This window comes from Streptomyces sp. NPDC024698 (genome assembly GCF_055559015.1).
Genome location: NZ_JBVHLK010000030.1, coordinates 1 through 57193, shown reverse-complemented (window position 1 = coordinate 57193; position 57193 = coordinate 1). Strand labels below are relative to the sequence as shown.

Here is a 57193-nt window from a genome sequence, read left to right as displayed (position 1 = left end):
GGAGACGGCGGCGGAGTAGTTGCGCACGTTCACCAGGGCTTTGACGGGGTCGATGACCTTGAAGTAGACGACCGCGTCGACGGTGAGTGTCACGTCGTTGACGGCCCCGGACCCGAACGGTCGGGGAAGCACACGGCACGGGAGCACCCCGGCCTCTCGCCTGTGATGCGGCCGGGGGCCCGGGCTGCTGCCGAGGCGCTGCCGGCTCCTGGGGTCGCGTGTCCGCGGCCATCGCCGACCTTTGTGGTGTCGCGTGTCGGCCGACTCTTGAGGTCAGGTGCCGACCGTCACCGCGGGCGGTCGAAGGTCCCACACGCTCGGCCGTCGTCTCCCTCCGCAGGTCCACGGTGCCGGGAAGGACCGGCTCGCCGCCGCCCGAGTGCCCCACGGTGCTCACGACGGCTCTTGATCCCCACGTCCGGATGCGCTCGCCCGGCCTGGTCCGGCTGCGGCCGTGGTGATCACAGCACCTCCACGGGCCTCATCTCAGCGTCGGCGGAGCGGAAACGACCGGGATCCGCGGACGTACCGCCGGCTCGCGGACCGCCCGGTCCCCTTCCGAGTCCCAGGCCGCCTCAACGGCCCCGTCGGTCTCCGAGACCCTGCGCAGGCTCGCCGCCTCCACCATCAGCCGGCCCGCGTGCGAGGTGCGCAGACAGCCTCTCCCGGCAGCCATCAGCCATAGAGCCGAGACGCGAATCGGCTGTAGGTGCCCGCGCACGGGCACCGCGCCCGGGACAGCGGTCCGGTACAGGTGGTCCGGCGGGTCACCGGTGACCCGACCCCACGGCGGAGCGGGCCGGGCCGTGGGCGAGGGGCCGAGGGAAGCGGAAGGCATCCGGAGGGACGAAGAGGAGGGCGTGATTTCGGGGATCGGTGTGGGGGAAACGGTCGCGTTCATGGCACGAACCCGGCTCCGGACCGACTGCCACCGGCCCGAGGTGATCAAATCGCCGAAAGCGACACGGACATGGGAGCCGGTGCGCGAAATACCCTCGGTAGCACCGAGCGTACTCCGCCGAGGGTCCGGACGGGCTCCGCCTCCGGCCGACATGGCTGCCGTAGGACGGGGAACGAGCACCCCGCCCCGCCCGGTCGTGGTCACCGCGGCGCCACCGGCCTCCACCGCTCCGGGCTGCGCCGCCCGGTGCCGGGCTGAAGACACTGACAGCCCTCAATCGATCCGGGACAGCGCCCCCGGATCCATCGACACCGGCGGGCTCGCCGCCCGGCGCATCCTCGCCCGGCTGGTCGAGGAGGGCGACAAGCCCGTGGAGAGGGTGCGGTGACCGGCCCGGCCGATGCGAGCCCGTACGAAGGAGAACTCGTCGTCGAGCGACGGGAGTTCGTCTCCGACGGCGTCCTCGCCCTGCGCCTGCGTCATCCGCTCGGCGCCGAACTGCCCGCCTGGGAACCCGGGGCCCATGTCGACGTGGTGCTCGGTCCGGATCTGGAGCGGCAGTACTCCCTGTGCGGTGATCCCGCGGACCGCGGCGCGTGGCGGATCGCGGTGCTGCGCGAGCCGGACGGGCGGGGCGGATCCGCTTACGTGCACGCGCGGTTGAGCGAGGGCGCCAGGGTCCGTGTCCGCGGGCCGCGGCAGTGCTTCGTGCTCGTGCCCGCCCCGCGCTACCGCTTCGTCGCGGGCGGGATCGGCATCACCCCGATCCTGCCGATGCTCGCGGCGGCCGAGGCGGCGGGGGCCGAGTGGACCCTGCTGTACGGCGGACGCACCCGCGCCTCGATGGCGTTCACCGGGGAGCTGGAGCGGTACGGGGACCGGGTCGCCCTCGCTCCCCGGGACGAGACAGGACCGCTCGACCTCGCCTCCGTGCTCGGGGAGATCCCCCGGGGCACCGTCGTCTACCGCTACGGTCCGGGGCCACTGCTCGACGCGGTGGAGCGGCGCTGTCCGCCCGGCCTGCTGCACATCGAGCGGTTCCGGCCGAAGGACCGCGAGGCGGACGGGGAGAAGGGGTTCGAGGTCGTCCTGGCGCGGTCGGGGCGCACGGTCGGCGTCGCCCCCGGCGTCTCCGTTCTCGACGCCGTGCGCGCCGACGGCGTCGAGGTCCTCCACTCCTGCGCCGAGGGCACCTGCGGTACCTGTGAGACGGAGGTCCTCGAAGGGATGCCGGACCACCGGGACTCGGTGCTCACGGACGAGGAGCGGGAGGCGGGCGGGACCATGCTCATCTGCGTGTCCCGTTGTCTGGGGAGCCGGCTCGTCCTGGACCTGTGACCGCGAGGTCGCGTTCGATCCGGGCGACCGTCTCCAGCAGAGGGGGAAGCAGGTCGCGCCGGACCGATTCGACGCTGGTGCGGCCTGCGGGCACGGGGATGTTCGCGGCCGCCACCACGCGTCCGTTCCGGTCGCGCACAGGCGCGGCGACCGAGCGCAGTCCCTCCTCCAACTCCTGGTCCACGATGGCGTATCCCTGCCGTCTGACCCGGAGCAGTTCGGCTCTGAGCAGGTCGGGCGAGACGATGGTGCGCGCGGTCAGGGGGCGCGGCGCGGCCCGTTTCAGCCGGGTGTCGATCTCGTCGTCCGTGAGGTGCGCGAGGATCACCCGGCCCACGGAGGTGGCGTGGGCCGGGAAGCGGGTGCCGACGGTGATCGCCGCCGTCATGATGCGCCGGGTCGGCACCCGCGCCACGTAGACGATGTCGTCGCCGTCGAGGACGCAGAGCGAGCTCGACTCCCCGACCCGTTCGGCCAGTTGCTCCAGGTGGGGCTGGGCGATCTCCGGGACGGTGAAGCCGGAGAGATAGGCGTAGCCGAGTTCCAGGACGCGCGGGGTGAGCCGGAAGACGCGGCCGTCGGTGTGGACGTATCCGAGGTCGACCAGGGTCAGCAGGAAGCGGCGGGCCGCCGCGCGGGTCAGGTCGCAGCCGCGGGCGACCTCGCTGAGGGTCATCTCCGGCCGGTCGGGGCCGAAGACGCGGATGACGGCGAGTCCGCGTTCGAAGGACCGGACGAAGTGGGGCGCTCGGTCTGCCGTAGGCATCGCCGCCTCCAGGGGTGCACGCGAAGCGCCTCCGCACGGGACGTGAGCACGCTTCGATAACTGTCAACAATATTGTCAGCCAAGGCCATTGACCCGGCACGGACAGGGTTCTACCTTCGCGCTGAGCACCATTGTGCGGTGTGCGCACACCTGTCGGAACACTCTCGTCTGCACAGGAGGAGCCATGCGTCGTCTGCTCGCCGGTATCGCGACCGGAGCCTTGCTGGTCGCCGCGACGGCCTGCGGCTCGTCCGGCGGCGGTGGCGCCTCGGACAAGAACGCCTCGTCCGGTGGTACCACCACCGTCAAGCTGGGGGTCATCCCCATCGTCGATGTCGCCCCCGTCTATCTGGGGCAGAAGAAGGGCTTCTACCGGAAGCACGGACTGAAGCTGTCGATGACGACCGCGCAGGGCGGGGCCGCGATCGTCCCCGGTGTCGTCTCGGGCCAGTTCCAGTTCGGGTTCTCCAACGTGACCTCGCTGATGATCGCCCAGTCCAACGGCGTTCCCGTGAAGGCCATCGCGAACGGCGTCGCTTCGACGGGCGTGGCGGGCGCGGACTTCGGCGCCATCACGGTGAAGAAGGGCAGCGCGATCAGGACGGCGAAGGACCTGGAGGGCAAGAAGGTCGCCGTCAACACGCTGAAGAACATCAACGAGACGGCCGTGCGCGAGTCGGTGCGCAAGGCGGGCGGCGATCCGTCCAAGGTGGAGTTCGTCGAGCTCGCCTTCGACCAGATGCCCGCGGCCCTCGACAGCGGTCAGATCGACGCCGCGATGGTGGTCGAGCCCGCGCTTGCCACCGTGAAGAGCCAGGGCGCGACCGAGATCGCCTCCTCCCTGGTCGACGTGGCGAAGAACCTCACCGTCGCCATGTACTTCACCTCGAACCAGTACGCACAGCAACACCCGGCCGTGGTCAAGGAGTTCCAGGAGGCCACCGCGGAGTCCCTCGCCTACGCCGACGCGCACCCGGACGAGGTCCGGCAGATCGTCACCACGTACACGAAGATCCCCGCCGCCGTGCTGGCCGAGGTGACCCTGCCCAAGTGGCCGGCCGAGGCGAACCGGGCCTCGATCGAGACGCTGGAGAAGCTGGGCGAACAGGACGGTCTGTTCAAGACGACCCCCGATCTGGACAAGCTGCTGCCGTGAAGCCGACGTCACCACGCGGCGGCTCCGCCGACCGGGCCGTGAACGCCGCACTGGGCGCCGCCGGGCTCGCGGCCTTCCTCGCCCTCGGCGAGGCGGTGCCGCGGCTCGGCCTCGTCAAGGAGCGGTACTTCCCGCCGACCAGCCGGATCGCGCGGGCCCTCGCCGACGAGATCACCGACGGCGCCTTCTGGACGGATCTCGGCGACACCCTCACCGGCTGGGCGCTGGGCCTGGCGATCGCCGTCGGCGCCGGCATCGCGGTGGGCGTGGTCGTCTCGGTCGTACCGCATCTGCGCGTGGCCACCGCCTCGACGATCGAGTTCCTGCGGCCCATCCCCTCCGTGGCCCTGATCCCGCTGGCCGTCCTGCTCTACGGCACCGAACTGAGGTCGGTGCTGCTCCTGGTCGTGTACGCGTCCTTCTGGCAGGTCCTCGTCCAGGTCATGTACGGCGTGCGGGACGTCGACCCGGTGGCGGAGGAGACGGCACGCTCGTACGGGCTCGGCACCTGGGCCCGGATCCGTCATCTGCTGTGGCCGACCGCGCTCCCGTACGTCATGACGGGCGTCCGGCTCGCCGCCGCGGTCGCGCTCATCCTCACGGTGACGGCCGAACTCGTCATCGGGGCCCCGGGGTTGGGCGCGCGCATCGCCGTCGCCCAGACCTCGCAGGCGGTGCCCGAGATGTACGCGCTCATCGTGGTGACGGGGCTGCTCGGGCTGATCGTCAACGTGGGCGCGCGATCGGTCGAGCGGTACGCGCTGGCCTGGCACCAGTCGGTGCGCGGGGAGGTGGCGGTGTGACGGACGTCCGGGCCGGGCGGAGGGGGCCGAACCCCTGGACCGGCCTCCTGCGGCGAGCACTGTTCGTCCTCGCGCTCCCCGCCCTCCTCTTCACCCTCTGGTGGCTCGCCTCGGACGGCAGCACCGACGTCTACTGGCCGCCGCTGCGCACCATCCTCAGGACCTTTCCCGACGTCTGGACCCGAGCGCGGCTGCGCGCCGACCTGGTGCCCAGCCTGCTGCGGCTGCTCGCCGGCTACGCCTCGGCCGCCGTCGTGGGGGTCGGCCTCGGGGCGGTCATCGGCTCGTACCGGAAGGTGCGGGCGGTGTGCGAACCGGTCCTGGAGTTCCTGCGGGCGGTGCCGCCACCCGTTCTCGTCCCGGTCATCATGCTGTTCGCGGGCATCGGGGACACGATGAAGATCGTCGTGATCGCGAGCGGCTGTGTGTGGCCGATCCTGCTCAACACGATCGAGGGTGTGCGCGCCGTCGACTCCGTGATGTCCGAGACGGCCCGCTCGTACGGCATCACGGGCCCGGCCCGGATCCGCTCCGTCGTCCTGCCCTCGGCGAGCCCGCAGATCTTCGCGGGGCTGCGGCAGGCCCTGTCCGTCGGCATCATCCTCATGGTCATCAGCGAGATGTTCGCGGCCAGCAACGGAATCGGCTTCACCATCGTGCAGTTCCAGCGCGGCTTCGCGATCCCCGACATGTGGACCGGGATCCTCGTCCTCGGTCTGCTCGGCTTCCTTCTGTCGGTCGTCTTCCAGCTGGTCGAACGCCGGGTCCTCGGCTGGTACCACGGTCTGCGCGACTCCTCCAGGCGGTCCCCGTGATGCCTCCGAAAGGGCGGTCCATGCACGCGTCTCTGGTCGTATCCGGGCTGCGGAAGGTCTACGAGGGTTCGGGGCGCCGGGTGGAGGCGGTCCGCGATCTCACGTTCACGGTGGAGGCGGGTGAACTCGTCTGTCTGGTGGGCCCGTCGGGCTGCGGCAAGACGACGCTGCTGAAGTGCATGGCCGGTCTGCTGGCGCCGACGTCGGGCGAGGTGCTGCTCGGCGGCCGGCGGGTGAGCGGCCCGCCGCCCGGCATGGCGTTCGTCTTCCAGGAGTACGGGCGCAGTCTGTTCCCCTGGATGCGGGTCGGCGAGAACGTCGAACTCCCCTTGAGGCAGAAGGGTCTGGGCAAGGGGCGGCGCCGGGAGCTGGTCGAGGACGCGCTGGAGTCCGTGGGCCTGGCCGACGCCGCGCGCGCCTATCCGTGGCAGCTGTCGGGGGGCATGCAGCAGCGGGTCGCCATCGCGCGGGCGCTGGCCTACGAGCCCGAAGTCCTGCTCATGGACGAGCCGTTCGCCGCGGTCGACGCGCAGACCCGCGCCGATCTGGAGGATCTGGTGCGCCAACTGTGGCGGCAGCGCGGGATCACCGTCGTGTTCGTGACCCATGACATCGACGAGGCCGTTTATCTGGGTGAGCGGGTTCTGGTCCTGTCCGCCTCCCCCACCGTCGTCCAGGAGCAGTTGAAGGTCGATCTGCCCGCTGAGCGCGACCAGTTGCGCACCCGGGTCGCCCCGCGCTTCGCCGAACTGCGGACCCATGTGTACGAGCAGATCCAGGCGGCGAAACGCGGGGAGCAGGTCACGCGGACGGACACGCCTCCGTCTCGGTGAGGCCTGCCGGTGAGCGCTGTGGGCCGGTCAGACGCGCAGCCAGGCCGCGGTGTCCGGCGGGAGGAACCCGTCGGCGTCCAGCGGGCCGCTGTGGAGGAGGAGCCGTGTGTGTTCCGGCAGTTCGACCGGGCCGTCGGCCAGGTTGACGACGCAGAGCAGTCCGTCCGTGCGGGCGAAGGCGAGGACGCCCTCGGGTGCGGGGAGCCAGCTGAGCGGGCCGTCGCCGAAGCCCGGTTCGGCGCGGCGGATACGCAGGGCCGCACGGTAGAGGCTCAGCATCGAGCCGGGGTCGGCCGCCTGGCGGTCGGCGGCGTACGCGGGCCAGTCGGCCGGCTGCGGTAGCCAGGGCTCGCCGCCGAATCCGGCGTGCGGATCACCGGCCGCCCAGGGCAGCGGGACCCGGCAGCCGTCGCGGCCCGGGTCCGTGCCGCCGGAGCGTGAGTACATCGGGTCCTGGATGCTCTCGCGCGGCAACTCAACTTCGGGCAGGGCGAGTTCCTCGCCCTGGTAGACGTACACGGCGCCGGGGAGGGCGAGCGAGAGCAGGGCCGCGGCGCGCGCCCTGCGGGTGCCGAGGGCCAGGTCGGTCGGGGTGCCGAAGGCCTTGGCGGTGAAGTCGAAGCCGGTCTCGGCGCGGCCGTAGCGGGTGACCGTGCGGGTCACGTCGTGGTTGCACAGCACCCAGGTGGCGGGCGCTCCGACGGGGGCGTGCTCGGCAAGGGTCTCGTCGATGGAGGTCCGCAGCCGTGCGGCGTCCCAGGGGCAGGACAGGAAGGAGAAGTTGAAGGCGGTGTGCAGTTCGTCGGGGCGCAGATAGCGGGCGAAGCGCTCGGAGTCGGGGAGCCAGACCTCGCCGACGAAGATGCCGTCGTAGGCGTCGGATACGGCCCGCCAGGAGCGGTAGATGTCGTGGAGCTCGTCGCGGTCGACGTACGGGTTGGGGTCGCGGCCCTCGACGTAGTCGGGCAGGTCGGGGTCCTTGGCCAGCAGCGCGGCCGAGTCGATGCGCACGCCGGCCACCCCCCGCTCGAACCAGAAGCGCAGGATCTCCTCGTGCTCCCGGCGGACGTCGGGGTGGTCCCAGTTGAGGTCGGGCTGCTGGGGGGTGAAGAGATGGAGGTACCAGTCGCCGTCGGGCAGCCGGGTCCACACCGGTTCGGTGGAGCCCGCGAACTGCGACGGCCAGTCGTTGGGCGGGAGTTCGCCGTGTTCGCCGCGTCCGGGGCGGAAGTGGAAGAGCTCGCGCTCGGGGCCACCGGCCAGCGCCGCCCGGAACCAGGGGTGCTGGTCGGAGACGTGGTTCGGCACGATGTCGACCAGGGTGCGGATGCCCAGTTCCCGGGCCTCGGCGATGAGCTTCTCGGCCTCGGCGAGTGTTCCGAAGGCCGGGTCGATGGTGCGGTAGTCGGCGACGTCGTAGCCGCCGTCGGCCAGGGGCGAGAGGTACCAGGGGTTGAACCACAGTGCGTCCACGCCGAGTTCGGCGAGGTAGGGGAGTCTGGCGCGGACGCCCGCGAGGTCGCCGGTGCCGTCGCCGTCGCCGTCCGCGAAGCTGCGGACGTACACCTGGTAGATGACGGCGGAACGCCACCACGCGGACTGATTTCGGGCAGGGCGGGGCTGTCCCACGGTGCGTTGCCTTTCGTTCGAGGAGGTCGGGTACGGGCGTCAGCCCTTGGTGCTGCCCGTGCTGATCCCGGCGATGATGTGCCGCTGGAACACCAGGAACATCACGACCATGGGGATGCTGGCGATCACCATCGCGGCGATGAGCACGGTCAGCTGGATGTTCTGGGACAGCTGGACGAGTGCCACGCTGATGGGCTGCTTGTCGGTGTCGGAGAAGACCATCAGCGGCCAGAGGAAGTCCTGCCAGACGGCGACCAGGGCGAAGATCGACACGACTCCGAGGACGGGCCGGGACATCGGCAGCACGATCGACCACAGAGTGCGCAGTTTCCCGGCGCCGTCGATCTCGGCGGCCTCCAGCACGTCGCGCGGGATCTGGTCGAAGAAGCGCTTGAGGAGATAGAGGTTGAAGGCGTTGGCGACGGCGGGCAGCCAGATGCCGAGCGGGGAGTTGAGCAGGCTGGTGTGCAGGACGGGCAGGTCGGCGACGGTCAGGTACTTGGGGACCACCAGGGCCTGCGCGGGGACCATCAGGGTGGCGAGGATGCCGCCGAGCACCACCTTGCCGAAGGCGGGCTTCAGCTTGGACAGGGCGTAGGCGGCGGCCGTGCAGAAGACGAGCTGGAGCAGCCAGGCGCCGGCGGCCTGGACGACGGTGTTCCACAGATGGGTGGGCAGGCCCATCAGGTCCCACGCGTCGGTGTAGCCGCCGAGGTGCCAGTGTTCCGGCAGCAGGGTGGGCGGTGTGCGCGTGACCTCGTCCGGCGACTTCATGGCGCCGGTGACCATCCAGTAGACGGGGAAGAGGAAGGCCAGCGCGAAGAGCAGGACGACACCGCTGAACACGGTCCAGTAGACGGCTCTGCCGCGCGGTCGGCCCAGGGTGAGCGGAGAGATCAGGGTGCGGGTGCTCACGCGTCCTCCTCGGAGCGGGTCAGCCGCAGATAGAGGGCGGAGAAGGCGCTGAGCAGGACGAGCAGCATGACGCTCAGGGCGCAGGCTCCACCGAAGTCGTCGTAGAGGAAGGCGTACTTGTAGATGAGGTAGAGCACCGTGACGGTCTTGTCCTCGGGGCCGCCGCCGGTGATCACGAAGGGTTCGGTGAACACCTGCATGGTGGCGATGATCTGAAGCAGCATCAGCATGAGGATGATGAAGCGTGTCTGAGGGATCGTCACATGGCGGATGCGCTGGATCAGGTTGGCCCCGTCCAGCTCGGCGGCCTCGTACAGCTCGCCGGGGATGCTCTGGAGGGCGGCGAGGTAGATGAGGACGGTGCCTCCGAGGTTGGCCCAGGTGGCGACGATGACCAGCGAGACCAGGGCCGTGTCGGCGCCGTTGGACCAGTTCGAGGTCGGCAGGTGCAGTGCGCGCAGCACCTCGTTGGCGAGGCCGGCCCCGGGATCGTAGAACCACTTCCACAGCAGGGCGCTGACCACCGGCGGGATCATCACCGGCAGATAGACCACGACCCTGAAGAACGCCTTGGCGTGGCGCAGTTCGTTGAGGACCAGCGCCATCACGAAGGGGACGGCGAAGCCGATGAGCAGGGCCAGGAGCGTGAAGGTGAGGGTGTTGCGCCAGGCGGCGGTGAACTCCGGGTCGTGGAAGACCCGGGTGAAGTTCGCGGTGCCGACCCATGCGCCGCCGCTGCCGGGTGTGTACTTCTGGAAGGCGATCACGACGGCGCGGATCGCCGGGTACCAGGAGAACAGGGCGAAGCAGAGCAGGCCTCCGGCGAGGAAGGCGTAGGCGCGGAACTGGTCGGCCAGGCGCCGGCGCCACGGTGCCCCGGTCCGGCGCCCGGCCGACCGCGGCGCCTCCGGCGCGCCGACGGCGGCCGGAGGGAGCACTGCGGGGGGCTTCGATGCGGTCTTCATGAACGGTGTCAGCCTCGGGCCAGGATGGAGTCGATCTTGCCGGAGGCGTCCTTGAGGAGCTGGTCGATGTCGGCGTCCTTCTTGGTGAGGACCGCGGAGACGGCGGCGTCGAGGACGGAGTAGATCTGCTGCGCCTGCGGGGGCTCGATCTTCATCTGGAGGCTCTGGTTGCCGTCGAGGAAGGCCTGGTAGTTCTCCACGGGCACGTTGGCGTTGGCCTTCTTGACCTGCTGGTCCTTGGCGTCGGCGGCACCGGTGAACAGGCGCGGCTCGGGCAGGCCGACGGGCGCGTTGTTCTGCTTGGCGCGGGCGTAGTCACCGAGGAAGCCGTCGCCGGGTGTCAGGAACATGGAGTCGAGCCACTTGAGGCCCGCCCTGATCTGGGCCGGCGAGTCCTTCTTGTTGAACATGTAGCCGTCGCCGCCGATGAGCGTGCCCTTGCCGCCGGGCATCGGGGCCAGGGCGAGGTCGTTGTAGTTGCCGCCCTTCTCCTTGACGAGGATCGGGATGTTGTCGGGCGCCGAGAGGTACATGCCGAGCTTGCCCGAACCCATCATCTGCTGGACGTCGTTGATGACCAGCAGCTGCTTGCTGCCCATGGAGTTGTCGCTCCAGCGCATGTCCTTGAGGTTCTGGAGGACCGCCTTGCCCTCGGGGCTGTCGACGGTCGCCTGCTTGCCGTCCTCGGAGACGACGTTGCCGCCCTGTGAGTAGACCTCGGCGGTGAAGTGCCAGCCGCCCTGGTTCTGGGCGCTGTAGTCGGCGTAGCCGACCGTGCCGTTGCCGAGCGCGGCGATCTTCTTGGCGTCCGCGCGCAGTTCCTCCCAGCTGGCCGGGGGCTTGTCGGGGTCGAGGCCGGCCTTCTTGAAGAGCGCCTTGTTGTAGATGAGACCCATCGAGTAGCCGGTGCGCGGGACGCCGTAGATCTTGCCGTCCACGGTGTAGATGTCGCGCAGCTGCTGCTGGAGGGTGCTGTAGCTCTTGAGGTCCTTGACGTAACTCGTGATGTCGGCCGCCTGGTTGACGTCGACGACGTGCTTGACGTCGGTGAAGTACGTGTAGAACACGTCCTCCATCTGACCGCCGGCCAGCTTGGCGTCGAAGGTCTTGGGGTCCTGACACGGGAACGCGTCGTGCAGGGTGACATCGATGGCCGGGTTGGCCTTCTCGAACGCCTTGGTGTCGGCGTCGAAGAACGAGCGGTCGACCTTGGCGCTCTTCGGCGGCTCGCAGTTGACGGTGATGCGGGTCTTTCCGCCCGCCGCGTCGTCGCCGCCGCTCGAACCGCACGCGGCGGCGGTGAGCACGACGGAGGATGCCATGAGCATGACGAGACTTCGGCGGAACCCGGTGTTTCTCATTGGTGGACCCCTTCGGGCTGGAGCGAGGAAGGCCCACGGCGGGCGCGCCGCCGTGTTCTGGCGCCGCACACTCAAGCACCGACAACATCCGTCCGCAAGATGTCGCGCAGAATCTGTAATTATTTGACAGCGGTTGGGGGTCTCCGTGGCAGGGGGTTGCGTAACGGAGTCAACGGCCCCGGAACGGCCGCCGGGCCGCCGCGTGGTGCGACGACCCGGTCACCGGCACAGGCCGGCCCTCACCCTCCGCTCAGCCGCGGGGTGCCTGCGCGGTCGATCCGCGCACCACAAGTTCCGGCTCGAACAGCAGCTCCTCGGGGGTCACGCTGCCGCCCCCGATCTGCGCGTTCAGCAGTTCCACCGCGGCACGCCCCATGGCCTCGATGGGCTGGCGGACCGTGGTCAGCGGGGGTTCGGTGCAGTTCATGAACGCCGAGTCGTCGTACCCGACGACGGAGATGTCACCGGGGACGGCGAGCCCCTTGCGGCGGGCGGCCCGGACGGCGCCGAGCGCGAGCGGGTCGCTGGCGCAGATGATGCCGGTGACCCCCTGGTCGAGCAGCCTGGTGGCCGCGGCCTGACCGCCTTCCAGCGAGAACATCGCCCGGGCCACGTGGGCGTCGGGCAGCTGGGGCGCGAGGGCGCGTGCCGCCGCGAGTTTGCGCCCGGAGGGCATGTGGTCGGCGGGGCCGAGGACCAGTCCGATGCGCTCGTGGCCGAGCGAGTCGAGGTGGCGCCAGGCCTGCTCCACCGCCACCGCGTCGTCGGTGGAGACGCACGGGAAGCCCAGGTGCTCGATGGCCGCGTTGACCAGCACCACCGGGATGTTGCGGTCCGCGAGTTCGCGGTAGTGGTCGTGCGGCGCGTCGGCCTGCGCGTACAGGCCGCCGGCGAACACCACCCCGGAGACCTGCTGCTGGAGCAGGAGTTCCACGTAGTCGGCCTCGGAGACCCCGCCCTTGGTCTGCGTGCACAGCACCGGGGTGAGGCCGAGCTGGGCGAGCGCCCCGCCGATGACCTCGGCGAACGCCGGGAAGATCGGGTTCTGGAGCTCGGGCAGCACCAGGCCGACGAGTCGCGCGCGTTCGCCGCGCAGCTGGGTGGGCCGCTCGTAGCCGAGGACGTCCAGGGCGGACAGGACCGCCTGCCGGGTGGAGTCGGAGACACCCGGCTTGCCGTTGAGCACTCGGCTGACCGTGGCTTCGCTGACCCCGACCTTCTTCGCCACCTGAGCAAGTCGTCGCGTCATGCGCGCAAGAATAGCGCAAGAAATGCAAGTTGCTTGCGTAAAACTTCGGCCGGTTCGCGTGCACGCGGACGGGCCCGCGGCCTCACTCCCGCAGCCGACGCGGCCTCTGTCAGCGCGCCGCCCACAGGCCGCGCACATGGCCCAGGTGGCGGGTCATCACCGCGCGCACGGCGCGCTCGTCGCGTTCCAGGAGGGCGTCGAGGAGTTCGAGGTGCTCCCGGGCGGAGGCTTCCAGACGGCCCGCGCGCACCAGGGCGTCGAGCCCGTACAGGCGCGAGCGCTTGCGCAGGTCCCCGACGACCTCGACCAGATGGGCGTTGCCCGCGAGGGCGAGCAGGCCGAGGTGGAAGCGGATGTCCGCCTCCACGTAGGCGATGAGGTCGCCGGCCGCCGCGGCCGTCACGATCTCCCGGGCCGCCGGGCGCAGCGCCTCGAGCGATACGGGGTCCGCCGTGCGGGCCAGCCCCACGACGGTGGGGATCTCGATCAGCGAGCGGATGTGGGTGTACTCGTCGAGCTGCTTCTCGGAGACCTCCGTGACCCGGAACCCCTTGTTCGGGACCGTGTCGACCAGACCCTCCTTGGCCAGGTCGAGCATGGCCTCGCGCACCGGCGTCGCCGAGACGCCGAACCGGGCCGCGAGCGTCGGCGCCGAGTAGACCTCGCCGGGGCGCAGTTCGCCCGCGATCAGCGCGGCACGCAGCGCGTCGGCCACGCGCTCGCGATAGCTGCTCCTCCTGCCGCCGAGCGTGGGCAGGTCGGGAGCGGCTGCGGGTGCGCCGTCGCGCTGGGCGGTCATCGGGGTCTCCTCGTACGGGCCGGAGCGCGGTCGGCCGCGGCGCCGGCTCTGTGCCATGTCACGTGTTACTCGTACCACCAGTATCTACGCCCCGGCGCGGACCCGCTCACAGGACGAACCCGGCCGGGAACGGGTCCGAGGGGTCGAGCAGGTACTGGGCGGTTCCCGTGATCCAGGCGCGTCCCGTGAAGCTGGGCAGCACGGCGGGAATTCCGGCGACCTCGGTGGTGCCCAGCAGCCGGCCGGTGAAGCGCGTCCCGATGAAGGACTCGTTCACGAACTCGGTGTCCAGCGGGAGTTCGCCCCGGGCGTGCAGCTGGGCCATGCGCGCGCTGGTGCCCGTACCGCAGGGTGAGCGGTCGAACCAGCCGGGGTGGATCGCCATCGCGTGGCGGGAGAAGCGGGCCGTCGCCCCGGGCGCGTACAGATGGACGTGGTGGCAGCCGCGGATGGACGGGTCCTCGGGGTGCACGGGCTCGTCCTCGGCGTTGACCGCGTCCATGAGCGCGAGCCCCGCCGCGAGGATCTCGTCCTTGCGCGAGCGGTCGAAGGGCAGGCCGAACTGCTCCAGCGGCAGGATCGCGTAGAAGTTCCCGCCGTAGGCCAGGTCGTACGTCACCGTGCGCCCGTCGGCGAGGGTCGCCTTGCGGTCGAGTCCGACGGCGAAGGAGGGCACGTTCCTGAGCGTGACCTCCTTGGCCGCGCCGTCCTCCACGGCCACCTCGGCGACCACGAGGCCCGCCGGGGTGTCGAGCCGGATCGCGGTGACCGGCTCGACGACCTCCACCATGCCGGTCTCCACCAGCACGGTCGCGACCCCGATCGTGCCGTGCCCACACATCGGCAGATAGCCCGACACCTCGATGTAGATCACGCCGTAGTCGCAGTCCGGGCGGGTGGGCGGCTGGAGGATGGCCCCGCTCATCGCCGCGTGGCCGCGCGGCTCGTTCATCAGGAGCCGCTTGATGTCGTCGCGGTGCTCACGGAAGTACAGCCGCCGCTCGTTCATGGTCGCGCCCGGGACCGTGCCGATCCCGCCGGTGATCACCCGGGTCGGCATCCCCTCGGTGTGCGAGTCGACGGCGTGCAGGACGAGTTTGCTGCGCATGGGACTCCTCGGTGGTGTCGGCGGACGGCGGGGGCGGGCAGAGGGCGGCGGGCCGATGACCGCGGGCGGAGGGCGGGCGGTCGGGGGCTCAGGTGAGACCGGCGGCGACGGCCCGTTCCGTGGCCAGGCGGACGGCGGCCTCCTGTTCGGGCAGCAGCGGGACGCGCGGCGGCCGGACCGGACCGCCGTGGCGGCCGACGATGTCCATGGACAGCTTGATGGCCTGGACGAACTCGACCCGGGAGTCCCAGCGCAGCAGCGGGTGGAGCTGCCGGTAGAGCTTGCCCGCGGTGTCGAGGTCACCGGCGACGGCGGCGCGGTAGAGCTCGACGCCCGCCCGGGGCAGCGCGTTCGGGTATCCGGCCACCCAGCCCTTGGCGCCCGCCACCGCGAGTTCGAGCAGCACGTCGTCCGCACCGATCAACAGGTCGAGTTCCGGGGCGAGTTCGGCGATGCGGTAGGCGCGTCGCACATCGCCGGAGAACTCCTTGACGCCTTGGACGAATCCGGCGCCGTGCAGCTTCGCCAGGAGTTCGGGCACCAGGTCGACCTTGGTGTCGATCGGGTTGTTGTACGCCACGACCGGGACGCCCGCCCGGGAGACCTCCGCGTAGTGGGCGAGCACCGAACGCTCGTCCGCGCGGTAGGCGTTGGGCGGGAGCAGCATCACGGCACCGCAGCCCGCGTCCTTCGCCTGCTCCGCCCAGCGGCGGGCCTCGGCGGAGCCGTACGCGGCGACGCCCGGCATGACCCGGGGCCCGCCGATCGCGGCGACGGCGGTCTCCACCACCTTCGCCCGCTCCTCGGGCGTGAGCACCTGGTACTCGCCGAGCGAGCCGTTCGGCACGACGCCGTCGCAGCCGTTCTCGACCAGCCAGGAGCAGTGTTCGGCGTAGCGGCCGTGGTCGACGGACAGGTCGCGGTTCAGCGGGAGCGCGGTGGCGACGAGGACTCCGCGCCAGGGGCGCCGGCTCTCGGGGGTCACGGTCATGAGGCGTTCATCCCTCTCCATGGAGTGTGACATTGCACTGTCGGTCAAGATGCGGCGCCCGCCCCTGGTGGCCGGTCGGCGGCGCCCTCCCCTCGTAGCCGGTCGGCGGCGCCCGCCTTCGGTGGCCGGTCGTCCTCCGCACCGGCTTCGGCCAGGACTCCGAGCGGCACCGGTCGCGCCAACAGCCTTCGCGCGGGGATCTGTTCGCAGCCGGCGAGGCCCGCGACGCCGGCTTCGCACATCCGCCCCTGGCACCATCCCATTCCGGCGCGGGTGAGCAGTTTGACCGTCCGTACGTCACCGGCGCCGAGGTCGCTGACAGCCTCGCGGACCCGGCCGGCCGTGACCTCCTCACACCGGCACACGACGGTCTCGTCGGTGACCTGCTCGGCCCAGTGGACCGGCGGTGCGTACACGGCGTCGAGCGCGGCCGCGAACGAGCGCGCTCTCGACCGGACCCGGACCGCGCGGGCCGCCGGGCGCGGATCGGGTTCCAGGCCGCGCAGCCGCGCGGCCACCGAGCGGCCACCGAGATGCCCCTCGGCCAGGGCGAGTTCGGCGCCGCCGATCCCGGTGGCCTCACCGGCGGCCCAGACCCCGGGCACATCGGTGCGCTGCTCGTCGTCCACGTGGACCTTGGTGGCGTCGAGGCGGCAGCCGAGCGCTTCGGCGAGATCGGTGTGCGGGACCATTCCGTGTCCGACGGCGAGCGTGTCGCACGGGATGCGGCGCATGGTCCCCGGCCGCACCCGCCCGTCGGGACCGAGCGCCGCGACGGTGACGGCTTCGAGCCGTGCCTCGCCGTGGGCTTCCACGACGGTGTGCCGGGGGACGAAGGGGATGCGGTGGCGCAGGAGCCGGGCCGCGTACGAGGCCCCTTCGGCGATCTTGCCCGGCTCGGCCGCGAGGGCCCCGGCCGCGCGCAGCAGCCTTCCCGGATCGAGGGACTCCACGAGCGCGACCACCTCGGCCCCGGCGGCGGCCAGTCCGGTCGCCACGGGCAGCAGCAGCGGTCCGCTTCCCGCGACGAGAACGCCGCGGCCCGGCACGACGAGACCGCCCTTGAGCATGGCCTGGGCCCCGCCCGCGGTCACGACTCCGGGGAGGGTCCAGCCGGGGAAGGGCAGCACCTTCTCGTAACCGCCGGTGGCGAGGAGTACGGCGTCGGCGCGCACCCCGACCGAGCGTTCCTGGAGCGGTCCGAGAAGGGCGTGGACGGTGAATCCCGGGCGGGCGCCGTCCGTCGTCCCGGTCCGTTCGACCGTCCACACGTGATGGTCCGTCACGTACGTGACCGAGCCCGCCTCCAGGTGCGCGGCGAGCCCGCGTTCGAGCCGCTGCCAGGTGCGCCACCGGTGGTGCAGCGCGCCGGGCCGCCGGGCGCCGAGGCCGCTCGCGGGCCGCCGGTAGAACTGCCCGCCCGCGCCGGGGGCCGCGTCGATCAGCGTCACCCGCACCCCGTGCGCCGCGGCGGCCAGGGAGGCGGCGAGACCGGCGGGGCCCGCGCCGATCACCGCGAGACGGTGGGGTCCGTCAGTCATCGTGACCGGTGCCTTCCTGCGTGCGGACGCTGTCGCCGGGCGCCAGCGGGACCAGACAAGCCCGTTGGTCGGGGCGGTCGTTGACGGTGACGAGACAGTCGAAGCAGACGCCGATGCCGCAGAAGACTCCGCGGGGACGGCCCCCGTCACGGGTGCCGCGCCACGAGGTGATGCCCTCGGCCCACAGCGCGGCGGCGACGGTCCGGCCGGGCAGCACGTCGATCGCCCGGCCGTCGAGGGTGACGGTGAAGGCGGGCCCGGGTTCGGCCCGCACGAGATCCAGGGGGTTCACGCCGTCTCCTCGGGAAAGCGGTCGGGCCGGAAGGGCGTGAGGTCGAGGCCGGGTGGCCTTCCCGCCAGGACCCGCGCGATCAACTGCCCGGTCCCGGTGGACAGTCCGATGCCGGCCCCCTCGTGCCCGCAGGCGTGGAAGAGACCGGGGGCCCGTGGGTCGGGGCCGATGGCGGGCAGATGGTCGGGCAGGTAGGGCCGGAAGCCGAGGTAGGTCCGCAGGGCGCGCACGTGCGCGAGGAACGGGAAGAGCCGGGTGGCTCCGGCGGCCAGTTCCCGCACGACGGGCAGCGAGAAGGACCGGTCGAAGCCGACCCGTTCCCGGCTGGCGCCGATCAGGATCGGACCGGCCGCGGTCCCCTCCACCACCGGCGACGTCTGGAGCGCGGCCGAGTCGCTGGCGACGTCGGCGACATAGTCCGCGGCGTACACCTTGTGGCGCACCCGGCACGGCAGGGGCTCGGTGACGAGGACGAATCCCCGGCGGGGCAGGACGGGGAGCGTGACGCCCGCGAGCGAGGCCACCTCGGCGGCCCAGGTGCCGGCCGCGTTGACGACGGCGGGCGCGTGCACCTCACCCCGGTCGGTGCGCACCCCGAGGACCGGGCCGCCCCGGGCGTGCAGCACCTCGGTCACGGTGCGCCCGGTCAGCAGCCGTGCGCCCGAAGCCCGTAGAAGATGCGCGGCGGCCAGGGCCGGCATCACCTGGGCGTCCTGCGGATAGTGCACCGCGCCCGCGAGGCCCGGAGCCAAGTACGGTTCCAGGTCGTGCAGTTGACCGGCTGCGACGGCTTCGGCCAGCACACCGGCCGTCCGCTGGCCCGCCGCGAACCTCTCCAGCGCGGCCAGGCTCTCGGGGTCGGCCGCCACGACGACACCGCCCTTGGCCTCGTACTCGACCGCCTGCCCGTGGTCCTGCGCGAGCTCGGCCCACAGACGCCCGGAGAGCAGGGCGAGGTCGAGTTCGGGTCCGGGTTCCTTGTCGGAGACGAGCAGATTCCCCTCCCCCGCGCCGGTCGTGCCGCCGGCCACGGGGCCTCGGTCCACCACGACGACGTCGAGGCCCTCGCGAGCCGCGTACAGGGCACAGGCCGCACCCACCATTCCGGCTCCGACGACCACGACATCGCAGGTAACAGGCTGACTCACATCAGTACCATGTCACATATCGCAGGGAAGAGCTGTGGGTCCGACGGAAACGGCCCCACTTGGCACCGCCTGGCACCGTCTGGCGCCAAGTGGCACCACGGGCTTGCCTATGGCGCCATAGTGGTGCCACGATGTCGTCATGGACCTCACTCCGTATGTCGACACCCTGCGCCGAGAACTCGCGGTGGCCGCCGAGGCCGGCGGGGAGGAAGCCCGTGAGCTGGCCGAGCGGCTCACCGCTCCGCTGGAGTCGGCGACCCGTCTGACCATGCTCAACGTGCTCTCCGCCGCGATGGACGAGATCACCCGCGAGCTCGCCCCCGGCTCGGTCGACGTACGGCTGCGGGGGCTGGACCCCGACTTCGTCGTGACACCACCTCCCTCCTACGCCGGCACCACCGAGGCGGCGGAGGCACCCGCCGAACCGTTCAGGGCCCTGGCCCCCGGCGACGGCGACGAGGGGGGCACCGCCCGCGTCAACCTGCGTCTGCCGGCCCATCTCAAGGCGCGCGCCGAGGAGGCCGCGAACCGCGAGGGACTGTCGGTCAACGCCTGGCTGGTACGGGCCGTCTCGGCCGCGGTCGACGGCGGAACCCGGCCGCGCGCGACCGGCAGGACCCGCACGACAGGACAGAGCTTCACGGGCTGGGTGCGCTAGCCGCACCCGCACCCAAAGCCCGCGACTCCATCCGCATCCGCACCACTTCACCCACACCGCGTCCCACCTGCGGGGACACCACGGGGACGCCCCAAGGACTCACGAGGACGGAACAGCCATGCCTTCTTTCGACACTCCCGAGCCCATCTCGGTCACCGCGGAGGTGGCCGTCGGTTCCATCCGTCTCACAGCGGGCGACCGCGCCGACACGGTCGTCGAGGTGCTGCCGCGCGACCCGAAGCGGGACAAGGACGTGCGGGCCGCCGAGCAGACCGAGGTCGTGTACGCGAGCGGCGTCCTGACGGTCAGGACCAGGAACCGGCCCCTGGTCGGCCCCAGCGGCCTCGTCGACGTGACGGTCGGCCTGCCCACGGGCTCCCAGGTCGACATGAGCGGCTCCTGGGCCCAACTGCTGGGCGAGGGACGGCTCGGCGAGGTCCGGGTGAACACTTCGGGCGGCGACGTCCGCCTCGACACCACCGGTCCGCTGACGCTGACCGTGTCGCACGGCCTGGTCATCGTGGACCGGGTCGAGGGCCCGGCCGAGATCACCAGCAGCACGGGCAACGTACGCGTCGGCACGGTCGAGGGTTCCGCCGTCCTGAAGAACGCGCACGGCACCACGACCGTCGGCACGGTCACCGGCGAGACGCGGATCAGCAGCACGAACGGCGGCGTCGACATCGCGCGCGCCGGGACGTCGGTCAGCGGCACCAGTACCAACGGACATCTGCGCCTCGCCGAGGTCGCCGGGGGCGAGATCCGGCTGGAGACCTCCAACGGCTCCATCGAGGTCGGCATCCGCCGGGGCGTCACCGCCTGGCTCGACGTCACCTCCAACCGCGGACAGGTAAGGAACCTGCTCGCCGAGTCGGAGGCGCCGGAACAGACCGAGGGCACCGTCGCCGTCCACGCGCGGAGCAACTGGGGCAACATCGACATCCTGCGGTCCAAGCCCTGACCTGGCGTGACCCGACCTGCGCAGGTCACGGGCCGGACCGGTTCCACCGAGCACCGAGGCGCCCTGCCCGAGGGGCTCGGGCAGGGCGGTCCGGGGCCTGTCAGATCCGGCTGTCGGCGGCCGTGTCGGCGGACAGCCGCTGGGCCGCGTAGATCGGGATCACCGAGAGCAGGACGAGCACGGCGGCCACGACGTTCACGACCGGCGCCTGCTGCGGCCGGGTCATGTTGTTGAAGATCCAGATCGGCAGGGTCTCGATGCCGGGCCCGGCCGTGAACGTCGTCACGACGATCTCGTCGAAGGACAGCGCGAAGGCGAGCAGTCCGCCGGCCACCAACGCCGAACGCACCATCGGGAACGTGACGTCCACGAAGGCCCGGAAGGTGTCCGCGCCCAGATCCATCGCCGCCTCCTCGTACGTCCCGGACGTACGGCGCAGTCGCGCGACCACGTTGTTGAAGACGACGACGATGCAGAAGGTCGCGTGACCGACGATCACGGTGAACATGCCGAGACCGACGCCGAGGGGTTCGAGCACCGTGCTGAACGCCGAGTTGAGCGCGATGCCCGTGACGATGCCGGGCAGCGCGATCGGCAGGACGACCACGAAGGAGACGGTGTCCCGGCCGAAGAACCGGTGCCGGGCGACGGCGAACGCGATCAGCGTGCCCAGCACCAGCGCGATCGCGGTCGCGCCGAGACCGGCCTTGACCGAGACCCAGACCGCGGCGCGGGCACCCTCGTTCGCCCAGGCGACCGACCACCAGTGGACGGTGAGCCCGGACGGCGGCCAGCTCGCGCTGCGGTCCCTGTTGAAGGAGTTGACCAGGACGAGCGCGAGCGGCACGTAGATGAACGCGAAGCCGAGCCCGGCGGCGGCGCGCAGCGCGATGCGCGCGGGACGGGAGAGTTGCACAGCGGGCTCCTCAGAGACTGCTCAGGGCGCCCGTGCGGCGCATCGCGAGGAGGTACATCACGATGACCACGACGGGGACCGTGCCGAGCGCGGCGGCCATGGGCAGGTTCAGTTCGATGTTGGAGTAGACGACGTTGCCGATGAGCTGGGTCTTGCCGCCGACGATCTGCACGGTGATGTAGTCGCCGAGGCTGAGCGAGAAGGTGAACACCGATCCCGCGGCCACGGACGGCAGCACCATCGGCAGCACCACCGAACGGAAGGTGCGGCTCGCCCGGGCCCCCAGGTCCGCGGACGCGTCCAGCAGGTTGGCGGGCAGCTGCTCCAGCGCGGTGTGGATCGGCAGGATCATGTACGGCAGCCAGAGGTAGGTCAGTGCGAGGATCGCGGCCACCAGGCCGTAGCCGGGGCCGCTCAGTCCGAGGGGCTTCAACACCCAGTCGGCGAGGCCGCCTTGGGACAGGATCAGCCGCCACGCGTACACCTTGACGAGGTAACTCGCCCACAGCGGCGTGAGGATGGCGACGACGAGCAGCGGGCGCCGCGCGGGCTTGGCGATGCGGGCCGTGTAGAAGGCGATCGGGAACGCGATCACCGCGCACAGGACGGTGACCGCGAGGGCGACGCCGATGCTGCGCAGGATCACCTGCCGGTACACGGGCAGCGTGAACAGCTGGTGGAAGTTGTCGGTGGACCAGACCTTCACCACCTCGGAGGTGAAGGAGTCCGTCGTCCAGAACGCGGAGACGAACAGCACGGCGAGCGAGCCGAGATAGAGCACCGTGAGCCAGAGCAGGGGTGCGGTCAGCAGCAGGGACAGCCGCAGCCGGGGGCGCCGGTGCAGTGTCCCGGCGAGCCGCCGGACGGGGGAACGTCCGGCGGCCTGCGCGGTGGTGGTCATCGTCGGGTCAGCCCTTGATCTCGGTCCATGCCTGGACCCACTTCGCGTACGGGACGCACTTGACGTCGGTGCGGCCGTCGAGGCACTGCTCGATGGGCGTGTTCCAGAACGCGATGTTCTTCCAGTAGCTCTCGTCGGTGGCGTGGAAGGTGTCGCAGAAGGTCTTGTCGCTGGTGTACCGGCACGCCTCGGAGTTGGCGGGTGCCTCACCGAAGTACTCGGCCACCTGGGCGTTCACCTTCGGCGAGATGATCCAGTCCATCCACTTGTAGGCGCAGTTGGGGTGCTTGGCCTTGGCGGAGATCATCCAGGTGTCGGACCAGCCCGTGGAACCCTCCTTGGGCACGACCGCCTTGACCTTGGCGCCCTCGCCGGCCGCGAGGTTGGCGATGACCTGCCAGGTGGTGCCGACCACGGAGTCGCCGCTCTTGAAGGCGGAGATCTCCTTGAGGTAGTCGCTCCAGTACTCGCCCACGTTCGCGTTCTGCTTCTTCAGCAGGTCCACCGCGGCGTCGAACTGCTTCTGGTCGAGCGCGTAGGGGTCCTTGATCTTCAACTCGGGCTTGGCGGACTTCAGATAGAGCGCCGCGTCGGCGATGTAGATCGGCGAGTCGTACGCGGTCACGTGGCCCTTGTTCGCCGAGGCGTCGTCGAAGACGGCGGACCAGGACGTGGGGGCGGGGGTGACCTTCTGGGTGTTGTACATCAGGAGGTTGGCGCCCCGGCCGTGCGGGATGCCGTACATCTGGCCCTTGACGGAGTTCCAGGCGCCCTTCTTCAGGCCGCTGAAGACGTTCTTGTAGTTGGGTACGAGGTCGGTGTTGACCGGGGCCGCGTCGCCCGAGGCGATGAGGCGCAGGGACGCGTCACCGGAGGCGGAGACCGCGTCGTACTGCCCGGTCTTCATCAGCTTGACCATCTCGTCGGAGCTGGCGGCGACCTTCGAGTTGACCTGGCAGCCGGTCTGCTTCTCGAAGTCGCCGACCCAGTCGACCTTGGGGTCGTTGGAGCCGTCCTCGACATAGCCGGCCCAGGCGATCAGGTTGACCTGTCCCTCGGACTTGCCGAGCTCCTTCTGGGCCTTGAGGTCCGGCGGGTTGAAGCCGGTGGCCCCGGAGGAGCCCGAGCCGGACGATCCGCAGGCGGTGGCCGCGAGGAGCACCGCGACGGCGGCGGCGGCCTTGAGGGTAGGGGTGAGGCGCACGGCGTACTCCATACGTGACGGGAAACTGAGCGGGGAGGTCAGCGGGGGTCGGGGACCTGGAAGGTGTGGCGGCGGTGCCACCGGAGCCGGACCCTGGTGCCGCGCAGGGCGGCGACGTCCTCGGAGGAGGTGTCGAGGTTCTGCTGGAGGGCGGTGAGCCGGCCGCCCGCGTCGAGGTCCACCAGGAAGCGGGTGGCGTCGCCCAGATAGACGACCTCGGCGACGGTGCCGGTGGCGGTGGAGTGCTCCGGTCCCGCGGTGCCGGTGGTGCCGCCCGCGTCGGCGGGCTCCGCGTCCTTCGCGTCCTTCGCGTCCTTCGCGTCCTTCGCGGGGTCCGGGGACTCGGCGATGACCCGGATCTTCTCGGGCCGGATGCTGTACGTGCCCGGGGCGCCGACGATCTGCTGCGCCGAGGGCCCCTCGATCAGGTTGGACGTGCCGACGAAGCCCGCGACGAAGGCGGTGGCAGGACGTTCGTAGATCTCGGCCGGGGTGCCCACCTGCTCGATGCGGCCCTGGTTGAAGACGGCGATGCGGTCGCTCATCGTCAGGGCCTCCTCCTGGTCGTGCGTGACGAACACGAAGGTGATGCCGACCTCGCGCTGGATCGCCTTGAGTTCGACCTGCATCTGCTCGCGCAGCTTGAGGTCGAGGGCGCCGAGGGGTTCGTCGAGCAGCAGGACGCGGGGGCGGCCGACCAGGGCCCTGGCGAGGGCGACGCGCTGGCGCTGGCCTCCGGAGAGCTGGCTCGGACGGCGTCGGCCGAACCCCTCCAGCCGTACGTCGGCGAGCGCCTTGCGGGCCCGGACCAGGCGCTCGGCCTTGGGCACCTTGCGGACCTTGAGCCCGTAGGCGACGTTCTCCTCCAGGGTCATGTGCGGGAACAGGGCGTAGTCCTGGAAGACGGTGTGCACGTCCCGTTCGAACGGGGCGAGACCGGTGACCTCCTGGCCGGCGAGTTCGATCCGGCCCTCGGTCGGGCTCTCGAACCCGGCGATCATGCGCAGCACGGTCGTCTTGCCGGAGCCGGACGGGCCGAGCATCGAGAAGAACTCGCCGTCGGCTATCTCCAGATCGACTCCGGCCACGGCGTTCGTGTCACCGAACGCCTTGCGCAGGCCCTGGAGCCGGATCGCCTTTGCCTCCATGGGCGGGGAACCTTTCTGGTGCGGTGGTGCGTTGCAACACTGACTGGAAAGATATGAAGTCATAGTTCAAACCTCAAGACCCCTTTAGAGTAAAGGTTGAGTCAACGCACAAGGTGGTGACCGTGAAGCAGCACAAAGTCGACGGCGTCCGCAGAGCCGTCTTCACTCCCGTGGACAACCGCGCGCGCGTCGAGACGGTCGTGCACCGGATCGGCGACGCCATCGAGCTCGGGCTGCTCGCCGACGGCGAGCAGCTGCCGGGCGAGATGGAACTGGCGGGGCAGCTCGGCGTGTCCACGGTCACCCTGCGCGAGGCGCTGATGGCCCTGAGACAGCAGGGGCTGGTCACCACGCGGCGCGGGCGCGGCGGCGGCAGCTTCGTCTCGCTGCCCGAAGTCCCCGGCCAGGAGCGGCTGTTGACCCGGCTGGCCGGCTGGAGCACCGAGGAGCTGCGCGATCTGGGCGACCACTGGGCCGCCCTGTCAGGGGCGGCGGCCAGGCTCGCGGCCCAGCGGACCGAACCGGACGACCTCAAGGCACTGCGGCGCACCCTGGACGACCTGGCGTCGGCCGAGGACGGCGCCGCCCGCAGCCGCGTCTACGGCCGCTTCCACGTCGAGCTCGCCGCGGCGGCGCAGTCCGCCCGGCTGACGCGTGAGCAGGTCGTGCTCCAGACGGAGGTGGGCGCCCTGATGTGCCTGGTGCTCGGCGACGACGAATATCGTGAAGAAGTGGCGGACCGTCACCGCTCCGTAATCTCGGCCGTGCAAGATGGGGCCCACGATTCGGCCAGGGCACTGGCCGAGCGGTGCGTACTGGACTCGACGGCACGGCTCATCACGCTGCGGCTGTCGATGCCGCGTGCCGTGTCAGGTCAGCGTCCACTGGAGGGCACCCATGCGCAGGAGCCCCGGCACGGTCGGCGCGACGGCGACGCTTGACGTCTCCGCCGAGGCGGCCGTGGCCGCGCAGGTCCGCCGCGCCCTGGAGGCCGTGTTCGACACGGTCGCCGAGATCCGGGCCGACACCACCGCGCTGCTCACCCGCGTCGCCGCCGGGGGCCGCCGCCCCGCGAGCGTGGATCTGGCGGCACTGCGCCCGGGACTGCATCTGCGGCTCACCCGGCAGGAGCTCGTGTCGGGCGCCGGGTTCGTGGCCGCGCCGGGCCTGCTCGGTGACGTACCGGCGTGGCTGGAATGGTGGCAGCAGGGCTCCGACGGGAGCGTACGACCGCTGCTGCTCGACCTCGATCCGGAGCACTCCGCGTACTCGGACTACACGCACTGGGACTGGTTCGCGCTGCCCCGCGACACCGGACAGCGCGCGGTCGCCGGGCCCTACGTCGACTACCTCTGCTCCGACGAGTACAGCCTGACGCTGTCCGCGCCGGTCCATATGGACGGCCGGTTCGTGGGGGTGGCCGCGGCCGACGTGTACCTGCGGCACTTCGAGGGCGCGGTCGTCCCGCTCCTCCAGCGGCTGCCCGGAGCCGCCTACCTGGTGAACGCGCGGGGCCGGGTGGCCGCGTCGGCCGACCCGGCGCACCTGGCCGGATCCCTCACCAAGGGGCCCGACTTCGGGGCCGTGCTGGCGGGGGCCACGAGCACACGGCACGAGGACATGCGGCTCGTCCCCTGCGACGGTGTGCCCCTCGTCCTCGTGATGCCCGCGTCGTCGTGACGCCGGCCGCGTGATGCCTTCGTCCTCGTGATGCCGGCCGGCTGAACGGACCCGGCCGCGCACCGACGTCTCACCCCGGGCCGAGCCCTCCGGCCTGCGAGGTCGACGCGCGTCACACGGCCCGAAGCTGCGCCGCCCCGTTGCGCGTCGTACGTGCCCTGCGCGGTCCGCCCGTGACCGGCCGGGCCGTCTCGCGCAGCACCAGGGTCATCCGCGCATAGCCCATGTCCTGGAGGGTCCTCGGGGTGTCGTCGACGATCCGGCAGTCCGTACGGCCCCAGCGGGGGTCGGGGTGGACCAGCGGGCGCACGGCGCCGTCGTGCTCGACCCCGCGCGGTCCGACCGCCTCGATCCAGTGCGGCAGGCCGTGCCGGTAGGCGGCGTCCATGATCGGGTCCTGGGCGATGTCCCGGCGGATCGCCTGGAGACCGCGGTCCTGGCCGTTGCGCTCCACCGCCGCGGCGAAGTGCGCGAGCATCGGCAGGCACCATCTCGACTCGTGCTCACCGAGAACCGACCCCGCGTCCGGATGGAACAGGACGAAGCGCAGGAAGTTGTCGCCCGGCATGGCGGTCGGATGGGCCCCGACACCGTCGAAAAGTGTCTGGAACGCGGCGTTGGACAGGACGACGTCCCAGCGGTGGTCGAAGACGACGGAGGGGAAGGGCACGGCCTCGATCAGCGTGGCGTAGTCCTGGAGATACGCCTGCGCTTCGAGACTCTCGGGGACAGGTCGCGGCTGGGACCGCTGCCTTCCTGCCTGGTACGCCATCGGGAGGTCACCCCTCTTGCCTCTGCGGCCTTCACGCGGCGCCCCGATCCTGATGCCCCGGGGACTTGCGTGTCAACTATCGTGGCATTTGGCGCTTGTTGACGGCTGAATCTCGCCACAGTTGTGGCGAGACCTGGATGTGAGTTCGAGCGACGGGCTAGGCTCCGGTTGGTCCCCGGCCTTCTCGCCGGGTTGTTCCTGACCCTCGTGTCCGCATGGTTCCCGAACTTCGTGAGAGCCACCTGAGAGAGACGTAGGAGATCTGTCGGTGACGGATGGCTTCGAGGTTCCGTGCGCCACGGCGACGGTACTGCTCCAGGCCGTCGTGGCCCGGGTCACCGCACTCGCCGACCGGCTCGGTGTGCCGCACGCCGAAGTCTTCGACGTCCGGCGGCTGTCGGCCGAGTCCGGTGTCCCCGAAGCCGTGGCGAAGGCCCTGCTGTCCGGCCGCCCCGCCGGTGAACCCGACCTCCAGGCACGCTTCTTGCAGCGCCTCGACCTGCTGCGGCGCACCCGGCTCAAGCCCAACGGCCGGCGCTACACGCAGCAGGAGATAGCGGACGGCGCCGGCATGTCCCGCCAGCAGGCGGGCGCGCTGATCAACGGCGACCGGCGCCCCACCATGGAGCACTGCGACGCCATCCAGCGCTTCTTCCGGGTGCACGCCGGATTCCTCACGGCCGAGGACTCCGAAGCGCTCGTGGGCGCCCTCCAGCGCTCGGAGCAGGAACTCCTGCAACGGCTCGCCGACCGGGAGCGCGCGGCGGCCTCCGTCGCCCACGATCCGCTCGAACGGCTGCTCCTCGACCACGGCGTCCGCGGAATCGCCTGGCGGGCGGCGCAGTTGCCCACCGACCAGCACCGGGACAAGGTCGCGGAATGGCTGGACATGCTCCTGGAGAGCGTCAAACGGCCCGAGTCGTGAGCCGGGGGAGATCAGTGGGCATCGGAAGGGAAATGCGCCGCCTGTGCGGCGAGCTGGTCGCGGAGCTCTCGCTCCCGGCACCGGCGGCACCCGCCGACCTCTACACCGCGCTGTGCGGCGCCATGAGCAGGCGCCGCGGCCGTCCCGTCCAGTTCCGTACGGCCGCCTTCCCGCCCGGCACCGCCAGCGGACTGTGGCTCGACATGGCCGAGCAGGATCTGGTCGTCATCGAGGAACGCACCGCGCCCGACCACCAGTTGGTCATCCTCGGCCATGAGCTGTGGCACATGAAGGCCGGGCACTGCACCCAGCACGTCGAGGGTGCCGCCGTCGCGGCGCGCTTACTGGGCGACGGGGCCGACCTTCAGGCCACCGTCCTCAAAGTCGCGGCGCGCACCCGCTTCGACCTCGCCGACGAGCAGGAGGCCGAGAGCTTCGGACTTCTGCTCGCCAGCAAATGCCGTACGTGGCTGGCCGGTTCCTCGCTGCGTGGCCCGGTGCAGCGGCACGGTCTGGCCGGCCGCATCGAGGCCTCCCTCGGCTGTCGCGGGCCGCGAGGCTGAAGGTCCCGGGGCCATGGACGGATCCAGCTACTACATCCCGGCCGTCGCCATGGGCGCGGCGATCGCGTTCAAGGGGCCCTCGCTGCTGCGCGGCTGGCGCGACCCGCTGCTGCGTTCGGTGGGCGTGCTGCTCGCCCTCGCGGGCCTGGTGTTCCTCTTCGCCGCCCCGCCCACCATCGCCGCGGTCAACGACATCACCGGGATACCCAACGTCTCGGCCCCGATCGTCTACTGCCTGCTGAGCGCCTACAGCGCCTCCTGTCTGGTGCTGATCATCAACTGGCGCGGCGGGCCGCCCGAGGAGACGCGGCGCCTCTCGCGCCGCTGGATCCTCGGATACACCGTGGTCGGCGTGGCGCTGATCGTCCTGTTCGCGCTCGGGGACGCCTCCGAGGAGCGGCTACGCGACCTCGACACGTACTACGCCAACACGCCCTTCATCCGCGAGATGATCGTCCTCTACATCGCCTCGCTCACCGTCGCCGGTGTCGCGATGAACGTCATGTGCTGGCGCTGGGCGATCCAGGTGCAGGGCCGGCTGCGTGCCGGACTGGTGATCATCGCTTTCGGCTCGCTGTGCAACATCCCTTACGCGGCAGCCAAGTTCACCGCGGTGGTCGCCCGCTGGAACGGCACGGACCTGGACGGCCTCAGCACCAACGTGGCCCCCCTGCTGGCCTCGGCCGGGGCCCAGATCACCGCCGTCGGCTTCTGCCTTCCCCTGGCCTGGCGCCGTATCGAGGACATCTGGAACACCTGGTCGGCCTACCGCAGGCTCGGGCCGCTGTGGCGCGAACTGAAGCCGGTCTCCGTGCCGGAGGACCGCGCGGTGCGGATGTCCTGGTGGTCGCCCGCCGAACTCCAGGTCACCCAGCGGGAGTCCGACATCCATGACGGGATGCTGAGCCTCTACCCCTACTTCGACTCCGAGGTGCGCTCCCGGGCGTACGGCGCCGCGGTGGCGGCGGGTTCCTCCGCCACCGAGGCGGACGCCGAGGCGGACGCCGCGATGGTGACGGTCGCGGTGCGGGCCAGGGCGGCCGACCCCGAGGGCCGTGTCATCAGCTCGGCGGAGACGGCGAACGCGTCGCCCGCGGCGGGAGCCACGTTCGCGCACACCGACGGTCGCCGCGACCTCGTACGCATGTCCGACGCGCTCCGTCACTCCCCGGTGGTCGCGGCCGTTCGGGGCCGGTCCGCCGCGATCACCGGCCCCGGACACGAGACCCGCGAACGAACCGGCTGACCGGCGCTGTTCGCGGGCGCGGCGCCTCAGGTCGCGCTGCGTTCGCTCGCCTCGCGCAGGTCCCGCTCCACCGAACGGTTGCGGACGCTGTCCGGCTGCCCCACCGCCGTGCCCGGGCGCCCGGCGCGCAGCAGTTCCCGCCAGCGTTCGCGGCTCCAGTCGGCCGCGCTGGTGGTGGCCGTGAACTCCTGGACCAGGGCAAGGAAGCGTGCCGGATCGCTGTGGAAGGGGAAGTGTCCGGCTCCCGCGAAGATCTCCAGACGGCTGCCCGGCATGGCCGCGTGCGCACCGTGGGCGTGCCGCACCGGCACCACACTGTCCCGGTCCCCCCAGAGCAGCATGGTGGGCATGCCCTCGGTGAGGTAGCAGCGGTCGAGCATGGTGACCGCCTGCCCGCGCCAGTCGACCACGGCCCGCAGGGTCCGGACGAACGCGCTGCGGGAGGTCGCGTCGGGCAGCGCGTCCACGAGGTGCAGCAACTCCGGTGCGTCCTGCGCCAGATCGGTGTCGAGCAGCCGCATCAGCCGCAGGAAGAGCCCGACGTTGACGCGCATGCCGGGCAGTCGCAGCGCGGAGAGCATCAGATGGGCGCCCGGCAGCGACACGGCACGCAGGACCGGGTTGACCTCTCCGCCGACGCCGCCCGCGCTGACCAGGATCAGCCGCTCGGTGCGCTCGGGGAACTGGTAGGCGAACTGCATCGCCACTCCCCCGCCCAGCGAGTGCCCGACCAGGGTGGCGGACTCGATGCCGAGTGTGCCCAGCAGATCGCGTACGCCGTTGGCGTAGGCGGCCACCGAGTAGTCGGCGCGCGGCTTGTCGGACTCGCCGTGGCCGAGCAGGTCGGGCGCGATCACGGTGTGGGTGCGGGCGAGATCGGGAATCAGCTCCGCCCAGGTCGCCGAGGAGTCGCCTATGCCGTGGATCAGGACGAGCGCCGGGCCCTGTCCCGCCATCCGGTAGGCGCGCCGATAGCCGTGCACGAGACGGTGGTGCAGACGCAGTTCTCCGTCACCGACCGGACGCAGTCGCGCGGTGCGCCGCGGCTGCCGGGGCTGTACGTCGACCACGGGCGGAACCTCCGTTCCCAGGCCGCCGTGAGGGCGGCTCCCGAGCCGCCCTCACGGCGGCCTGCGAGACCGTCCGGCGGACGGCCCGAGCTCCTCCGTCCAGCCTAGGGGCCCTGTGCCACCTGGGGTTTCCGGGAGGTTTCGCCTCCGCTAAGCGAGCGAACCTCCCCGGCCGGAAACCGGATTGTCAGTGGTGGACGGCAAGCTGGGGTCAGGACCAGTGTCACGACAAGCCGACCAGGGAGCGCCGTCCGATGCCGACCGCCGTACTGACCGACCACGAACGCGCCGCCGTGCAGGCCTACCTCCGCCTCCTCCAGACGGTGCGAGCGGCTTTCGACGGCCCGCCGGACGACGGCCGGCCCCCCGTGGTCCCGCCCGCCGTCCTCGCCGAGACGGAACGGGCCCTGAAGGCGGCGGGCCTCGCGGGCAACGAGGACGCGTTCTTCGCGCTGTTGCACTCCTGGTGCCCTGCGCCCGACCGGACCTGACAAGGGGTCAGCCTCCGCGCCGGGCACCCGGGCGGCGGTCCGCGCGGTCGCCGGGCCGGCCGACGCCGGCCACAGGACGTACGGCTATGGGTGCGGGACGTACGGCTACGGGTGCGGGACCGTGACCGCTGTCGCGACCAGGCCGCCCCGAGCCGCCCAGCGGCCGGCGAACGTCCGGACGGGGACACCGCCCACCACGGGCCCGGGGACGAGGAGCCGGGCGCTGAGGGCTCCCGAGATGCCCTCGGTGCCGCGTGCCGGGTCCAGCGAGATGGTGATGTCCGCGCCGGAGAAGTCGAGCCACTTGCCGGTGAGCGGGAACCACGCCTTGTAGACCGACTCCTTGGCGCTGAACAGGAGCCGGTCCCAGTGGACGGCGGGCTCCCGGGCGCGCAGCCGGTCCAGGCGGTCCGACTCCGCGGGCAGGACGACGGCCTCCAGGACGTCGTCGGGGAGCGCCAGATGGGGTTCGGCGTCGATGCCGAGGGAGGCGAGATCGCCGGCCCGGGCGAGCGCGGCGGCGCCGTAGCCGTCGCAGTGCGTCATGCTGCCGATGACCCCGGCCGGCCATCGCGGGGCCCCTCGCTCGCCCGGCAGCACGGGCCCCGGGGGGACACCCAGCTTCTCCATGGCACGCCGGGCGCACACGCGTACGGAGGCGAACTCGCGGCGCCGCTTGCCCACGGCGCGGGTCAGGACCGCGCGTTCCTCCGGGTACAGCCCCGCCTCTCCCGCCGGGTCGTCACCGTGGCTCTCCACGACCACGACCGACCCCGGAAGCAGTTCCTCCATCACCGGCTCTGACCTCCATCGGCAGGATGCGGCGCAGCGCGCCGGGCGGTCCCGGTCGCGTACGCCATTCTCGCGGATAGCCCACCGACACCTCCTCGAACCGGACACCCTCGTGCCAGGTGGTCCGGGGGATGTGCAGATGTCCGTAGACCATGGTCTCGACGCGGAACCTGCGGTGCCAGTCGGCGGTCGCGGAGGTGCCGCACCACATGGCGAACTCGGGGTGCCACAGGACGTCCATCGGGTGGCGGTCCAGGGGGTAGTGATTGACCGGGACGACCGGCAGGCCGTCCGGGACCGCGGCGAGGCGGCGCTCGGTCTCGGCGACCCGGTCCCGGCACCAGGCCTCGCGGCTCGGATACGGGTCGGGGTGCAGCAGGTACTCGTCCGTGCACACGATGCCGGTCCCTTCGGCGTACGCGAGCCCCTGTTCCTTGGTGGCACAGCCCTCGGGCAGGAAGGAGTAGTCGTACAGCAGGAAGAGCGGGGCGATGACGACGGGGCCGCCGGGACCGTTCCAGAGGGGGTAGGGGTCCTCGGGCGTGACGACGCCCAACTCCCGGCACAGGGTGACCAGATGCTCGTAGCGGGCCACTCCGCGCAGTTGGACCGGGTCCTTGGGATGCGTCCACAGCTCATGGTTGCCCGGCACCCAGACGACCTTGCGGAAGCGGGCGGCGAGCGTCTCCAGGGTCCACCGGACGTCCTCGGCGATCTCGCCGATGTCACCGGCCACCAGAAGCCAGTCCTCGTCCGTCTCGGGACGCATGTCCTCGACCAGGGCGCGGTTCTCGGCGTAGCCGATGTGCAGGTCGCTGATGGCCAGCAGATTTCCTGCACCGCCGTCGGTCGCCCGCACGCGCCACCTCCGTAGAAAGCCGATACCGACACAACAGCACACGCTCCGGCCGCCGGACAAGGAGGCCCGGGCGGCGGGCGGGCGAATCCGTAACATCCCCGTAGCAGCATCGGGGTCGCGCGACCCTTATGATCGCCCCAACACCTCCGTTCGAGCCTGCTGTGGCGTGCGACGGCTCGGTGTACCTCCCCTACCCCTGGCCGGGCCCGGCCCGCTCCGCCGTGCCCGCGAACCCCGAATGGTGGCTTGCATGGGCTCTCGCGTACGCGTCTGGCTCAACCGCACGTACGCGGAGAACGTGTTCTTCATGGACCAGCTGCGAAATAATCCGCAGCACCGCGCGGTCGAGATCCACGCCACCCACGGTGACGCCGACTCCCCCGTGCTGGCCGCCGCCGACACCGCCGAGCCGGAGCCCGAGGGCCTGTCGCCGCGCGCCTACGTCGAGTACGCCCTCGACATGTGCGCACGCCGTTCCGTCGACGTGTTCGTGCCGGTCCTGCACCAGGACGCGATCGTGGCGCAGCGCGCCGAGTTCGCGGCGGTCGGTACGGCGCTGCTGGCGCCGCCCGCGGAGGCGGTCGCGGTCTTCCACGACAAGGCCGTCGCGTACCAGGCCGTGGAGGCCGTGGGCATCCCGGTTCCTCCGTGGTACCGCGTACGGACCGTCCACGAACTGATCACGGCGGTCGAGGAGTTGGAGGCGGCGGGCCAGCGCGCGTGCTTCAAGCCGGCGGCCGGCGCGGGCGGTGTGGGCTTCCGGGTGATCACCCGCACCCCCTTCTCCCTGATGCACCTCACCGGCTTCCCGAGCGCGTACGTGCCGCTGGATCTGGTGGTGGAGGCGCTGCGCACGGCCGAGGAGCCCGTCGACTGGCTGGTGATGCCGCACCTCGGACAGCCGGAGGTGTCGGTGGACTGCCTCACCGGTCCCGACGGCCGGGTCCGCATGGCCATCGGCCGCACCAAGAACGGCCGTCGTCGCGGGTTCACCCTCGACGACGCGTGGATCGCGCCCGCCCGTCTCCTCGCGGAGGCGTTCGGGCTGCACTATCTGTCCAACATCCAGTTCCGCATGTTCGGCGACGAGCCGGTACTGATGGACGTGAACACCCGTCCGGCGGGCGGGCTGCACCAGATCGCCCAGTGCGGGGTCAACGCCCCTTGGGCGGCTGTGCAGTTGGCGCTGGGCGAGGAGACGGGCGAGGTGGTCCCGCCGTTCCTCGGACCGGACTACACGGTGGTCGCGGGACCCCGTCCCGTGCGTCCGGTGTCGCTGCCGGCACAGCGGACCGAGCCGGGCGTGTCCGCTCTGCCGGTGCTGCCCGCCGTACCGTCGCAGGCCACGGACTCCCCGTCCCTTCCGTCCGCTCCGATCGAGACGACGACCCCCTCGATGCCGGTTCAGACCGCCGTCACCGCAGTCGGCACCCAGGCCGCCACGGCCGCGGGCGCGGCGATCGCCCCGGCGTAGTACGGCACGGAGCCACCCCTTTACCGGTCTGGACCAATTCCCGCGCAGTGTCTTGACAGCGGGATTGGTCCATACCAACTTGGTTGCGCACCTCTCTGCACTCCCGAACACCCCCATATCCCCAGGGAGATCGCGTGCGCATGACCATGCTCAGACGTTCCAGACACCGTTTCCTCGCCCTGCTGGGCACGGCCGCGCTGGCCCTCGCCGGCGCGGTCGCCCTGCCGGGCACGGCCCAGGCGGCCAACATCCTGTCCAACCCCGGATTCGAGACCGGCAGCCTCTCCCCCTGGTCCTGCACCGGCAATCTGGGCTCGATCGTCTCCAGCCCCGTGCACGGAGGCTCCAAAGCCCTTGCGGGGGCGGCGAGTTCGAGCGACAACGCACAGTGCACCCAGACCGTCTCGGTCCAGCCGAACACGACGTACAGCCTCTCCGGCTGGGTGCGCGGCAGCTATGTCTACCTCGGTGTGGACGGCGGTGCCTCGACCTGGACGACGTCCCCCTCGGCGTACAGCCAGCTCACCGTCCCCTTCACCACCGGCGCCTCGCAGACCAGCGCCAAGATCTACGTCCACGGCTGGTACGCGCAGGGCACCTACTACGCCGACGACGTCAGCCTGGACGGGCCCGGTGGCGGTGGCGGCGGGACCGACACCCAGGCACCGACCGCGCCCACCGGCCTGACCTCCACCGGCAAGAGTTCCTCCAGCGTGTCCCTGTCGTGGGGCGCGTCGAGCGACAACGTCGGTGTCAGCGCGTACGACATCTACAGCGGCTCCACCAACGTGCTCAGCGTGTCGGGCACGAGTGCCACGGTCAGCGGGCTGTCCGCGAGCACCGCCTACTCGTTCACCGTCAAGGCGCGGGACGCGGCCGGCAACACCTCCGCGGCCTCCAACTCCGTGAGCGTCACGACCGACGCGGGCGGCGGTGGCGGCACCGGCTTCAAGCAGGCCGCTCCCTATCTGTACGAGGGCTGGGGCGACCCCCCGAACCCGACCACGGTGATGAGCGCGACCGGGATCAAGTGGTTCACGATGGCGTTCGTGCTGGACTCGGGCGGCTGCACCCCGGCCTGGGACGGCAGCCGGGCACTGACCGGCGGCGTCGACCAGAGCGCCATCAACCAGATCCGCTCCGCGGGCGGTGACATCGTCCCGTCGTTCGGCGGCTGGCAGGGCAGCAAGCTCGGCGCCAACTGCTCCTCGGCGAGCGCGCTCGCTGGTGCGCTCCAGAAGGTGATCTCGGCCTACGGGCTCAAGGCCATCGACATGGACATCGAGAACACCGACGAATTCGAGAACGAGGCCGTCCAGGCCAGGATCCTGACCGCGCTGAAGACCGTCAAGGCCAACAACCCCGGCCTGAAGACGATCGTCACCTTCGGCACCTCGACGACCGGCCCGACCTACTACGGCAACCGGCTGATCGAGCAGGCGCAGTCCCTGAACGCGAACATCGACGTCTTCACCATCATGCCGTTCGACTTCGGCGGCGGCTCCGACATGTACGGCAACACCGTCAACGCCGCCGAGGGGCTGAAGACCAAGCTGAAGTCGACCTTCGGCTGGGACGACGCCACGGCGTACTCGCACATCGGCATCTCCGGCATGAACGGTCTGTCCGACCAGCAGGAGAACACGACCCCGGCCATCTGGACCTCGATCCGTGACTGGGCCAACTCCCACCACATCGCCCGCCTCGCCTACTGGTCGGTCAACCGCGACCGGTCCTGCCCCGGGGGCGGCGTGGTGAGCAACTGCTCCGGCATCAGCCAGAGCACCTGGCAGTTCACGTCGATCACGGCCGGCTTCACGGGCTGACGTCGACGGGAGCGAACCAAAGACGGTGGGCCGCCCGGGACTTGATCCGGGCGGCCCACCGCCGCGCGCACGTGAGCCGGTTACCGGTGGCCGGTCGCCGGAGCGTCAGCCGTCGGACTCCGACGACGGGAGGTAGGCGCCGGGCACGTCCTTGGGCGCGAAGACCTTGTGCTCGCCCGGGTACGGCTTGGTCCACCCGTGCGTCTGGTACCAGGTGAAGTGGTTCATCTGCGCGGGGTTGGCGAAGTCGGGAATGGCGTTGGGTCCGGTCAGCCGCTGGTGCGACTTCCAGGTGTCCCACTGCGCGGCGAGCGCCCGCTTGTCCGCCGGCACCTTCGCCGACGGCACGGGCGCCGCGGCCGGGTCCTGCGGGGCCGGGGTGTCCGCACCGCAGGAGGGCGGGGTCTTGAGGCCGTCGGTCAGCGAGGTCCGGTTGGGCAGCGCCGTGAACGGCGTGAGGTCCGGGTGCCCGGTGAAGGCGGCGCGCAGAGGGGAGGCCGCGCTGTCCTTCTGGTTCATGGGGTGGACGCCGAGGATCTGCTCGATGGTCCGGATGAGCCCTATCTGCGAGTAGTAGTGGCTGTCGACGACGCCGTGCCGGGCCCAGGGGCTGATGATCTGGATCGGGGCACGGTGGCCGTCGACGTGGTCGAGACCGGCCTGGGAGTCGTCCTCGACGACGAAGACCGCCGAGTCCTTCCAGTACCTGCTGTGCGAGATCTCGTCGACGATCCTGCCGGTCGCGAGGTCGTTGTCCGCCACCTGGGCGGCCGCGTTCACCGGACCGCCGGTGTGGTCGCTGGAGAGCCAGAACATGTTCAGGCCCGCCGGCCCGTTCTTCTCGAAGTCACGCTTCCAGATCTGCTCCCGGTAGATGTCCGGGATGCTGGTGTCGAACTTCGGGAAGCCGTGCACGGACACGTCGTTGAGCGAGGGGATCGGCGAGGACGAGTCCAGTGCGTACGCGGTGTCCTGGCCCGTCGATGCCATGTTCCTGGCGTCGCAGTACAGGTTCTGCCAGCTGGCGTCGGCCGGCTTGGTGAGGAACTGCTGGAACTCACCGAAGTCCCGCGCCGAGTTGCCCGCCGCCTGCGCTCCGGTCCACAGTAATCCCGTCCGCTGGTGGCCGAGGGCGTCGTCCTCGGTGTCGTAACTGCGCGCGTACTCACCGGCCGAGGACTCGGTGTACTCCGGATCGTCCGCCTGCATCAGCCAGTTGTGGCCCTCGGCGGAGTTCGTCCCGATGTCGTACATGTTGTCGTAGAGCCCGAACTGCCTGGCCAGGGCGTGCTGGTTGGGCGTCACGTTCTCGCCGAACTGCGCCAGCGACGGATCGCCGTCGCCCTCGGGGACGTCCCCGAGGACCTGGTCGTAGGTGCGGTTCTCCTTCACGATCAGGAAGACGTGTTTGATCGTCGAGGGGTCGCCGAGCCGCTGCGGGACGGGAACCGGCTTGGCGTGGCTGCCGCCCCTGGACCGGGCGACCGAACCGGCCGTCCAGCCGTTCTGGCGGAAGACCTTGGCCGTCTGGGCCCGCACGACGCTGTCGTCGGGCAGGGTGAACCGCTGCACGCTCGACGTCGTGTCGTGAGTGCCGTGCCCGGCGGCGGTGGTGGTCCGGCGGGCGTCGACGCCACGGGTGTTGGAGACCACGACGTCCTTGCCGACGGCGGAGATCTCCGCGGGGAAGTAGTCCGTCGGGAGCAGGCCGATGTAGCGGACCGGATCCTGCGGTGACCGGTACCGGTAGACGGCCACGGCGTCGGCGCGGCCGAGCGTCACCAGCAGATGACCGTCGTCGGTGAGCGTGACCGCGTCGGGCTCGTAGCCCACGGAGGCCTCCGGCCACGGCTGGGTCGCGATGGTCTGGACGACCTTGTTCCTGGCCGTGTCGATGACCGACACGTCGTTGGTGGCGGTGTCGGTGACGAACAGCGCCCGGCCCTTGGCGTACAGGGCGGTCGGGTGCAGTCCGACGGGGATGCTCGCGACGGCGGCGGCCGGGTCCGCCAGGTCGATGACACTGACGGTGCCGGTGGTGGTGGCCGCGGTGACCGGGTCGGCCGGTACCTGGGTGCCGTACGAGTTGATCGTGGTGTCGCCGGCCCGCGCGGGGCGCCCGCCCTCGTCGCTGACGTAGAGCCTGTCACCGACCTGGGCCATGCCGCGCGGGGCGTTGCCCACGTTCCAGCTCTGCCGGACGGTCCCGGTGGCTGTGTCGATGGCGACCACCCTGTTCTGTCCGTTGACCGCGGAGTACACGGTGGAGCCGTCGGGCGAGAAGACCGCCGCGCCCACGAGCGCGTGCTTGGCCCCGTCCGCGGCGATCGGGACGAACACGGGGTCGGTGACGCCGCCGTCGGCGTTCACGGTGAACCGGGTGTACCCGTCGGTCTGGCCGAGCCAGAGCTGTGAGCCGTCGGGCGAGTAGGTCGGCCCTTCCTGGCCCACGCTGTTGCCGCTGATGCGCGGGACGGAGGACGCGGCACTGCTGACGAGCTGCTGCACCTTCCAGCTCTTCAGGTCGACGATCGACAGGGCGCTTCCGCCGTCGGTGAGCGAGGCCGCGAGGTGGGTGCCGTCCGGGCTGACCGAGGACGACATGATCTTGCCGTTCTGGAGGACGAGCCGCTCGCCGTACGGGGCGATGTACTGGTCGCTGGAGATGACCTGCCCGTGGTCGGTGACCTGGCCGACCTGGTCGGTGCCGAACTGGTGCGTCTGGGCGAAGGCGACCCCGGCGGCGACGAGGGCGAGGGCGGTGGTGCCCGCCGTGACCAGCGGTATCCGTCCACCGGTGAGTCCGCCGAACGGGCTCGCTCGTCCGGTGAGTCCCCCGAGGGGGCCCGACCGTCCCTTCCCCTCACTCCGTTCACTCCGTCGGCGACGCGTTACCTGCATGGAGTCATCCCTTCGAGGCGGCGAGCAGGTCGACGTCACCGTCGAACTGCCAGAGCGGGTTGGGTGCGTCCCCGGTCGGCGTGCGGACCAGGAAGTAGCCGTTCACCTCCTTCGGTCCGTCGCCGTCGGCCATGAACCGGCCGTCCGGGCTGATGTCGAGCTGGTAGACGGCCGTGCCCACGGCGTCGACGCCGGGCAGGTGCCAGGAGACGACACAGCGCCAGTCGTTGCCCGGCCCCTCGGCCGCGACCTTGACGCTGCCCTTGTCGCAGTCGGCGGTGACCCTCAGCTGCGCCTCCGTGACGGCGGGACGGTTGAGCTGACGGGTCTGGAGCCGGTAGAGGTGCGCGAACGCCGTCGCGGCCGAGCGCTGCACCTTGTCCTGTTCGATCCCGGAGCCGGTGGCCCCGGTGGCGGTGCCGACGGCCAGGGCCGTGACGGCCGTCAGCGCGACGAGCGGCAGGAGTCCGGCGGTGACCGCGCCGCGGCCCGGGCCGTCGTGGGCCGTGTCGGTGAAGTCCCGCCGCATGAAGAGGAGATAGGCCGACACCGTCGCGGTCAGCGCCCACGCCAGACTGACCGCGATGCCGATCAGGAGCGGGCCCGGCTGGGCGGGGGCGGTGAAGAGGCCGCACCAGGCGATGAAGGCGTAGCTGGGCAGGGCGAGGCGTACGGCGACGGGCAGCGGCATCATCTGGGCGAGCTGCATCGCGAGGGCGACGAGCGCGGGGAGCAGCAGTCCCATCGGGGACCGTCCGAGCGTGATGGAGCCGAGCAGTCCCACGGCGGCCAGGGCCAGGGTCGGGGCGAGGACGCAGGCCCAGGCCAGCAGGACCTTTCCGGCGGCGTCCGCCGGTGTCAGCAGATGGCCGTCGAGGCCGACGAGCGGCTGGTCGCCGACCGCCACGGCCCCGCCGGCCGAGCTGGAGGCGACCAGTCCGGCCACGAGCAGCAGGAGGACCGTGAGGCCCGCCAGTGCCTTCGCGGCGAAGATCCGGCGCGGTGACCGTACCGCCACGAGCAGATGGCGCCAGGTGCCGAGCCGGTCCTCGGCGGCGAACACGTCACCGGCGACGACCGAGGTCAGCAGCGGGAGCGCCCAGGTGCCCGCGAAACCGAGCGTCACCAGTGCCCCGGCCCACCCGGTGGCGTGCATCCAGCGGCCGAAGAGCGTGTCGACGGGCAGCGTGCTCTGGCGGCTGACCGCGGCGACGAAGAGCGCGGGCACGATCCAGCAGGCGAGGACCAGCAGGCGGATCCGCCACTGCGAGACGAGTTTGACGAGTTCGAAGCGGTAGACGCGGGCGACCGGGATCCGGGGGACGGCGGCGCCGTCCTCGTCCGGGTCCCGGGCGTCGACTCCGGCGTCCTTGGCTCCGGCGTCCTTGGCGGTGGTCGCGGTCATCCGCCGTTCTCCTTCCGCTCGGTGAGGGCGAGGAACGCGGCTTCGAGGGGCGACACCACGGGGGCGAGCTCGCGCAGCGCGATGCCCGCGCCGACGAGCCGTGCCACCAGTTCGTCGACGGCAGGCACGAGCGCCCGTACGACGAGCGGGTCGGTGTCGTGCCGGGGAGCCGCGCCGTCGACGATCCGGACCCCGGCCGTGGCGAGGGCCAGCGGGCGGGCGGCCGCCGGGTCCGAGGTGAGCAGCCGGTAGTCGAGTTCACGGTTCTCGGCGGCCAGTTCGCTCAGCGGGCCGGAGAACACGGCCCTTCCCGTCGCGAGGATGGTGACCTCGGTGCACAGGGCCTGGAGGTCGTCCATGCGATGGCTGGAGAGGACGACCGCGGTCCCGTTCTCGGCTAGCCGGTCGAGGACGCCGTGCACATGGCGTTTGCCCGCCGGGTCGAGGCCGTTGGAGGGTTCGTCCAGCACGAGCAGCCGGGGTCGGGTGAGCAGGGCTGCGGCGAGGCCGAGCCGCTGCCGCATGCCCAGGGAGTAGCCGCGGGCCTGGTCGTCGGCGACATCGGTCAGCCCGACCTGGTGGAGCACCTCGTCGACACCGGCCGCCCGCGCGCTCCGGCCGTGGAGCGCGGCCAGGGCGGCGAGGTTCTGCCGGGCGGTGAGCGAGGGGTAGAGGCCCGGCCCGTCGACGAAGCCGGCGACTCCGCCGGGGGCGGCGAGCGCCCGTCCGATCGGGGTGCCGAGGATCTCCAGACGGCCTTCGTCGGCGACGGCCAGGCCCAGCAGCAGACCGAGCAGGGTCGTCTTGCCGGCGCCGTTCGGTCCGGCCAGGCCGTGGATCCGACCCCGTGCCACGTCCAGATCGACGCCGTCGAGTGCCACGACGTCCCCGAAGCACTTGGTGATCCCACGAGCCCGGACGGCGAGAGGTCTGTCCATGTGTCCCTTCCTTCGCGGCACTCGACGCACTCGGAGCACACAGGGACCTTAGGGAAGCTACACAACGCGGGCACAGACCCTCGGCTGAACACGCAGGAAACGGATCGTCAAGGCGTCGGCAAGTCCGGTGCGCAAAGCGGGTGTCATCGGGAGGGACCCGGGCGGTGCCCGGGTGCGCCGGGTCCGGCCCGGGGGTGGTCTAGTTCAGATAGGCGAGACCGGGGTGCACGGCCGTGTAGCCGTCGACGAGTGCGCGCGCCACGCCGACCGAGTCGACGAGCGGGTGCAGGGCGAAGGCCTTCACCGCGGTCGTACGGGAGCCCGACTCGGCGGCGGAGAGCACCTCACGCTCCACCGCCTTGACCGCGCACACCAGTCCGGCGGCATGGCCCGGCAGCGGGTCGACGGCCACGGGGTGCGCGCCGTTGGCGTCGATCAGGCAGGGCACCTCGATGACGGCCTCGGCGTCGAGGACACCGAGGGTGCCGCGGTTGCGGACGTTGAGGATCAGGGTGGTGCGTTCGTCGCGGGCGATGGCCCGCATCAGGGCGAGCGCCACCTTCTCGTAGCCCCCCGAGAGGTCGTCCTCCTCGCGTTCGCCGGCACCGGCGGCGTCGCGGTTCTCCGCCATGTACGTGGCCTCGCGCTCGGCCCGCGTGCGTTCCCATGCGGACAGGGCCGAGGCGTCAGGGCGCCTCATCTCCTCGTAGAAACCCGCCTGTTGGTCGCGCAGGAACGCGCCGCGTGTCTTCTCGGCCCGTTGGTAGGCGCGTACGGTCTCGCGGTTGAAGTAGTAGTAGTGCAGGTACTCGTTGGGGACGGCGCCGAGGGACCGGAGCCACTCGGGGCCGAAGAGCCGGCCCTCCTCGAAGGAGCCGAGCAGGGCGGGGTCGGCGAGCAGCCGCGGGAGTTCGTCGCGGCCCGCGATCCGCAGGCCGCGTACCCAGCCGAGGTGGTTGAGCCCGACGTAGTCGATCCACGCCTCGCGCGGGTCGGCGCCGAGGACCCTGGCGATGCGGCGGCCGAGGCCGACCGGCGAGTCGCAGATGCCGATCACCCGGTCGCCGAGGTGGCGGGACATGGCCTCGGTGACCAGTCCTGCCGGGTTGGTGAAGTTGATGACCCAGGCGTCGGGTGCGAGCCGGGCCACCCGCCGGGCGATGTCCACGGCGACGGGCACGGTGCGCAGGCCGTACGCGATACCGCCGGCGCCGACCGTCTCCTGCCCGAGGACGCCCTCGGCCAGGGCGACACGCTCGTCCGCCGCACGCCCTTCCAGGCCGCCGACACGGATGGCGGAGAAGACGAAGTCGGCGCCGCGCAGGGCCTCGTCGAGGTCGGTGGTGACGGTCACCTCCGGCGCGCCCGGGTCCCCGGCCGCCTGCTCGGCCAGGACCCGGGCCACGGCCGAGAGCCGTCCCGCGTCCAGGTCGTGCAGCACGACACGGGTGACGCGGCCCTCGGCCCGGTCGCCGAGGAGTGCCCCGTACACGAGCGGGACACGGAATCCGCCGCCGCCCAGAATGGTCAGCCTCACGCAAGTACCACCTTCGCAGTTCGTCCGGGGACACGGGCCGCTCGGCACATGTCCTTCAGGGAGCAGGGTGCCATCGCGTGCCCCGGCGATTGTCGCCGTCGGGCCCGTGCGGCAGGGTGGGTCCCGACGCCCGGACCGCCCCGCCCGGGGTCAGGCCGCAGGAGGCCGGTCATGGCAGGCCGAGAGCGCACCGCCCGCTCCGCTTCCGGCCGCCTCCTCGCCGTTCTCGCCGCCTTCGACCACGCGCACACGGCGCTGTCCCCGGCGGACATCAGCCGCCGGGCCGGCCTCAGCCTCAGCACCGCGCACCGGCTGGTGGCCGCGCTGACCGGGTGGGGCGCTCTGGAGCGGGACGTGAACGGCGTCTACCACGTGGGCCTGCGGCTGTGGGAGCTCGCGGCGCCGGCCCCGCGCGGCCTCGCGCTGCGCCAGATCGCCCTGCCGTTCCTGGAGGACCTGTACGAAGCGACGCACGAGAACGTGCAGTTGGCGGTCATGGACGGGTCCGAGGTCGTCTACACCGAGTGGATCGCGGGGCGTTCGTCGGTGGGTGTGCCTATTCAGGTGGGCGCCCGCTGGCCGCTGCACGCGACGGGGGTCGGGCTCGCGCTGCTCGCGCACGCGCGGCCCGCCTTCCAGGAGGACTACTGCGCCGGGCCGTTGGCCGCGTACACCCCGTACACGATCACGGATCCCGTTCGTCTGCGCCGTGCCCTGGCCGAAGTCCGCCGTACCGGTGTGGCGGTGAGCAGCCGTCAGATCACCGACGACGCCCTGTCGGTGGCCTCGCCGGTGCGGGGCCCGAACGGTTCGGTCGTCGCGGCCGTGTCCCTCGTCGTGCCCCATGTCGAGTCCCGGGTACCGGCGTTGATCCCGGCGGTACGCCTGGCGGCCCGGGGCATCTCCCGCGCCCTGGGCTGGCGTCCGGCGGCCCAGGAGGAGCCGGGAGCTCAGGAGGAGTCGGGAGCCCAGGGGAAGCCGGGAGCCCGTCCCACGTCTTCGGGCGAACCTCAGGCCTGCCCCGGCGTCCCTCAGTCGCACAGTGCCGCCAGCAGGCGCCGGTCGCGGGGCGCGTGGCCCCGGTCGAGCCGGGTGTCCAGCAGGTGGCGGGCCGCCTCGGAGCGGCCCGCCGCGACCAGGGCGTACAGCAGGGTCTCCTCGACGACCTCGCGCTGGGCCGCGCTGCCGCCGACCCGGCCGAGGACGGGCAGCACCTCTTCGAGACCGTGGGCCGCCGCGTGGAAGCGCTCCTCGACGAGGGCGGCAAGGGCCTCGCAGAGCGGGACGACGACCTCGCGCTGCACCGGGTCGGCGCCGGCGGCGTGGTCGCGCAGCCGGCGCAGTGCCGCGAGATCACCGGCGGCGGTGAGCGCGACGGCGGCGTGCAGCGCGGTGAAGGCCGTCGCGGGCCGTTCCACGATCTCGCGGGCGACGCTGTCGAGCACGTCCGTCGCGGGTACCGGCCCCCGCCAGCTGTCGCTGAGCCGGGCCCGCCACAGCAGCGACCCCGAGTCGACCAGGGCGCGTACGCCGGTCACGCGCCCCGGAGCGAGCTGGGCGAACCAGCGCCTGCGCACGGCGGCGGGATCGTCCAGGGCCAGTTCGTGCAGGGCGATGTGCCAGGAGAAGTGGGCACGGTGGACGGCGCCCCGCCCGTGCCCGGACACCCAGGCGTCCAGCCAGTCGCGGCCCTTCTCGTGGGCCCCCGACTCGTAGTGGACGTGGGCGAGGGCGTGCACGGCGTGTCCGGCCGCGGGCTCGTCGGCGAGCGCGCGTCCGGCCAGTTCGGCGGCCTCCTCGTGGCGGCCCTGGTCCTGGCGCAGGAAGGCGAGGAGCGAGACCGGGAACCAGTGGCCGTCGTAGGCGGGCGCGGCGCGTTCGACCAGGCTCGACGCGTACGTCGTGTCGAGGTCGTGGACGCCCGAGAAGGCGATGGTGGGCACGGCCGCGGCGAGCGCAAGCGCGTCGGCGGGGTGGGCGGCCAGATGTCCGAGCAGGGCGCGGGACCCGTCGTCGGGTCCCTCGCCGAGCACGCGGCGGACGACCACGTCGACGAAGGAGCGTTCGCGCTCGTCGGCCCGTTCCCGGGCGCAGCGCCGCGCGTCGGCGAGCGCCCGGGGTACGTCGACGTCGGCGCCGCATTCGTGGCCGAGCAGGGCGAGGGCCGCGTGCCCGAGCGCGAAGCCGGGGTCGAGGGCGACGGCGCGCGCGAAGGCGTCCTCGGCGCCGGCCCTGACCTTGAGGACCCGTTCGAGGCCGGTGCGGTGGGCGGCGGCGGCCTCGGCGTGGGTGGACAGTGGGAGTCCGTGGGCGTCGAGCGGCCGTCGGCGCGTGGGGCGTGGCCGCGGTGCCAGGGGCGCGAGCAGCCGCTCGGCCAGTTCGGCGGCCTGGACGCGGATCTCGGGGATCGCCGTGGTCTCCCAGAGTTCACCGCGGCGCGGGGCGCCGAGGGTGAACACCGGTAGTCCGGGGCCGCCTTCGGAGTCGAGGAGCCGGCCGTCACGGGTCGCGACGCCGAGGCCGAGCGGTCCCGGCACGGCGGCACCCGCAGTGAACAGCGAGCGCCACAGCGGATCTTCGGGGCGCGGCCCGGGTCCGGTGCAGTCGATCACCCAACCGGCCTCGATACAGGACCCGTTGGTGAGAATGAGCAGTTGGGAGCCGTCAGGACCGGGGACGGCTTCGGCGATCCTGCCGGTGTGCACGCGCAGGCGCCGGGCCGTGCGGGCGCGGTCCAGGGATTCGGCGGTGGTCGGCGCCATCCGGTGCCGGTGGGTGTTCCAGAGCGCGCCCTCGCTCCGCAGGAAGTCCTCGCGTTCCTCCGGTGTGAGGCTGCGCCACAGACGCGCGGTGTGCGGGCGCAGGCTGTCGAGGGCGGGACGCCAGTCGCCGTGGGCGCGCACGGAGCAGCCGATGTGGCGGTAGACGGTCCGGCGCAGCGTGGACAGGGTCGGCGCGTCGAGCCCCGCGGGCGCGGCCATCGCCGGTGCGGGGCTGAGCGCGTGCGGCTGCGGCAGCAGGCCGGTCCGGGAGAGGGCGTGCACGGTGCGTCCTGGACGGTCGAGGGTGAGCGCGAGGTCGACCGCGGTGAGTCCGGTGCCCACCAGCAGGACGTCGTCGCCCGCTCCCTCCGGCGGGTCGCCGGCGAGCGGTCCGTCGAGCGCTCCCGGGGCCCAGGGCGAGCGGATGAAGCGTTCGGAGGTACGGAGCCGGTGCGGGGCCCAGTCTCCCGTCGTGGCGGCCGGTCCGGTGGCGAGGACCACGCTGTCGGCCGTCAGGCGGTTCCCGTCGGCGAGCCGCAGCTCCAGCCCGCCGCCGGGGCCGGGGGCGCAGGCCTCGGCCCTGGTCCGCAGCCGCCGTACGGTGACGACGCCGTGGGCGTGGACGATCGCCCGGGCCAGGGTGTCGGCGAGGTAGGCGCCATAGCGGTAGCGGGTGGCGAAGTCGGTTCCCCTGACGGTGGGTTCGCCGTGCCCGCACAGCCAGCGGGTGAAGTGGCCGGGGTCGTCGGGATAGCAGCTCATGCCGCCCGCGGGCACGTTCAGCCGGTGCCGGGGATCGGTCGTGGCGTACGCGGTGCCGCGCCCGGCTTCGGGGGCGGGGTCGACCAGGAAAAGACCGAGGCGGGTACGGCGGCGGGTCGCCGTCTCGCACAGCTGCACGGCGGTGAGCGTGCCGGCGGCGCCCGCTCCGACGATGGCCACGGTGTGCCGCTGACGGGCTGGATTCACGGATTCCTCCGGCGTGGTGTGTCACGGATCCGGCGAGCGGAACGTCTCCCGAGAACTCAGGAATCGCACAGGACGTTTCACCATCTGTTCATCAACCCGGCCGACCCGGCAACCGTGGATTCAGGCCTTCCCGCCGTACCTCCTCACCGGAATCTCAGGTGGGGGACGCCGGATTCAAAGAATCAACCCAGGAAAGTCCCGCAGGATGCTCCCGCAGTGGTGGTGAGTGAAAAACCGAGGAAAGGCGTTCCGTGGGCGTCCCCGACATAGCGAATGGGCCCGAGACCGCAGCGCGGGAACCGGGAGGAACACGGCCGCGCGCGCAACGTCCGGCCTGGTCACGGCGGGGCGTCCTCGCGGCCTTCGGGGCCGCCGCACCGGCCCTCGCGCTGAGCGGCTGCGGCGCTCCGGCGGGCGCCGCCGATGGGGAGGACGTGGCGGCGGCCACGGCTACCGGGACCGGGACGAGGGCTAAGGCGCAGGTGAGGAAGCCGACGGTCACGGTCTCCCCCGCCAACGGCACGAAGAAGGCAGGCTTCACCGCTCCCGTCGTGGTCTCGGTGGCGGACGGCACGCTGTCGTCGGTCGAGGTGTCGGGCAACGACGGTTCCGCTCTGGCCGGATCCTTCAGCGACGACCGCACCCACTGGACCTCTTCCAGGAATCCGTACTCGGGCACCAAATACACGGTCACGGCCAAGGCGACGGGTGGCGTCGAACGCACCGCCACGTTCGTCACGAAGTCCCCGGGCGAGACGTTCGCCGGCTATTTCACGCCCGAGGCGAATTCGACGTCCGGGGTCGGCATGCCCGTGTCGATCAACTTCACGAAGGCCGTGACGGACCGGGCCGCGGTGGAAAAGGCCATCACGGTGACGGCCGAACCGGCGGTCGAGGTGGTGGGCCACTGGTTCGGGAACACCCGGCTCGATTTCCGTCCCGCGCACTACTGGGCGGCGGGCACCAGGATCACGCTGAGCCTGCGCCTCAAGGACGTCGAGGGCGGGGACGGCGTCTACGGCGTCCAGTCCAAGGACGTCACCTTCCACATCGGCCGCCGCCAGGTGAGCACCGTGGACCTCGCGAGGAAGACCATGACGGTCGAGCGGGACGGGACCGCGTTCGCCACCTATCCGGTCACCGGCGGCGCGCCGGAGCACACCACGTGGTCCGGGATCATGGTGATCAGCGAGCGGTTCGAGCAGACGCGGATGCAGTCCTCGACGGTCGGGCTCGGCGACGAGTACGACATCGCGGACGTGCCGCACGCCCAGCGCCTGACCACCTCGGGCACCTTCATCCACGGCAACTACTGGGCCGCGCCGTCGGTGTTCGGGAGCAGCAACACCAGCCACGGCTGCGTCGGCCTGCACGACACCAAGGGCGCGAACGACGGCTCCGTACCGGGCTACCGGTTCTACGGGAGTTCGATGCTCGGTGATGTCGTGGTACTGGAGAACACCGGCGAGCGGACCGTCGAAGCGTCGAACGGACTGAACGGCTGGAACCTGTCGTGGGCCGACTGGAAGGCCGGCAGCGCTCTTTGAGGGATGTTCCCGATGAACGGACTTCAACTGCCTTCCCCGGCACGCTCATCGGGACTTCTCCCTTACTTCACGGCGTGAACTCCCGCGCCACGAAAGGACTTTCTCGGCTTCACCTCTTGACGACCGGAGTGACAGAGAGCACATTGGCCGCGCACCTTCGTTGAGAGCGCTCTCAAAGTCCCGTGGGAGCGCTCTCACACCCCCACCCGCGCACCCCACACTCCGTACGCGAAGAGGCATCCATGAGTGAAACCTCCGGCACACCCAGACGCGGCTCCGTCCGGCGCGTGCTCGTCGCCGTGCTCGGCACGCTGAGCCTGGCGGCGGCCGCCGCGACCGCGGCGACCCTGCCCGCGAACGCGTCCGCCCCCACACCCCCCACCGGCTGGACCCAGGTCTTCGCCGACGACTTCACCGGGGCGGCCGGCAGCGGCGTCAACACCGCCGACTGGCAGTACACGACGGGCACCAGCTACCCCGGCGGGCCCGCCAACTTCGGCACCGGCGAGGTCGAGACGATGACCTCGAGCACCAGCAACGTGGCCCTGGACGGCAACGGCGACCTGCTGATCACCCCACGCCGTGACGCCTCGGGCAACTGGACCTCGGGCCGCATCGAGACCACCCGCACCGACTTCCAGCCCCCCGCCGGCGGCAAGCTGCGCATGGAGGCGCGGCTCCAGATGCCGAACGTGACCGGCGCCGCCGCCAAGGGCTACTGGCCCGCCTTCTGGGCGCTGGGCGCGCCCTACCGCGGCAACTACCAGAACTGGCCGGGCGTCGGCGAGCTGGACATCATGGAGAACGTCCAGGGCCTCAACACCGAGTGGGCCACGATGCACTGCGGCACCAGCCCGGGCGGCCCGTGCAACGAGACCAGCGGCATCGGCAACAACACCCCCTGTACGGGGACGACCTGTCAGGCAGGCTTCCACACCTACGCGATGGAGTGGGACAGGTCGACCAGCCCCGAGGAGATCCGCTTCTACCTCGACGGCGTCAACTTCCACACGGTGAAGGCGAACCAGGTCGACGCGGCGACCTGGGCCAACGCCACCAACCACGGCTACTTCATGATCCTGAACGTCGCGATGGGCGGCGGCTTCCCGGGCGCCTTCGGCGGCGGCCCCGACAGCGGCACGGAGCCGGGTCACCCGCTCGTCGTGGACTACGTCCAGGTGCTCCAGTCGGCCGGCAGTGGCGGAGGCACCACTCCCCCGCCCACCGGCAACCGTGACGCGTACAGCGCCATCCAGGCCGAGTCCTACGACAGCCAGAGCGGTGTCGTGAGCGAGACCACCACGGACACCGGCGGCGGCCAGGACATCGGCACGATCGCGAACGGCGACTACGCGGTGTACAAGGGCGTCAACTTCGGTTCCTCGGCGGCCACCCAGTTCTACGGCCGGGTCGCGAGCGGTGCGGCGGGCGGGGTCAGCGGGCTGGTCGAGGTGCGCCTCGACAGCCGTACGAGCGCACCGGTCGCGAGCTTCGCGCTGGCCAACACCGGTGGCTGGCAGTCCTGGAGAACCGTGCCCGCGAACATGAGCTCCGTGACCGGAACCCATGACGTCTATCTGACCTTCACCAGCGGCCAGCCCGCCGACTTCGTGAACGTCAACTGGTTCGACTTCGGTCACTGACCGTCGTACCGACCGGGCGTCGCGGGACGCCCGGGCACACCGAGCGGGGCGGACCCACGAGGTCCGCCCCGCTCGGCGCGTTCCGTCCCGCGCTTCCGCCCGGGTCAGCGCAGTTCGGCGCGGAAGGCCACCGGGGTGGAGCCCGTGTGCTGGTGGAAGAACTTCGAGAAGTTGGCCGAGTCGGGGAAACCGACGGCGGCCCCGATGCGCCCGATCGGCATGTCCGTGTGGGCGAGCAGTCGTTTCGCCTCCAGGACGACCCGCTTGTCGATGAACCCCTTGGGCGTCTCGCCGGTGGCGGCGCGCACCGCGCGCACCAGGGTGCGCCGCGAGTATCCGAGGGCGTCCGCGTAGGCGCTGACGCTGTGGTTGACGGCGAAGTCCTTCTCGACCGCGTCCCGGAAGCGGGTGAACGTGGTGTCCCTGTGCTCGTGCGCCGCCTCGGCGGAACTCGCCGCGAGATGGGCCAGGCGCAGCAGGAACGCGGTGAGCGAGTGCCGCAGCACCGCAGTGTGCAGGCTGAGCGGCAGGGTGGTCGTGTCGACGTACTCGCGCTCCAACTGGGTGAGCGAGTGCTCCAGGGCGTCGAGCCGGGCCGGGTCGGGGCGCAGCAGCGGCGGCAGGTCGTAGCGGTAGAGGCCGGTCGCCTCGACGGTCGCTCGGGGCAGGAACCCTGGCTGCATGGTCAGGACGGTCCCGCGATAGGGGTCGGTGCTGGAGAAGCGGTGCACCTGGCCGGGGCGGATCCACAGGAGGTCGCCCGCGCGGGCCTCGTACTCGGCGAAGTCGATCATGTGCCGTACGGGTCCCTCGTGGAAGAGCATCACGACGTGGAAGTCGATGCGGTGCACGCGTTCCAGCGGGGCGTCCGCGTGCCAGGTGCGCCCGGCGCCCATCGCGCCGACCTGCATGCCCACGCCGGACAGGCTCAGATCGGCCGGGAAGGGAAAGGTCCTGATCCCGTCCTGGGGGCCTTCACCGCCGGTGCCGCCTTGGGTGGTTCTGTCGTTCATGTCCTTCTCGCGTCGGCTCGCCACGGCTCCATGTGTCCCACTTTCACCGAAGGCTGACACACGGGCACCTTCCCCATTAAAAGTCTGACTTTTAGGTTTGAACACAAAGACCTAGCCGCAGCACATCCAGTGAGGACTTCTTGAAGATGAGTACGCAGAGCTCCGACGGATTCAGCTGGACCGAGCTCGACCGCCGCGCCGTCGACACGGCCCGCCTTCTGGCCGCCGACGCCGTGCAGAAGGTCGGCAACGGCCATCCCGGAACGGCGATGAGCCTGGCCCCAGCGGCGTACACGCTCTTCCAGAAGGTCATGCGGCACGACCCGGCCGACCCGGAGTGGACCGGACGCGACCGCTTCGTCCTCTCCCCCGGCCACACCTCGCTGACGCTCTACACCCAGCTCTTCCTGTCAGGTTATGAACTCGGCCTCGACGATCTGAAGGCGTTCCGCACGCAGGGGTCCAAGACGCCCGGTCACCCCGAGTACGGGCACACCGCCGGTGTGGAGACCACGACCGGCCCGCTCGGCCAGGGCGCGGCCAACGCGGTGGGCATGGCGATGGCCGCCCGCTACGAGCGCGGTCTGTTCGACCCGGAGGCCGCCGAGGGCACGTCCCCGTTCGACCACACCATCTGGGCGATCGTCTCCGACGGCGACCTGGAGGAGGGCATCTCGGCGGAGGCCTCCTCGCTCGCCGGCCACCAGAAGCTCGGCAACCTCGTCTTCCTCTACGACGACAACCACATCTCCATCGAGGGCGACACGGCGACCGCGTTCTCCGAGGACGTCCTGAAGCGCTACGAGGCGTACGGCTGGCACGTGCAGCGCGTCGAGCCCACGCCCGACGGCGACACCGACGTCCCCGCCCTGTACACCGCGCTCAAGGAGGCGCAGGCCGAGACCGGGCGTCCCTCCATCATCGCGATGCGCACGATCATCGCCTGGCCCGCCCCGAACGCGCGCAACACCGAGGCCTCGCACGGCTCGGCGCTCGGCGCCGAGGAGATCGCCGCCACCAAGCGGATCCTGGGCTTCGACCCGGAGCGCACCTTCCAGGTCGACGCCGAGGTGCTGGCCCACGCCCGCCAGGCCCTGGACCGGGGCGCCGAGGCGCACGCCGACTGGGACAAGCGCGTCGGCGTCTGGCGCACCGAACGGCCCGAGAACGCGGAGCTCTTCGACCGGATCGTCGCCGGCCAGCTCCCCGAGGGCTGGGAGAGCGCGCTGCCGGTGTTCGAGGAGGGCAAAAGCGTCGCCACCCGCGCCGCCTCCGGCACGGTCCTCCAGGCCCTCGGTGCCGTGCTCCCCGAGCTGTGGGGCGGCTCCGCCGACCTTGCCGGCTCGAACAACACCACGATCGACAGGACCAGCTCGTTCCTCCCGGCGGACAACCCGCTGCCGGAGGCGAACCCGTACGGCCGCACGATCCACTTCGGCATCCGCGAGCACTCCATGGCCGCGGAGATGAACGGCATCGCGCTGCACGGCAACACCCGCATTTACGGCGGCACCTTCCTGGTGTTCTCCGACTACATGCGCAACGCCGTCCGCCTCTCCGCGCTGATGCAGCTCCCGGTGACGTACGTGTGGACGCACGACTCGATCGGCCTCGGCGAGGACGGCCCCACCCACCAGCCGGTCGAACACCTCGCCTCGCTGCGCGCCATCCCCGGCCTCAACATCGTCCGCCCGGCCGACGCCAACGAGACGGCCGTCGCCTGGGCCGAGATCCTCAAGCGGCACGCCACGAACCCGGCCCCGCACGGGCTGGCCCTCACCCGCCAGGGCGTGCCGACCTACCCGGCCAACCCCGATGCGGCGCGCGGCGGTTACGTCCTGCGGGACGCCTCCACCGGCACCCCGGACGTCGTCCTCATCGCGACCGGCTCCGAGGTGCAGCTCGCCGTCGCGGCGCGCGAGCTGCTGGAGGCCGAGGGGGTCGGCACCCGCGTGGTGTCGATGCCGTCCGTCGAGTGGTTCGAGGAGCAGTCACCCGAGTACCGGGCGAGCGTCCTCCCGCCCTCCGTGCGGGCCCGCGTGGCGGTCGAGGCCGGGATCGGCCTGACCTGGTACCGGTACGTCGGTGACGCGGGGCGGATCGTCTCGCTGGAGCACTTCGGCGCCTCGGCCGACGCCGGGACCCTGTTCGCCGAGTTCGGCTTCACCGCCGACAACGTCGCCGCCGCCGCTCGGGCCGCGCTCGACTCAACGACTGACACTGCCGCCCTGCGCGGTTGATCCGTTCGCACGAAGGAAGATGATCACTGTGACCGAAGCAACCGCGACCGCGGTACCTCTTGAGCGCCTCTCCGGCGAAGGCGTCTCCATCTGGCTCGACGACCTCTCCCGCAAGCGCATCGAGTCCGGCAACCTGGCCGAACTCGTCGCGACACGGCACGTGGTGGGCGTGACCACCAACCCGTCCATCTTCCAGGCCGCCATCGGCTCCGGCGAGGGGTACGAGCAGCAGCTGGCCGACCTCGCGGTCCGCGGGGTGACGGTCGACGAGGCCGTCCGCATGATGACGACGGCGGACGTGCGCGCCGCCGCGGACATCCTGCGCCCGGTGTTCGAGGCGACCGAGGGCCGTGACGGCCGGGTCTCCATCGAGGTCGACCCCCGTCTGGCGCACAACACCACGGCGACGATCGCCGAGGCCAAGCAGCTCGCCTGGCTGGTCGACCGCCCGAACGCGATGATCAAGATCCCGGCGACGAAGGCCGGTCTCCCGGCGATCACCGAGGTCATCGGCCTCGGCATCAGCGTCAACGTCACGCTGATCTTCTCGCTGGAGCGCTACCGCGAGGTCATGGACGCCTATCTGGCGGGCCTGGAGAAGGCGCTGGCCGCCGGCATCGACCTCACCGGCATCCACTCCGTCGCCTCCTTCTTCGTCTCCCGCGTCGACAGCGAGATCGACAAGCGGCTCGCGAAGATCGGCACGGACGACGCGCTCGCGCTCAAGGGCAGGGCGGCACTCGCCAACGCCCGGCTGGCCTACGAGGCGTACGAGGGCGTGTTCGGCGCGGCCGACGGCACCGCGCAGGGCGACGCCCGCTGGACGGCCCTCGCCGCCCACGGCGCCCAGAAGCAGCGTCCCCTGTGGGCCTCCACGGGCGTCAAGGACCCCTCGTACAAGGACACCCTGTACGTCGACGAGCTCGTCGCTCCGGGCACGGTCAACACCATGCCGGAGGGGACGCTGAACGCCACCGCGGACCACGGCGACATCCACGGCGACACGGTGACCGGCGGCTACGACGTGGCCCGCGCCGACCTGGCCGCCGTCGAGGCGCTCGGCATCTCCTACGACGAGGTCGTCGGGCAGCTGGAGGACGAGGGCGTCTCGAAGTTCGAGGCGGCCTGGGAGGACCTTCTCGAAGCGGTGACGGCCTCGCTGCGCGGCAAGGGAGTTGAGGGTGTATGACCGACGGTGAGACGCCTCCCGACGGTGCTCCGCAGAACGCGTCCCCCGCGCCGCAGGGATCCGGTGACCCGGCCGTGGAACCGGGCGGCCTGACGCCCGAGACCCTCGCCGCGGCACTCGGCGTCCCGGTCACCGAGGCCTCCGCGGGCACCACCGGTGTCCCGGCGGCCGAGGCCCTCGCCGCCGCGCTCGGCGTGGCGGCCGACTGGGACAACCCGCTGCGCGACCCGCGCGACCGCCGGCTGCCCCGCATCGCCGGCCCCTCCGGCCTGGTCATCTTCGGTGTCACCGGCGACCTGTCCCGCAAGAAGCTGATGCCGGCCGTGTACGACCTCGCCAACCGGGGTCTGCTGCCGCCGGGCTTCTCGCTCCTCGGGTTCGCCCGTCGCGAGTGGGAGGACCAGGACTTCGCGCAGGTGGTGCACGACTCGGTGCGCGAGCACTCCAGGACCGAGTTCCGCGAGGAGGTCTGGCAGCAGCTCGCCGAAGGCATGCGGTTCATCCCCGGTGACTTCGACGACGACACGGCGTTCAAGCAACTGCGCTCCGCCGTCGATGAGTTGGACGCGTCCCGGGGCACCAGCGGCAACTACGCCTTCTACCTCTCCGTACCGCCGAAGTTCTTCCCGAAGGTGGTGCGGCAGCTCAAGAAGCACGGCCTCGCGAGCGCCCCCGAGGGTTCCTGGCGGCGCGCGGTCATCGAGAAGCCGTTCGGCCGCGACCTGGCGAGCGCCCGCGAGCTGAACCGGATCGTGCACGACGTGTTCGACCCGGACCAGGTGTTCCGGATCGACCACTACCTCGGCAAGGAGACCGTCCAGAACATCCTGGCGCTCCGCTTCGCCAACCAGATGTACGAGCCCGTCTGGAACCGGTCGTACGTCGACCACGTCCAGATCACCATGGCCGAGGACATCGGTATCGGCGGCCGGGCCGGTTACTACGACGGCATCGGCTCCGCCCGTGACGTCATCCAGAACCATCTGCTCCAGCTGATGGCGCTGACCGCCATGGAGGAACCGGCCGCGTTCGACGCCGAGTCGCTGCTCGCCGAGAAGCTCAAGGTCCTCAGGGCCGTGAAGCTGCCGGAGAACCTGGGCGAGCACACCGTGCGCGGCCAGTACGCGGCGAGTTGGCAGGGCGGCGCGAAGGTGCGCGGCTACCTCCAGGAGGACGGCATCGACCCCAGCTCGACGACCGACACCTACGCGGCCGTCAAGCTCCAGGTGGACAACCGCCGTTGGGCCGGTGTTCCGTTCTACCTGCGCACCGGCAAGCGTCTTGGCCGACGCGTCACGGAGATCGCGGTCGTCTTCCAGCGCGCCCCGCACTCCCCGTTCGACTCCACGGCGACCGAGGAACTCGGCGCGAACGCGATCGTCATCCGTGTCCAGCCCGACGAGGGCATGACGGTGCGCTTCGGATCGAAGGTACCGGGTACCTCGATGGAGATCCGGGACGTCACCATGGACTTCGCGTACGGCGAGTCGTTCACCGAGTCCAGCCCGGAGGCGTACGAACGGCTGATCCTGGATGTCCTGCTCGGCGACGCCAATCTCTTCCCCCGTCACCAGGAGGTGGAAGAGTCCTGGAAGATCCTCGACCCGATCGAGGGGTACTGGGAGAGCCACGGCACGCCCGCGCAGTACCCCTCGGGCAGCTGGGGCCCTGAGGAAGCCGACGAGATGCTCGCACGAGACGGACGGAGCTGGCGCAGGCCATGAAGATCGACCTGACCGACACCACGGCAAGCCAAATCAACAAGGCGCTCGTTCGGGGGCGCCGCGCCATCGGCACCCCCGCCGTGGGCATGGTCCTGACGATGGTCATCGTCACCGACGAGGAGAACGCCTACGACTCGATCAAGGCGGCCGAGGAGGCCTCCCGCGAGCACCCCTCGCGGACCCTGGTCGTCATCAGGCGGGTCGCCCGCACCCCGCGCGACCGCACCAACTCCCGTCTGGACGCCGAGGTCCGGGTCGGCTCCGACGCGGGCACCGGCGAGACGGTCGTCCTGCGGACGTACGGAGACGTCTCCGACCACGCCGACTCCGTGGTCCTGCCGCTGCTGCTGCCGGACGCCCCGGTCGTCGTCTGGTGGCCGGTGGACGCTCCCGAGAACCCGGTCAAGGACCCGCTGGGCGCACTCGCCCAGCGCCGGATCACCGACATGTACGCCGTCGAGGAACCCCTCGTGGCACTGGACGCCCGCGCGGCCTCCTACGCGCCGGGCGACACCGACCTGGCGTGGACCCGGCTCACGCCCTGGCGCTCCATGCTGGCCGCGGCCCTGGACCAGGCGCGGGCGAAGGTGATCTCGGCGACGGTCGAGAGCGAGGCGCAGAACCCGAGCGCCGAACTGCTCGCCCGCTGGCTGGAGGCCCGCCTCCAGGTCAGCACCGAGCGTGTCGAGACCGCGGGACCCGTGGTGACCGCCGTCCGGCTCGGCACCGAGAACGGGGAGATCGTCATCGACCGCCCCGAAGGACCGCTGGCCACCCTGTCCCTGCCCGGGCAGCCCTCCCGCACCCTCGCGCTGAAGGTGCGCTCCACCTCCGAGTTGATCGCCGAGGAGCTGCGCCGCCTCGACGCGGACGAGATGTACGCCGTCGCCCTGCGCGGCGAGGCCCCCAAGGAGACCCCCCGTCATGTCTGAGTTCCCCAAGCCCACACGGCGGCCGGAGTGGGTGGCCCTGGAGGACCACCGCGCGACCGCCGTGCTGCATCCGCGGCTGCGCGACCTGTTCGCCGCCGACCCCGGGCGCGCCGAGCGCTATGTCGTCCGGGTCGGCGACCTGCGGATCGACTACTCCAAGCACCTGATCACCGACGAGACCCTGGCCCTGCTCCAGGAACTCGCCGTCGCCACGGACGTGTTCGGGCTGCGGGACGCGATGTTCCGGGGCGAGAAGATCAACGTGACCGAGGACCGGGCGGTGCTGCACACGGCGCT

The 57193-nt window shown here is 71.4% G+C and carries 48 protein-coding genes and 2 pseudogenes; 24 read left to right on the top strand and 26 right to left on the bottom strand.

Annotated features, from left to right (window positions below; translation table 11 throughout):
• The first annotated feature begins 1052 nt into the window (after positions 1-1052).
• Both ACZ4AA_RS35595 and ACZ4AA_RS35590 read left to right on the top strand, forming a co-directional pair.
• Positions 1053-1289, top strand: coding sequence for a hypothetical protein (locus ACZ4AA_RS35595; protein ID WP_467611921.1), 237 nt, complete (start codon positions 1053-1055; stop codon positions 1287-1289).
• Positions 1286-2239: a PDR/VanB family oxidoreductase gene (locus tag ACZ4AA_RS35590; RefSeq protein WP_467611910.1), complete on the top strand. Its 954-nt coding sequence runs from the start codon at positions 1286-1288 to the stop codon at positions 2237-2239. Before ACZ4AA_RS35595 ends, ACZ4AA_RS35590 begins: the two co-directional genes overlap by 4 nt.
• Here the strand turns inward: ACZ4AA_RS35590 and ACZ4AA_RS35585 are convergent.
• Complete coding sequence (locus tag ACZ4AA_RS35585) at positions 2190-3005, bottom strand: IclR family transcriptional regulator domain-containing protein (RefSeq protein ID WP_467611907.1); 816 nt, start codon at positions 3003-3005, stop codon at positions 2190-2192. The two genes, ACZ4AA_RS35590 and ACZ4AA_RS35585, sit on opposite strands and share 50 nt — an antisense overlap.
• Before the next feature lie 184 nt (positions 3006-3189).
• Here ACZ4AA_RS35585 and ACZ4AA_RS35580 point away from each other — a divergent pair, with 184 nt between their 5' ends.
• The 4 genes from ACZ4AA_RS35580 to ACZ4AA_RS35565 are packed head-to-tail and all read left to right on the top strand — an operon-like array spanning position 3190 to position 6612.
• Positions 3190-4161, top strand: a complete 972-nt coding sequence (locus ACZ4AA_RS35580) for an ABC transporter substrate-binding protein (protein WP_467611904.1) — start codon at positions 3190-3192, stop codon at positions 4159-4161.
• The gene (locus tag ACZ4AA_RS35575) at positions 4158-4964 is read left to right on the top strand and encodes an ABC transporter permease (RefSeq protein ID WP_467611901.1); all 807 of its coding nucleotides are present in this window, start codon (positions 4158-4160) and stop codon (positions 4962-4964) included. Before ACZ4AA_RS35580 ends, ACZ4AA_RS35575 begins: the two co-directional genes overlap by 4 nt.
• A gap of 47 nt (positions 4965-5011) precedes the next feature.
• Positions 5012-5779 carry an ABC transporter permease gene (locus ACZ4AA_RS35570; protein WP_467611919.1) on the top strand — a complete coding sequence of 256 codons (768 nt, stop codon included), beginning with the start codon at positions 5012-5014 and terminating at the stop codon, positions 5777-5779.
• A gap of 20 nt (positions 5780-5799) precedes the next feature.
• A complete protein-coding gene (locus tag ACZ4AA_RS35565) occupies positions 5800-6612 on the top strand; it encodes an ABC transporter ATP-binding protein (RefSeq protein WP_467611898.1) in 813 nt (270 codons plus the stop codon).
• 27 nt (positions 6613-6639) lie between these two features.
• On the opposite strand, the gene ACZ4AA_RS35560 is transcribed toward ACZ4AA_RS35565, so the two are convergent.
• From ACZ4AA_RS35560 to ACZ4AA_RS35510, 11 genes are all read right to left on the bottom strand, one after another.
• A complete protein-coding gene (locus ACZ4AA_RS35560) occupies positions 6640-8241 on the bottom strand; it encodes a glycoside hydrolase family 13 protein (protein ID WP_467611895.1) in 1602 nt (533 codons plus the stop codon).
• A 39-nt stretch (positions 8242-8280) separates the two neighbouring features.
• Positions 8281-9156: a carbohydrate ABC transporter permease gene (locus tag ACZ4AA_RS35555; protein ID WP_467611892.1), complete on the bottom strand. Its 876-nt coding sequence runs from the start codon at positions 9154-9156 to the stop codon at positions 8281-8283.
• Complete coding sequence (locus ACZ4AA_RS35550) at positions 9153-10121, bottom strand: carbohydrate ABC transporter permease (protein ID WP_467611889.1); 969 nt, start codon at positions 10119-10121, stop codon at positions 9153-9155. Before ACZ4AA_RS35550 ends, ACZ4AA_RS35555 begins: the two co-directional genes overlap by 4 nt.
• 8 nt (positions 10122-10129) lie before the next feature.
• The gene (locus ACZ4AA_RS35545) at positions 10130-11482 is read right to left on the bottom strand and encodes an ABC transporter substrate-binding protein (RefSeq protein WP_467611886.1); all 1353 of its coding nucleotides are present in this window, start codon (positions 11480-11482) and stop codon (positions 10130-10132) included.
• Positions 11483-11732: 250 nt separating this feature from the next.
• Entirely contained in the window at positions 11733-12731 is a 999-nt protein-coding gene (locus ACZ4AA_RS35540) for a LacI family DNA-binding transcriptional regulator (RefSeq protein WP_467611883.1), read from the bottom strand.
• 109 nt (positions 12732-12840) lie between these two features.
• Positions 12841-13530, bottom strand: a complete 690-nt coding sequence (locus ACZ4AA_RS35535; protein ID WP_467611880.1) for a GntR family transcriptional regulator — start codon at positions 13528-13530, stop codon at positions 12841-12843.
• Positions 13531-13636: 106 nt separating this feature from the next.
• A complete protein-coding gene (locus ACZ4AA_RS35530) occupies positions 13637-14638 on the bottom strand; it encodes a proline racemase family protein (RefSeq protein WP_467611877.1) in 1002 nt (333 codons plus the stop codon).
• A gap of 88 nt (positions 14639-14726) precedes the next feature.
• A complete protein-coding gene (locus ACZ4AA_RS35525) occupies positions 14727-15629 on the bottom strand; it encodes a dihydrodipicolinate synthase family protein (protein ID WP_467611873.1) in 903 nt (300 codons plus the stop codon).
• Positions 15630-15673: 44 nt separating this feature from the next.
• On the bottom strand, positions 15674-17170 hold the full coding sequence (locus ACZ4AA_RS35520) for an FAD-dependent oxidoreductase (protein WP_467611870.1): 1497 nt from the start codon (positions 17168-17170) through the stop codon (positions 15674-15676).
• A complete protein-coding gene (locus ACZ4AA_RS35515; protein WP_467611868.1) occupies positions 17163-17462 on the bottom strand; it encodes a (2Fe-2S)-binding protein in 300 nt (99 codons plus the stop codon). Before ACZ4AA_RS35515 ends, ACZ4AA_RS35520 begins: the two co-directional genes overlap by 8 nt.
• Positions 17459-18610, bottom strand: a complete 1152-nt coding sequence (locus tag ACZ4AA_RS35510; protein ID WP_467611865.1) for an NAD(P)/FAD-dependent oxidoreductase — start codon at positions 18608-18610, stop codon at positions 17459-17461. Before ACZ4AA_RS35510 ends, ACZ4AA_RS35515 begins: the two co-directional genes overlap by 4 nt.
• Positions 18611-18749: 139 nt before the next feature.
• Here ACZ4AA_RS35510 and ACZ4AA_RS35505 point away from each other — a divergent pair, with 139 nt between their 5' ends.
• Positions 18750-19268 carry a hypothetical protein gene (locus ACZ4AA_RS35505; protein WP_467611862.1) on the top strand — a complete coding sequence of 173 codons (519 nt, stop codon included), beginning with the start codon at positions 18750-18752 and terminating at the stop codon, positions 19266-19268.
• Between the two features lie 118 nt (positions 19269-19386).
• Positions 19387-20229: a DUF4097 family beta strand repeat-containing protein gene (locus tag ACZ4AA_RS35500; RefSeq protein WP_467611859.1), complete on the top strand. Its 843-nt coding sequence runs from the start codon at positions 19387-19389 to the stop codon at positions 20227-20229.
• Positions 20230-20329: 100 nt separating this feature from the next.
• Here the strand turns inward: ACZ4AA_RS35500 and ACZ4AA_RS35495 are convergent, their stop codons facing one another.
• The 4 genes from ACZ4AA_RS35495 to ACZ4AA_RS35480 are packed head-to-tail and all read right to left on the bottom strand — an operon-like array spanning position 20330 to position 24398.
• Positions 20330-21145 carry an ABC transporter permease gene (locus tag ACZ4AA_RS35495; RefSeq protein ID WP_467611856.1) on the bottom strand — a complete coding sequence of 272 codons (816 nt, stop codon included), beginning with the start codon at positions 21143-21145 and terminating at the stop codon, positions 20330-20332.
• A gap of 10 nt (positions 21146-21155) precedes the next feature.
• Positions 21156-22046 (bottom strand): ABC transporter permease, encoded by an 891-nt coding sequence (locus ACZ4AA_RS35490; protein ID WP_467611853.1) that lies wholly within the window; start codon positions 22044-22046, stop codon positions 21156-21158.
• Between the two features lie 7 nt (positions 22047-22053).
• A complete protein-coding gene (locus ACZ4AA_RS35485; RefSeq protein WP_467611850.1) occupies positions 22054-23262 on the bottom strand; it encodes an ABC transporter substrate-binding protein in 1209 nt (402 codons plus the stop codon).
• Positions 23263-23288: 26 nt separating this feature from the next.
• The gene (locus tag ACZ4AA_RS35480) at positions 23289-24398 is read right to left on the bottom strand and encodes an ABC transporter ATP-binding protein (RefSeq protein WP_467611847.1); all 1110 of its coding nucleotides are present in this window, start codon (positions 24396-24398) and stop codon (positions 23289-23291) included.
• Positions 24399-24520: 122 nt separating this feature from the next.
• Between ACZ4AA_RS35480 and ACZ4AA_RS35475 the strand changes: the two genes are divergently transcribed.
• Positions 24521-25339 carry a FadR/GntR family transcriptional regulator gene (locus tag ACZ4AA_RS35475; RefSeq protein WP_467611844.1) on the top strand — a complete coding sequence of 273 codons (819 nt, stop codon included), beginning with the start codon at positions 24521-24523 and terminating at the stop codon, positions 25337-25339.
• Positions 25296-26078, top strand: a complete 783-nt coding sequence (locus ACZ4AA_RS35470) for a PDC sensor domain-containing protein (protein ID WP_467611841.1) — start codon at positions 25296-25298, stop codon at positions 26076-26078. The genes ACZ4AA_RS35475 and ACZ4AA_RS35470 overlap by 44 nt, the downstream gene beginning before the upstream one ends.
• 112 nt (positions 26079-26190) lie before the next feature.
• Here ACZ4AA_RS35470 and ACZ4AA_RS35465 read toward each other — a convergent pair whose 3' ends face one another.
• Complete coding sequence (locus ACZ4AA_RS35465) at positions 26191-26850, bottom strand: MmyB family transcriptional regulator (protein WP_467611838.1); 660 nt, start codon at positions 26848-26850, stop codon at positions 26191-26193.
• A gap of 268 nt (positions 26851-27118) precedes the next feature.
• On the opposite strand from ACZ4AA_RS35465, the gene ACZ4AA_RS35460 reads away from it, so the two are divergent.
• From ACZ4AA_RS35460 to ACZ4AA_RS35450, 3 genes are read left to right on the top strand one after another with little or no spacing between them, the layout of a single operon-like run.
• Entirely contained in the window at positions 27119-27775 is a 657-nt protein-coding gene (locus ACZ4AA_RS35460) for a helix-turn-helix domain-containing protein (RefSeq protein WP_467611835.1), read from the top strand.
• Between the two features lie 32 nt (positions 27776-27807).
• Positions 27808-28338 (top strand): toxin-antitoxin system, toxin component, encoded by a 531-nt coding sequence (locus ACZ4AA_RS35455; protein ID WP_467611916.1) that lies wholly within the window; start codon positions 27808-27810, stop codon positions 28336-28338.
• 13 nt (positions 28339-28351) lie between these two features.
• A complete protein-coding gene (locus tag ACZ4AA_RS35450; RefSeq protein WP_467611832.1) occupies positions 28352-29584 on the top strand; it encodes an MAB_1171c family putative transporter in 1233 nt (410 codons plus the stop codon).
• Positions 29585-29610: 26 nt separating this feature from the next.
• Here ACZ4AA_RS35450 and ACZ4AA_RS35445 read toward each other — a convergent pair whose 3' ends face one another.
• Complete coding sequence (locus ACZ4AA_RS35445) at positions 29611-30654, bottom strand: alpha/beta fold hydrolase (RefSeq protein ID WP_467611829.1); 1044 nt, start codon at positions 30652-30654, stop codon at positions 29611-29613.
• Positions 30655-30908: 254 nt separating this feature from the next.
• Here ACZ4AA_RS35445 and ACZ4AA_RS35440 point away from each other — a divergent pair, with 254 nt between their 5' ends.
• Complete coding sequence (locus ACZ4AA_RS35440) at positions 30909-31145, top strand: hypothetical protein (RefSeq protein ID WP_467611826.1); 237 nt, start codon at positions 30909-30911, stop codon at positions 31143-31145.
• A 105-nt stretch (positions 31146-31250) separates the two neighbouring features.
• Here the strand turns inward: ACZ4AA_RS35440 and ACZ4AA_RS35435 are convergent, their stop codons facing one another.
• Positions 31251-31940 carry a 4'-phosphopantetheinyl transferase family protein gene (locus ACZ4AA_RS35435; protein WP_467611824.1) on the bottom strand — a complete coding sequence of 230 codons (690 nt, stop codon included), beginning with the start codon at positions 31938-31940 and terminating at the stop codon, positions 31251-31253.
• Positions 31888-32796, bottom strand: coding sequence for a metallophosphoesterase family protein (locus tag ACZ4AA_RS35430; protein ID WP_467611821.1), 909 nt, complete (start codon positions 32794-32796; stop codon positions 31888-31890). The genes ACZ4AA_RS35435 and ACZ4AA_RS35430 overlap by 53 nt, the downstream gene beginning before the upstream one ends.
• Before the next feature lie 250 nt (positions 32797-33046).
• Between ACZ4AA_RS35430 and ACZ4AA_RS35425 the strand changes: the two genes are divergently transcribed.
• Positions 33047-34270 carry an ATP-grasp domain-containing protein gene (locus tag ACZ4AA_RS35425; RefSeq protein ID WP_467611818.1) on the top strand — a complete coding sequence of 408 codons (1224 nt, stop codon included), beginning with the start codon at positions 33047-33049 and terminating at the stop codon, positions 34268-34270.
• Positions 34271-34410: 140 nt separating this feature from the next.
• Positions 34411-36096, top strand: a complete 1686-nt coding sequence (locus ACZ4AA_RS35420) for a carbohydrate binding domain-containing protein (RefSeq protein WP_467611815.1) — start codon at positions 34411-34413, stop codon at positions 36094-36096.
• 105 nt (positions 36097-36201) lie between these two features.
• Here the strand turns inward: ACZ4AA_RS35420 and ACZ4AA_RS35415 are convergent, their stop codons facing one another.
• The 4 genes from ACZ4AA_RS35415 to ACZ4AA_RS35400 form a co-directional block, all read right to left on the bottom strand.
• Positions 36202-38997 carry a bifunctional YncE family protein/alkaline phosphatase family protein gene (locus tag ACZ4AA_RS35415; protein WP_467611812.1) on the bottom strand — a complete coding sequence of 932 codons (2796 nt, stop codon included), beginning with the start codon at positions 38995-38997 and terminating at the stop codon, positions 36202-36204.
• Between the two features lie 4 nt (positions 38998-39001).
• Positions 39002-40402 carry an ABC transporter permease gene (locus tag ACZ4AA_RS35410; RefSeq protein WP_467611809.1) on the bottom strand — a complete coding sequence of 467 codons (1401 nt, stop codon included), beginning with the start codon at positions 40400-40402 and terminating at the stop codon, positions 39002-39004.
• Entirely contained in the window at positions 40399-41340 is a 942-nt protein-coding gene (locus ACZ4AA_RS35405) for an ABC transporter ATP-binding protein (protein WP_467611806.1), read from the bottom strand. The genes ACZ4AA_RS35410 and ACZ4AA_RS35405 overlap by 4 nt, the downstream gene beginning before the upstream one ends.
• A gap of 199 nt (positions 41341-41539) precedes the next feature.
• Positions 41540-42877 (bottom strand): 6-phospho-beta-glucosidase, encoded by a 1338-nt coding sequence (locus ACZ4AA_RS35400; RefSeq protein WP_467611803.1) that lies wholly within the window; start codon positions 42875-42877, stop codon positions 41540-41542.
• A gap of 171 nt (positions 42878-43048) precedes the next feature.
• On the opposite strand from ACZ4AA_RS35400, the pseudogene ACZ4AA_RS35395 reads away from it, so the two are divergent.
• Positions 43049-43804, top strand: a pseudogene (locus tag ACZ4AA_RS35395) (IclR family transcriptional regulator); the annotation flags it as partial.
• 104 nt (positions 43805-43908) lie between these two features.
• On the opposite strand, the gene ACZ4AA_RS35390 reads toward ACZ4AA_RS35395, so the two are convergent.
• The gene (locus ACZ4AA_RS35390; RefSeq protein WP_467611800.1) at positions 43909-46608 is read right to left on the bottom strand and encodes an FAD/NAD(P)-binding protein; all 2700 of its coding nucleotides are present in this window, start codon (positions 46606-46608) and stop codon (positions 43909-43911) included.
• 389 nt (positions 46609-46997) lie between these two features.
• Between ACZ4AA_RS35390 and ACZ4AA_RS35385 the strand changes: the two genes are divergently transcribed.
• Positions 46998-48155 (top strand): L,D-transpeptidase, encoded by a 1158-nt coding sequence (locus tag ACZ4AA_RS35385; RefSeq protein WP_467611913.1) that lies wholly within the window; start codon positions 46998-47000, stop codon positions 48153-48155.
• Between the two features lie 242 nt (positions 48156-48397).
• Complete coding sequence (locus ACZ4AA_RS35380; RefSeq protein WP_467611797.1) at positions 48398-49798, top strand: glycoside hydrolase family 16 protein; 1401 nt, start codon at positions 48398-48400, stop codon at positions 49796-49798.
• Positions 49799-49902: 104 nt separating this feature from the next.
• Here ACZ4AA_RS35380 and ACZ4AA_RS35375 read toward each other — a convergent pair whose 3' ends face one another.
• Positions 49903-50811 (bottom strand): helix-turn-helix transcriptional regulator, encoded by a 909-nt coding sequence (locus ACZ4AA_RS35375; protein WP_467611794.1) that lies wholly within the window; start codon positions 50809-50811, stop codon positions 49903-49905.
• Positions 50812-50957: 146 nt separating this feature from the next.
• Here ACZ4AA_RS35375 and tkt point away from each other — a divergent pair, with 146 nt between their 5' ends.
• The 5 genes and pseudogenes from tkt to ACZ4AA_RS35350 form a co-directional block, all read left to right on the top strand.
• A complete protein-coding gene (gene tkt / locus ACZ4AA_RS35370) occupies positions 50958-53051 on the top strand; it encodes a transketolase (protein WP_467611791.1) in 2094 nt (697 codons plus the stop codon).
• A gap of 19 nt (positions 53052-53070) precedes the next feature.
• Positions 53071-54240 carry a transaldolase gene (tal, locus tag ACZ4AA_RS35365; RefSeq protein WP_467611789.1) on the top strand — a complete coding sequence of 390 codons (1170 nt, stop codon included), beginning with the start codon at positions 53071-53073 and terminating at the stop codon, positions 54238-54240.
• Complete coding sequence (zwf, locus tag ACZ4AA_RS35360; protein ID WP_467611786.1) at positions 54237-55964, top strand: glucose-6-phosphate dehydrogenase; 1728 nt, start codon at positions 54237-54239, stop codon at positions 55962-55964. Before tal ends, zwf begins: the two co-directional genes overlap by 4 nt.
• Positions 55961-56896 carry a glucose-6-phosphate dehydrogenase assembly protein OpcA gene (gene opcA / locus ACZ4AA_RS35355; protein WP_467611783.1) on the top strand — a complete coding sequence of 312 codons (936 nt, stop codon included), beginning with the start codon at positions 55961-55963 and terminating at the stop codon, positions 56894-56896. The genes zwf and opcA overlap by 4 nt, the downstream gene beginning before the upstream one ends.
• A pseudogene (locus ACZ4AA_RS35350) lies at positions 56889-57193 on the top strand (glucose-6-phosphate isomerase); the annotation flags it as partial. The gene opcA and the pseudogene ACZ4AA_RS35350, both read left to right, overlap by 8 nt.

Excerpts from the sequence above, each read along its gene's own strand:
- ACZ4AA_RS35485 (WP_467611850.1), bottom strand. The coding sequence starts at position 23,262 with ATGGAGTACGCCGTGCGCCTCACCCCTACCCTCAAGGCCGCCGCCGCC.
- ACZ4AA_RS35565 (WP_467611898.1), top strand. The coding sequence starts at position 5,800 with ATGCACGCGTCTCTGGTCGTATCCGGGCTGCGGAAGGTCTACGAGGGT.
- ACZ4AA_RS35535 (WP_467611880.1), bottom strand. The coding sequence starts at position 13,530 with ATGACCGCCCAGCGCGACGGCGCACCCGCAGCCGCTCCCGACCTGCCC.
- ACZ4AA_RS35545 (WP_467611886.1), bottom strand. The coding sequence starts at position 11,482 with ATGAGAAACACCGGGTTCCGCCGAAGTCTCGTCATGCTCATGGCATCC.
- ACZ4AA_RS35440 (WP_467611826.1), top strand. The coding sequence starts at position 30,909 with ATGCCGACCGCCGTACTGACCGACCACGAACGCGCCGCCGTGCAGGCC.
- ACZ4AA_RS35550 (WP_467611889.1), bottom strand. The coding sequence starts at position 10,121 with ATGAAGACCGCATCGAAGCCCCCCGCAGTGCTCCCTCCGGCCGCCGTC.
- ACZ4AA_RS35455 (WP_467611916.1), top strand. The coding sequence starts at position 27,808 with ATGCGCCGCCTGTGCGGCGAGCTGGTCGCGGAGCTCTCGCTCCCGGCA.
- ACZ4AA_RS35405 (WP_467611806.1), bottom strand. The coding sequence starts at position 41,340 with ATGGACAGACCTCTCGCCGTCCGGGCTCGTGGGATCACCAAGTGCTTC.
- ACZ4AA_RS35465 (WP_467611838.1), bottom strand. The coding sequence starts at position 26,850 with ATGGCGTACCAGGCAGGAAGGCAGCGGTCCCAGCCGCGACCTGTCCCC.
- ACZ4AA_RS35540 (WP_467611883.1), bottom strand. The coding sequence starts at position 12,731 with ATGACGCGACGACTTGCTCAGGTGGCGAAGAAGGTCGGGGTCAGCGAA.
- ACZ4AA_RS35585 (WP_467611907.1), bottom strand. The coding sequence starts at position 3,005 with ATGCCTACGGCAGACCGAGCGCCCCACTTCGTCCGGTCCTTCGAACGC.
- opcA (WP_467611783.1), top strand. The coding sequence starts at position 55,961 with ATGAAGATCGACCTGACCGACACCACGGCAAGCCAAATCAACAAGGCG.
- tal (WP_467611789.1), top strand. The coding sequence starts at position 53,071 with ATGATCACTGTGACCGAAGCAACCGCGACCGCGGTACCTCTTGAGCGC.
- ACZ4AA_RS35520 (WP_467611870.1), bottom strand. The coding sequence starts at position 17,170 with ATGACTGACGGACCCCACCGTCTCGCGGTGATCGGCGCGGGCCCCGCC.
- ACZ4AA_RS35420 (WP_467611815.1), top strand. The coding sequence starts at position 34,411 with ATGACCATGCTCAGACGTTCCAGACACCGTTTCCTCGCCCTGCTGGGC.
- ACZ4AA_RS35375 (WP_467611794.1), bottom strand. The coding sequence starts at position 50,811 with ATGAACGACAGAACCACCCAAGGCGGCACCGGCGGTGAAGGCCCCCAG.
- ACZ4AA_RS35450 (WP_467611832.1), top strand. The coding sequence starts at position 28,352 with ATGGACGGATCCAGCTACTACATCCCGGCCGTCGCCATGGGCGCGGCG.
- ACZ4AA_RS35380 (WP_467611797.1), top strand. The coding sequence starts at position 48,398 with ATGAGTGAAACCTCCGGCACACCCAGACGCGGCTCCGTCCGGCGCGTG.
- ACZ4AA_RS35580 (WP_467611904.1), top strand. The coding sequence starts at position 3,190 with ATGCGTCGTCTGCTCGCCGGTATCGCGACCGGAGCCTTGCTGGTCGCC.
- ACZ4AA_RS35505 (WP_467611862.1), top strand. The coding sequence starts at position 18,750 with ATGGACCTCACTCCGTATGTCGACACCCTGCGCCGAGAACTCGCGGTG.
- ACZ4AA_RS35415 (WP_467611812.1), bottom strand. The coding sequence starts at position 38,997 with ATGCAGGTAACGCGTCGCCGACGGAGTGAACGGAGTGAGGGGAAGGGA.
- ACZ4AA_RS35470 (WP_467611841.1), top strand. The coding sequence starts at position 25,296 with ATGCGCAGGAGCCCCGGCACGGTCGGCGCGACGGCGACGCTTGACGTC.
- ACZ4AA_RS35530 (WP_467611877.1), bottom strand. The coding sequence starts at position 14,638 with ATGCGCAGCAAACTCGTCCTGCACGCCGTCGACTCGCACACCGAGGGG.
- tkt (WP_467611791.1), top strand. The coding sequence starts at position 50,958 with ATGAGTACGCAGAGCTCCGACGGATTCAGCTGGACCGAGCTCGACCGC.
- zwf (WP_467611786.1), top strand. The coding sequence starts at position 54,237 with ATGACCGACGGTGAGACGCCTCCCGACGGTGCTCCGCAGAACGCGTCC.
- ACZ4AA_RS35490 (WP_467611853.1), bottom strand. The coding sequence starts at position 22,046 with ATGACCACCACCGCGCAGGCCGCCGGACGTTCCCCCGTCCGGCGGCTC.
- ACZ4AA_RS35410 (WP_467611809.1), bottom strand. The coding sequence starts at position 40,402 with ATGACCGCGACCACCGCCAAGGACGCCGGAGCCAAGGACGCCGGAGTC.
- ACZ4AA_RS35500 (WP_467611859.1), top strand. The coding sequence starts at position 19,387 with ATGCCTTCTTTCGACACTCCCGAGCCCATCTCGGTCACCGCGGAGGTG.
- ACZ4AA_RS35595 (WP_467611921.1), top strand. The coding sequence starts at position 1,053 with ATGGCTGCCGTAGGACGGGGAACGAGCACCCCGCCCCGCCCGGTCGTG.
- ACZ4AA_RS35425 (WP_467611818.1), top strand. The coding sequence starts at position 33,047 with ATGGGCTCTCGCGTACGCGTCTGGCTCAACCGCACGTACGCGGAGAAC.
- ACZ4AA_RS35525 (WP_467611873.1), bottom strand. The coding sequence starts at position 15,629 with ATGACCGTGACCCCCGAGAGCCGGCGCCCCTGGCGCGGAGTCCTCGTC.
- ACZ4AA_RS35480 (WP_467611847.1), bottom strand. The coding sequence starts at position 24,398 with ATGGAGGCAAAGGCGATCCGGCTCCAGGGCCTGCGCAAGGCGTTCGGT.